The 53,277-nt window shown below is 68.9% G+C and carries 69 protein-coding genes (1 of these 69 only partly in view); 55 read left to right on the forward strand and 14 right to left on the reverse strand.

The genetic code is table 11. From position 1 onward, the window contains the following. The 34 genes from tuf to ald all read left to right on the forward strand — a co-directional run. On the forward strand, window positions 1-140 hold a 140-nt coding region (gene tuf / locus HYZ11_06390; GenBank protein ID MBI3127214.1), incomplete at its 5' end, for an elongation factor Tu. A gap of 76 nt (window positions 141-216) precedes the next feature. After that, window positions 217-525, forward strand: a complete 309-nt coding sequence (gene rpsJ, locus HYZ11_06395; GenBank protein ID MBI3127215.1) for a 30S ribosomal protein S10 — start codon at window positions 217-219, stop codon at window positions 523-525. Between the two features lie 16 nt (window positions 526-541). After that, window positions 542-1,255, forward strand: a complete 714-nt coding sequence (rplC, locus tag HYZ11_06400) for a 50S ribosomal protein L3 (GenBank protein ID MBI3127216.1) — start codon at window positions 542-544, stop codon at window positions 1,253-1,255. 8 nt (window positions 1,256-1,263) lie between these two features. After that, entirely contained in the window at window positions 1,264-1,908 is a 645-nt protein-coding gene (rplD, locus tag HYZ11_06405; GenBank protein MBI3127217.1) for a 50S ribosomal protein L4, read from the forward strand. A 1-nt stretch (window position 1,909) separates the two neighbouring features. Then, complete coding sequence (rplW, locus tag HYZ11_06410) at window positions 1,910-2,197, forward strand: 50S ribosomal protein L23 (protein ID MBI3127218.1); 288 nt, start codon at window positions 1,910-1,912, stop codon at window positions 2,195-2,197. Between the two features lie 18 nt (window positions 2,198-2,215). Next, window positions 2,216-3,046, forward strand: coding sequence for a 50S ribosomal protein L2 (gene rplB / locus HYZ11_06415; protein MBI3127219.1), 831 nt, complete (start codon window positions 2,216-2,218; stop codon window positions 3,044-3,046). 26 nt (window positions 3,047-3,072) lie between these two features. After that, complete coding sequence (gene rpsS, locus HYZ11_06420) at window positions 3,073-3,357, forward strand: 30S ribosomal protein S19 (protein ID MBI3127220.1); 285 nt, start codon at window positions 3,073-3,075, stop codon at window positions 3,355-3,357. A 16-nt stretch (window positions 3,358-3,373) separates the two neighbouring features. Then, on the forward strand, window positions 3,374-3,709 hold the full coding sequence (gene rplV, locus HYZ11_06425; GenBank protein ID MBI3127221.1) for a 50S ribosomal protein L22: 336 nt from the start codon (window positions 3,374-3,376) through the stop codon (window positions 3,707-3,709). 18 nt (window positions 3,710-3,727) lie between these two features. Continuing rightward, window positions 3,728-4,402, forward strand: coding sequence for a 30S ribosomal protein S3 (gene rpsC, locus HYZ11_06430; protein ID MBI3127222.1), 675 nt, complete (start codon window positions 3,728-3,730; stop codon window positions 4,400-4,402). 21 nt (window positions 4,403-4,423) lie between these two features. Continuing rightward, complete coding sequence (rplP, locus tag HYZ11_06435; protein MBI3127223.1) at window positions 4,424-4,843, forward strand: 50S ribosomal protein L16; 420 nt, start codon at window positions 4,424-4,426, stop codon at window positions 4,841-4,843. After that, on the forward strand, window positions 4,840-5,049 hold the full coding sequence (rpmC, locus tag HYZ11_06440; protein ID MBI3127224.1) for a 50S ribosomal protein L29: 210 nt from the start codon (window positions 4,840-4,842) through the stop codon (window positions 5,047-5,049). The genes rplP and rpmC overlap by 4 nt, the downstream gene beginning before the upstream one ends. A 3-nt stretch (window positions 5,050-5,052) precedes the next feature. After that, on the forward strand, window positions 5,053-5,316 hold the full coding sequence (gene rpsQ / locus HYZ11_06445) for a 30S ribosomal protein S17 (protein ID MBI3127225.1): 264 nt from the start codon (window positions 5,053-5,055) through the stop codon (window positions 5,314-5,316). A gap of 24 nt (window positions 5,317-5,340) precedes the next feature. After that, window positions 5,341-5,709, forward strand: coding sequence for a 50S ribosomal protein L14 (rplN, locus tag HYZ11_06450; GenBank protein MBI3127226.1), 369 nt, complete (start codon window positions 5,341-5,343; stop codon window positions 5,707-5,709). A gap of 10 nt (window positions 5,710-5,719) precedes the next feature. Next, a complete protein-coding gene (gene rplX / locus HYZ11_06455; protein ID MBI3127227.1) occupies window positions 5,720-6,055 on the forward strand; it encodes a 50S ribosomal protein L24 in 336 nt (111 codons plus the stop codon). Between the two features lie 31 nt (window positions 6,056-6,086). Then, window positions 6,087-6,629, forward strand: coding sequence for a 50S ribosomal protein L5 (rplE, locus tag HYZ11_06460; GenBank protein ID MBI3127228.1), 543 nt, complete (start codon window positions 6,087-6,089; stop codon window positions 6,627-6,629). Window positions 6,630-6,649: 20 nt separating this feature from the next. Further along, the gene (locus HYZ11_06465) at window positions 6,650-6,835 is read left to right on the forward strand and encodes a type Z 30S ribosomal protein S14 (GenBank protein MBI3127229.1); all 186 of its coding nucleotides are present in this window, start codon (window positions 6,650-6,652) and stop codon (window positions 6,833-6,835) included. A 16-nt stretch (window positions 6,836-6,851) separates the two neighbouring features. Beyond that, window positions 6,852-7,253, forward strand: a complete 402-nt coding sequence (rpsH, locus tag HYZ11_06470) for a 30S ribosomal protein S8 (protein MBI3127230.1) — start codon at window positions 6,852-6,854, stop codon at window positions 7,251-7,253. 10 nt (window positions 7,254-7,263) lie between these two features. Next, window positions 7,264-7,809 (forward strand): 50S ribosomal protein L6, encoded by a 546-nt coding sequence (rplF, locus tag HYZ11_06475; GenBank protein MBI3127231.1) that lies wholly within the window; start codon window positions 7,264-7,266, stop codon window positions 7,807-7,809. 18 nt (window positions 7,810-7,827) lie between these two features. Further along, window positions 7,828-8,208 carry a 50S ribosomal protein L18 gene (locus tag HYZ11_06480; GenBank protein MBI3127232.1) on the forward strand — a complete coding sequence of 127 codons (381 nt, stop codon included), beginning with the start codon at window positions 7,828-7,830 and terminating at the stop codon, window positions 8,206-8,208. Beyond that, the gene (gene rpsE, locus HYZ11_06485) at window positions 8,208-8,744 is read left to right on the forward strand and encodes a 30S ribosomal protein S5 (GenBank protein MBI3127233.1); all 537 of its coding nucleotides are present in this window, start codon (window positions 8,208-8,210) and stop codon (window positions 8,742-8,744) included. Before HYZ11_06480 ends, rpsE begins: the two co-directional genes overlap by 1 nt. 12 nt (window positions 8,745-8,756) lie before the next feature. Beyond that, a complete protein-coding gene (rpmD, locus tag HYZ11_06490) occupies window positions 8,757-8,942 on the forward strand; it encodes a 50S ribosomal protein L30 (protein ID MBI3127234.1) in 186 nt (61 codons plus the stop codon). A 15-nt stretch (window positions 8,943-8,957) separates the two neighbouring features. Further along, window positions 8,958-9,464, forward strand: a complete 507-nt coding sequence (rplO, locus tag HYZ11_06495; protein ID MBI3127235.1) for a 50S ribosomal protein L15 — start codon at window positions 8,958-8,960, stop codon at window positions 9,462-9,464. Next, window positions 9,461-10,783 (forward strand): preprotein translocase subunit SecY, encoded by a 1,323-nt coding sequence (gene secY / locus HYZ11_06500; GenBank protein ID MBI3127236.1) that lies wholly within the window; start codon window positions 9,461-9,463, stop codon window positions 10,781-10,783. The genes rplO and secY overlap by 4 nt, the downstream gene beginning before the upstream one ends. After that, window positions 10,780-11,415, forward strand: a complete 636-nt coding sequence (locus HYZ11_06505; GenBank protein ID MBI3127237.1) for an adenylate kinase — start codon at window positions 10,780-10,782, stop codon at window positions 11,413-11,415. The genes secY and HYZ11_06505 overlap by 4 nt, the downstream gene beginning before the upstream one ends. 1 nt (window position 11,416) lies before the next feature. After that, a complete protein-coding gene (gene map, locus HYZ11_06510; GenBank protein MBI3127238.1) occupies window positions 11,417-12,169 on the forward strand; it encodes a type I methionyl aminopeptidase in 753 nt (250 codons plus the stop codon). Then, window positions 12,166-12,459, forward strand: a complete 294-nt coding sequence (infA, locus tag HYZ11_06515) for a translation initiation factor IF-1 (GenBank protein ID MBI3127239.1) — start codon at window positions 12,166-12,168, stop codon at window positions 12,457-12,459. Before map ends, infA begins: the two co-directional genes overlap by 4 nt. A gap of 15 nt (window positions 12,460-12,474) precedes the next feature. Further along, complete coding sequence (gene rpmJ / locus HYZ11_06520) at window positions 12,475-12,588, forward strand: 50S ribosomal protein L36 (GenBank protein ID MBI3127240.1); 114 nt, start codon at window positions 12,475-12,477, stop codon at window positions 12,586-12,588. A gap of 25 nt (window positions 12,589-12,613) precedes the next feature. Continuing rightward, on the forward strand, window positions 12,614-12,991 hold the full coding sequence (gene rpsM / locus HYZ11_06525; GenBank protein ID MBI3127241.1) for a 30S ribosomal protein S13: 378 nt from the start codon (window positions 12,614-12,616) through the stop codon (window positions 12,989-12,991). A gap of 21 nt (window positions 12,992-13,012) precedes the next feature. After that, window positions 13,013-13,417: a 30S ribosomal protein S11 gene (gene rpsK, locus HYZ11_06530; GenBank protein ID MBI3127242.1), complete on the forward strand. Its 405-nt coding sequence runs from the start codon at window positions 13,013-13,015 to the stop codon at window positions 13,415-13,417. A gap of 32 nt (window positions 13,418-13,449) precedes the next feature. Beyond that, a complete protein-coding gene (gene rpsD / locus HYZ11_06535) occupies window positions 13,450-14,082 on the forward strand; it encodes a 30S ribosomal protein S4 (GenBank protein MBI3127243.1) in 633 nt (210 codons plus the stop codon). 71 nt (window positions 14,083-14,153) lie between these two features. Continuing rightward, entirely contained in the window at window positions 14,154-15,167 is a 1,014-nt protein-coding gene (locus HYZ11_06540) for a DNA-directed RNA polymerase subunit alpha (protein MBI3127244.1), read from the forward strand. A gap of 8 nt (window positions 15,168-15,175) precedes the next feature. Further along, on the forward strand, window positions 15,176-15,607 hold the full coding sequence (gene rplQ / locus HYZ11_06545; protein MBI3127245.1) for a 50S ribosomal protein L17: 432 nt from the start codon (window positions 15,176-15,178) through the stop codon (window positions 15,605-15,607). A gap of 79 nt (window positions 15,608-15,686) precedes the next feature. Then, window positions 15,687-16,115 carry a PaaI family thioesterase gene (locus HYZ11_06550; protein MBI3127246.1) on the forward strand — a complete coding sequence of 143 codons (429 nt, stop codon included), beginning with the start codon at window positions 15,687-15,689 and terminating at the stop codon, window positions 16,113-16,115. Then, the gene (ald, locus tag HYZ11_06555; GenBank protein MBI3127247.1) at window positions 16,112-17,224 is read left to right on the forward strand and encodes an alanine dehydrogenase; all 1,113 of its coding nucleotides are present in this window, start codon (window positions 16,112-16,114) and stop codon (window positions 17,222-17,224) included. Before HYZ11_06550 ends, ald begins: the two co-directional genes overlap by 4 nt. Window positions 17,225-17,414: 190 nt before the next feature. Here the strand turns inward: ald and HYZ11_06560 are convergent, their stop codons facing one another. From HYZ11_06560 to HYZ11_06620, 13 genes are all read right to left on the reverse strand, one after another. Then, window positions 17,415-18,605, reverse strand: a complete 1,191-nt coding sequence (locus HYZ11_06560; GenBank protein MBI3127248.1) for a CoA transferase — start codon at window positions 18,603-18,605, stop codon at window positions 17,415-17,417. A gap of 49 nt (window positions 18,606-18,654) precedes the next feature. After that, on the reverse strand, window positions 18,655-19,701 hold the full coding sequence (locus tag HYZ11_06565; GenBank protein ID MBI3127249.1) for a sodium ion-translocating decarboxylase subunit beta: 1,047 nt from the start codon (window positions 19,699-19,701) through the stop codon (window positions 18,655-18,657). A 74-nt stretch (window positions 19,702-19,775) separates the two neighbouring features. Next, on the reverse strand, window positions 19,776-20,210 hold the full coding sequence (locus tag HYZ11_06570) for a biotin/lipoyl-binding protein (GenBank protein ID MBI3127250.1): 435 nt from the start codon (window positions 20,208-20,210) through the stop codon (window positions 19,776-19,778). Beyond that, a complete protein-coding gene (locus HYZ11_06575) occupies window positions 20,207-20,524 on the reverse strand; it encodes an OadG family protein (GenBank protein MBI3127251.1) in 318 nt (105 codons plus the stop codon). Before HYZ11_06575 ends, HYZ11_06570 begins: the two co-directional genes overlap by 4 nt. Window positions 20,525-20,534: 10 nt before the next feature. Continuing rightward, window positions 20,535-22,079: an acyl-CoA carboxylase subunit beta gene (locus HYZ11_06580; protein ID MBI3127252.1), complete on the reverse strand. Its 1,545-nt coding sequence runs from the start codon at window positions 22,077-22,079 to the stop codon at window positions 20,535-20,537. A 217-nt stretch (window positions 22,080-22,296) separates the two neighbouring features. After that, entirely contained in the window at window positions 22,297-23,214 is a 918-nt protein-coding gene (locus HYZ11_06585; GenBank protein ID MBI3127253.1) for a hydroxymethylglutaryl-CoA lyase, read from the reverse strand. Window positions 23,215-23,220: 6 nt separating this feature from the next. Next, entirely contained in the window at window positions 23,221-24,162 is a 942-nt protein-coding gene (locus HYZ11_06590) for a dienelactone hydrolase family protein (GenBank protein ID MBI3127254.1), read from the reverse strand. Window positions 24,163-24,200: 38 nt separating this feature from the next. Next, on the reverse strand, window positions 24,201-26,030 hold the full coding sequence (locus HYZ11_06595; GenBank protein MBI3127255.1) for a glycoside hydrolase family 15 protein: 1,830 nt from the start codon (window positions 26,028-26,030) through the stop codon (window positions 24,201-24,203). Between the two features lie 13 nt (window positions 26,031-26,043). Further along, entirely contained in the window at window positions 26,044-27,093 is a 1,050-nt protein-coding gene (locus tag HYZ11_06600; protein MBI3127256.1) for a glucose 1-dehydrogenase, read from the reverse strand. Between the two features lie 258 nt (window positions 27,094-27,351). After that, window positions 27,352-28,704 carry an NCS2 family permease gene (locus HYZ11_06605; GenBank protein MBI3127257.1) on the reverse strand — a complete coding sequence of 451 codons (1,353 nt, stop codon included), beginning with the start codon at window positions 28,702-28,704 and terminating at the stop codon, window positions 27,352-27,354. After that, complete coding sequence (gene hpt, locus HYZ11_06610; GenBank protein MBI3127258.1) at window positions 28,701-29,234, reverse strand: hypoxanthine phosphoribosyltransferase; 534 nt, start codon at window positions 29,232-29,234, stop codon at window positions 28,701-28,703. The genes HYZ11_06605 and hpt overlap by 4 nt, the downstream gene beginning before the upstream one ends. Window positions 29,235-29,260: 26 nt before the next feature. Next, entirely contained in the window at window positions 29,261-30,418 is a 1,158-nt protein-coding gene (locus HYZ11_06615) for an iron-containing alcohol dehydrogenase (protein MBI3127259.1), read from the reverse strand. 64 nt (window positions 30,419-30,482) lie between these two features. Then, complete coding sequence (locus HYZ11_06620) at window positions 30,483-31,103, reverse strand: nucleotidyltransferase family protein (protein ID MBI3127260.1); 621 nt, start codon at window positions 31,101-31,103, stop codon at window positions 30,483-30,485. A 185-nt stretch (window positions 31,104-31,288) separates the two neighbouring features. Between HYZ11_06620 and HYZ11_06625 the strand changes: the two genes are divergently transcribed. From HYZ11_06625 to ftsY, 21 genes are all read left to right on the forward strand, one after another. Then, on the forward strand, window positions 31,289-32,038 hold the full coding sequence (locus HYZ11_06625; protein MBI3127261.1) for an SDR family oxidoreductase: 750 nt from the start codon (window positions 31,289-31,291) through the stop codon (window positions 32,036-32,038). A gap of 22 nt (window positions 32,039-32,060) precedes the next feature. Continuing rightward, the gene (locus HYZ11_06630) at window positions 32,061-32,774 is read left to right on the forward strand and encodes a cyclase family protein (GenBank protein ID MBI3127262.1); all 714 of its coding nucleotides are present in this window, start codon (window positions 32,061-32,063) and stop codon (window positions 32,772-32,774) included. A 37-nt stretch (window positions 32,775-32,811) separates the two neighbouring features. Then, window positions 32,812-33,846 (forward strand): alcohol dehydrogenase catalytic domain-containing protein, encoded by a 1,035-nt coding sequence (locus HYZ11_06635; protein ID MBI3127263.1) that lies wholly within the window; start codon window positions 32,812-32,814, stop codon window positions 33,844-33,846. Window positions 33,847-33,873: 27 nt separating this feature from the next. After that, a complete protein-coding gene (locus HYZ11_06640; GenBank protein ID MBI3127264.1) occupies window positions 33,874-34,470 on the forward strand; it encodes a sulfite oxidase-like oxidoreductase in 597 nt (198 codons plus the stop codon). 52 nt (window positions 34,471-34,522) lie between these two features. Further along, window positions 34,523-35,029, forward strand: coding sequence for a flavin reductase (locus HYZ11_06645; GenBank protein MBI3127265.1), 507 nt, complete (start codon window positions 34,523-34,525; stop codon window positions 35,027-35,029). A gap of 24 nt (window positions 35,030-35,053) precedes the next feature. Next, a complete protein-coding gene (locus HYZ11_06650) occupies window positions 35,054-35,839 on the forward strand; it encodes an HAD family hydrolase (protein MBI3127266.1) in 786 nt (261 codons plus the stop codon). A 9-nt stretch (window positions 35,840-35,848) separates the two neighbouring features. Beyond that, a complete protein-coding gene (locus HYZ11_06655) occupies window positions 35,849-36,577 on the forward strand; it encodes a gamma-glutamyl-gamma-aminobutyrate hydrolase family protein (protein MBI3127267.1) in 729 nt (242 codons plus the stop codon). A gap of 79 nt (window positions 36,578-36,656) precedes the next feature. Further along, window positions 36,657-37,916, forward strand: coding sequence for a CinA family nicotinamide mononucleotide deamidase-related protein (locus HYZ11_06660; GenBank protein ID MBI3127268.1), 1,260 nt, complete (start codon window positions 36,657-36,659; stop codon window positions 37,914-37,916). 215 nt (window positions 37,917-38,131) lie between these two features. Then, window positions 38,132-39,535, forward strand: coding sequence for a peptidoglycan DD-metalloendopeptidase family protein (locus HYZ11_06665; protein MBI3127269.1), 1,404 nt, complete (start codon window positions 38,132-38,134; stop codon window positions 39,533-39,535). Window positions 39,536-39,544: 9 nt separating this feature from the next. Then, the gene (locus HYZ11_06670) at window positions 39,545-40,054 is read left to right on the forward strand and encodes a gamma carbonic anhydrase family protein (protein ID MBI3127270.1); all 510 of its coding nucleotides are present in this window, start codon (window positions 39,545-39,547) and stop codon (window positions 40,052-40,054) included. A gap of 29 nt (window positions 40,055-40,083) precedes the next feature. Beyond that, entirely contained in the window at window positions 40,084-41,025 is a 942-nt protein-coding gene (locus HYZ11_06675; protein MBI3127271.1) for a Ppx/GppA family phosphatase, read from the forward strand. Between the two features lie 153 nt (window positions 41,026-41,178). Further along, on the forward strand, window positions 41,179-41,718 hold the full coding sequence (locus tag HYZ11_06680; GenBank protein ID MBI3127272.1) for a DUF177 domain-containing protein: 540 nt from the start codon (window positions 41,179-41,181) through the stop codon (window positions 41,716-41,718). 74 nt (window positions 41,719-41,792) lie between these two features. Further along, window positions 41,793-41,975 (forward strand): 50S ribosomal protein L32, encoded by a 183-nt coding sequence (rpmF, locus tag HYZ11_06685; protein ID MBI3127273.1) that lies wholly within the window; start codon window positions 41,793-41,795, stop codon window positions 41,973-41,975. 12 nt (window positions 41,976-41,987) lie between these two features. Continuing rightward, window positions 41,988-43,088: a phosphate acyltransferase PlsX gene (gene plsX / locus HYZ11_06690; GenBank protein MBI3127274.1), complete on the forward strand. Its 1,101-nt coding sequence runs from the start codon at window positions 41,988-41,990 to the stop codon at window positions 43,086-43,088. A 57-nt stretch (window positions 43,089-43,145) separates the two neighbouring features. Then, the gene (locus tag HYZ11_06695) at window positions 43,146-44,132 is read left to right on the forward strand and encodes a ketoacyl-ACP synthase III (GenBank protein MBI3127275.1); all 987 of its coding nucleotides are present in this window, start codon (window positions 43,146-43,148) and stop codon (window positions 44,130-44,132) included. 98 nt (window positions 44,133-44,230) lie between these two features. Continuing rightward, window positions 44,231-45,178: an ACP S-malonyltransferase gene (gene fabD, locus HYZ11_06700; protein MBI3127276.1), complete on the forward strand. Its 948-nt coding sequence runs from the start codon at window positions 44,231-44,233 to the stop codon at window positions 45,176-45,178. A 145-nt stretch (window positions 45,179-45,323) separates the two neighbouring features. Then, window positions 45,324-45,659, forward strand: a complete 336-nt coding sequence (locus HYZ11_06705) for an acyl carrier protein (GenBank protein MBI3127277.1) — start codon at window positions 45,324-45,326, stop codon at window positions 45,657-45,659. A gap of 45 nt (window positions 45,660-45,704) precedes the next feature. Next, window positions 45,705-46,976 (forward strand): beta-ketoacyl-ACP synthase II, encoded by a 1,272-nt coding sequence (gene fabF / locus HYZ11_06710; GenBank protein ID MBI3127278.1) that lies wholly within the window; start codon window positions 45,705-45,707, stop codon window positions 46,974-46,976. Next, on the forward strand, window positions 46,966-47,766 hold the full coding sequence (gene rnc, locus HYZ11_06715; GenBank protein ID MBI3127279.1) for a ribonuclease III: 801 nt from the start codon (window positions 46,966-46,968) through the stop codon (window positions 47,764-47,766). Before fabF ends, rnc begins: the two co-directional genes overlap by 11 nt. Before the next feature lie 102 nt (window positions 47,767-47,868). Beyond that, a complete protein-coding gene (smc, locus tag HYZ11_06720) occupies window positions 47,869-51,471 on the forward strand; it encodes a chromosome segregation protein SMC (GenBank protein ID MBI3127280.1) in 3,603 nt (1,200 codons plus the stop codon). An 86-nt stretch (window positions 51,472-51,557) separates the two neighbouring features. Next, complete coding sequence (gene ftsY / locus HYZ11_06725) at window positions 51,558-52,640, forward strand: signal recognition particle-docking protein FtsY (GenBank protein ID MBI3127281.1); 1,083 nt, start codon at window positions 51,558-51,560, stop codon at window positions 52,638-52,640. A gap of 592 nt (window positions 52,641-53,232) precedes the next feature. Here the strand turns inward: ftsY and HYZ11_06730 are convergent. Continuing rightward, window positions 53,233-53,277, reverse strand: partial view of a PBP1A family penicillin-binding protein gene (locus tag HYZ11_06730; protein MBI3127282.1) — the end only. 2,184 nt of this gene lie beyond the right edge of the window; 45 of the gene's 2,229 nt are visible here — the last part of the coding sequence; the start codon falls outside the window, past its right edge; it ends in the stop codon at window positions 53,233-53,235.

The raw sequence follows: 53,277 nt of genomic DNA on the forward strand, positions 1-53,277 counted from the left end.
AGATGGTCATGCCCGGGGACAACGTGGCGCTGACGGTGGATCTGATCACGCCCATCGCCATGGAGAAGGAGCTGCGCTTCGCCATCCGCGAGGGCGGCCGCACCGTGGGCGCCGGCGTCGTCTCCGAGGTGGTCGAGTAGCTTTTTAGGCAGGCTGGGCAGCTGGACAGGCGCGGCGGGCCGACCCGCCGGACGAGACGGAGAAACAGGGACAGAGATGAGTCAGAAAATCCGCATCCGCCTGAAGGCGTACGATCACCGGCTGCTGGACCAGTCGGTGACGGAGATTGTAGACACCGTCCGCCGGACGGGCGCCACGCTGGTGGGGCCCGTGCCGCTGCCGACCAGCATCAACAAGTACACCGTGCTGCGCGGCCCGCACATCGACAAGAAGTCGCGCGAGCAGTTCGAGATCCGGACGCACAAGCGCCTGGTGGACATCCTCGACCCCACGCAGCAGACGGTCGACGCGCTCATGAAGCTCGACCTGGCCGCCGGCGTGGACGTCGAGATCAAGCTGAACTAGCGGGAGATTCGGGAAGATGGACTATATCATCGGCCGCAAGGCGGGCATGACCCAGGTATTCGCCCCCGACGGCGGTCCCGTGCCCGTGACGGTGGTGGAGGTCGGCCCCTGCACGGTCGTCCAGCGCAAGACGCGGGAGAAGGACGGCTACGAGGCCGTCCAGCTGGGCTTCATGCCCCGCCGGGAGAAGGGCCTCTCGAAGGCCGAGCTCGGGCACTTCAAGAAGGGGGGCGTCCAGCCCTTCCGGGTGGTGAAGGAAGTGCCGGTGACCGAGGAGGACAAGGAGCTGCAGCCGGGCAGCGTCGTGGACGTGACGGTGTTCGATCGCGGGGACTGGGTGGACGTGACCGGCGTGACCAAGGGCCGGGGCTTCCAGGGCGTCATCAAGCGCCACAAGTTCCGCGGCGGCCCGGGCAGCCACGGCGGCATGTTCGACCGGCTGCCGGGCTCGATGAGCGCCTCCTCCTTCCCCTCCCGCATCATCAAGGGGAAGCGCCTCCCGGGGCACATGGGGGCGGTGCAGCAGACCGTCCAGGGGCTCCTGGTGGTGGACGTGCAGCCCGAGTCGAACGCGCTCCTGGTCCGGGGGGCGGTCCCCGGGCCGAAGAACGGCGTGGTGCTCCTGCGCCGCAGCATCCGGGTCAAGAGGAGCGCCGCGGAAAAACCGAAGGAGCAGGTCCGCAGCATGAACCCGCTGAAGGCGTCCAAGCGCGCGGCGCGAGGCGGCTGAGGAAGGACATGGCCCAGATCGACGTGCATGACTTGAGCGGCAAGGTGGTGGGGCAGTTCGAGCTGCCCGACGCCGTCTTCGACGGGGAGGTGAAGCTCCACCTCATCCATCAGATGGTGAAGGCCCAGCTCGCCAGCCGCCGCGCCGGGACCCATTCGACGCTGACGCGGAGCGAGATCCACGGGACGAACGCGAAGCCCTGGCGGCAGAAGGGCACCGGCCGCGCCCGGGCGGGCGACGTGAAATCGCCCCTCTGGCGGCACGGGGGCACCATCTTCGGCCCCAAGCCCCGCAGCTACGACCAGAAGGTGAACCGCAAGGCGCGCCGCACGGCGCTCAAGAGCGCGCTGAACCTGAGGTGGAAGGAAGGACGCCTCAAGGTGGTAGCGGACTTCGACCTGCCCGAGGCCAAGACGCGCCTGATGACGGGCGCCCTCCGCAGCCTCCAGGCCGAGGGCAAGACCCTCATGGTGACCGAGGCCGACCGCCCGAACTTCCTCCTCTCGGTGCGGAACATCCCGGGCACGAAGCCCATCCGGGTGGAAGGGCTCAACGTCTACGACATCATGTGGCACGAAACCCTCGTGTGCACGAAAGCGGCCCTCACGGCCATCGCCGAGAGGCTGACGGGCTCGGAAAGGCTGGCGGGCTGACATGGAGACGACGCAGATCATCCGGCGGCCTTGCGTGACGGAGAAGAGCATCCAGTCCTCCGAGGCGGCCAACAAGGTGGTGTTCGAAGTGGACATGCGGGCGAACAAGACCCAGGTGAAGAAGGCCGTCGAGGAGCTCTTCAAGGTGACGGTCCTCAAGGTGAACACCTTGTGGATGCCGGCCAAGCAGGTCCGCATGGGCAAGCGGGCGGGGATGCGCCCCGCCTGGAAGAAGGCGGTGGTCACCCTCAAAGAGGGCGACAAGATCGAGTTCTTCGAGACGGCTTAGGCCCGGAGGCTTCAGGAAATGCCGGTCAAGAGATACAAGCCAGTGACCCCCGCGAGCCGATTCCAGGAGGTCCTCGTCCGGGACGACCTGACGAAGAAGCCCCCCGAGAAGGCCCTCACCCAGGGCATGTCGAAGTCGGGCGGCCGCAACAACAACGGCCGCATCACCGCCTACCACCGGGGCGGCGGGCACAAGCGCCGCTACCGCGCCATCGACTTCCGGCGCGAGAAAGCCGGCGTGCCGGCCACGGTGCGGGCCATCGAGTACGACCCGAACCGCTCGGCTCGTGTGGCCCTGCTGGTCTACGCGGACGGCGAGAAGCGCTACATCCTCGCCCCCAAGGGCCTCCAGGTGGGCGACAAGGTGGAGTCCGGGCCCCGGGCCGACATCAAGCCGGGGAACGCCTTGCCGGTGGCCAGCATCCCCCTGGGGACGCTTTGCCACAACATCGAGCTCCGGCCGGGCGGCGGCGCCCGCATCGCCCGCAGCGCGGGGGTGAGCGCCCAGCTCATGGCGAAGGAGGGCCGCTACGCCCAATTCCGCCTGGCCTCGGGCGAGGTGCGGATGATCCACCTGACCTGCAGCGCCACCATCGGCGAGGTGGGCAACGCCGACCACGCCAACGTGAGCATCGGCAAGGCCGGCCGCGTCCGCTGGATGGGGTGGCGGCCGGTGGTCCGCGGCGTGGCCATGAACCCGGTCGATCACCCGCTGGGAGGCGGCGAGGGCAAGAGTTCGGGTGGGCGCCATCCCTGCACCCCCTGGGGCAAGCCCACCAAGGGCTATAAGACGCGCACGAAGAACAAGGCGTCGTCGAAGTTCATCGTCCGGCGCAGGGGCAAGAAGTAGGATTCCGAGAGGGGGAAGGAAGAGCCATGGCCCGTTCGCTGCATAAAGGCCCGTTCGTGGACGACCACCTGCTGAAGAAGGTCCAGGCCCAGGGCCGGGGCGGCGAGAAGCGCATGATCCGGACCTGGTCGCGCCGCTCCACCATCACGCCGGAGTTCGTGGGTCTCACCTTCGCGGTCCACAACGGCAAGAAGTTCATCCCGGTGTACGTGACGGAGAACATGGTCGGCTTCAAGCTGGGCGATTTCTCGCCGACCCGGACCTTCAAGTCCCACTCCGGCATCACCAAGCGTGCCATCACGCTGAAGTAGGGTGAGGAGAAGGAAGATGTCCAAGGCGACGCTGAAGCATCTCCGGGGCAAGCCGCGTAAGACGCGCCTGCTGGCCGATCTCATCCGTGGCAAGCGCGCCTCCGTGGCGCTGACGCTTCTGAGCCTCTCGACGGCCTCCTCCGCCAAGGCCATGGCCAAGGTGCTCCGCTCCGCGCTGGCGAACGCGACCGACCGCGGCCAGGCCGACGACCCGGAGAGCCTCGTCGTCCAGCGCGTGACGGTGGACCAGGGCCCCGTCCTCAAGCGGTTCCGGGCCCGCGCGCGGGGGCGCATGAACCACATCCGGAAGCGGAGCTGCCACGTCAACGTGGTGCTCGGCGAGAGTAAGTAGAGCAGAGAGGGAGAACGCATGGGCCAGAAAGTTCATCCCGTAGGGTTCCGGGTGGGCATCACCCGCGGCTGGGTTTCCACTTGGTTCGCCAAGCGGGGCTACGCGGACCTCCTGCACGGCGACCTGAAGGTGCGCGATTTCGTGAAGAAGCGCCTCACCCACGCCGGCGTGAGCAGCGTGGAGATCGAGCGGGCCAGCAACCGCGCCCGGATCAACATCTGGACGGCGCGGCCGGGCATCATCATCGGCAAGCGCGGCTCCGAGGTGGACAAGCTCAAGGCCGAGCTCCAGGAGCTCACCGGCAAGCAGATCTACGTGAACATCAAGGAGGTCCGGAAGGCCGAGGTGGACGCCCAGCTCGTGGCCGAGAACATCGCCATGCAGCTCGAGCGGCGCATCGCCTTCCGGCGGGCCATGAAGAAGGCCGTCACCTCCGCCCTCCGCTTCGGCGCCAAGGGCATCAAGGTGCGCTGCGCGGGCCGCCTCGGCGGGGCGGAGATCGCCCGCTCCGAGTGGTACCGCGAGGGCCGGGTGCCGCTCCAGACGCTGCGCGCCGACATCGACTACGGCTTCGCCGAGGCCCGCACCACCTACGGGGCCATCGGCGTTAAGGTTTGGATCTTCCGGGGCGAGATGATCCGGTCGGCGCGGCGGCGTCCGCAGGCCGAGACGCCCGCGCCCACGGCTTCTTAAAGAGACGGAGCAGGCAGCGCCATGTTGCAGCCCAAGCGGACGAAGTACCGCAAGCAGCAGAAGGGACGGACGCGGGGAGCGGCGACCCGGGGCACGGAGCTCGCCTTCGGGACCTTCGGCCTCCAGACGCTGGAGACGATCCGGATCACGGCCCGCCAGATCGAGGCCGCCCGCATCGCCATGACCCGCCACATCAAGCGCGGCGGCCGCATCTGGATCCGGATTTTTCCGGACAAGCCCGTGAGCAAGAAGCCCGCCGAGGTCCGCATGGGCAAGGGCAAGGGCACGCCCGAGGCCTGGGTCGCCCCGGTGCAGGCGGGCCGCATCCTCTACGAGATGGACGGGGTCACCGAGGCCGTGGCGAAGGAGGCCCTCCGCCTGGCGGCCCACAAGCTCCCCTGCAAGACGCGGGTGGTGAGCACGCAAGGAGGGGCGCGGTGAAGTTCTCCCAGGTGCATGAGCTGAGCCCCGAGGAGCTGGCTCAAAAGGAAGGCGAGATCCGGAAGGAACTCTTCAACCTGAAATTCCGGAAGGCGACCGGGCAGCTCGACAACACGGCCCGCGTCCGGAATCTCAAGCGGGACCTCGCCCGGGTGCTCACCAGTCAGAAACAGCGGGAGGCCCAGGCCCCCGCGGGAGGAAAGTGAGGCATGCCGGAGAGCGAACGGGGCCGCCGGAAGGTCCGCATCGGGATGGTGGTCAGCAACAAGATGGACAAGACGGCCGCCGTGCTCGTCACGCGGACGTTCGCCCACTCCAAGTTCAAGCGGGTCATCCGCCGGAGCAAGAAGTACCTCGTGCACGACGCCGAGAACGCGCTCCAGGTCGGCGACTTCGTGCGCATCGTCGAGACCCGTCCCCTCAGCCGGCGCAAGCACTGGCGCCTGCTCGAGGTGATCGAGCATTCTAAGTAGCGGGCGGGAGAGAGGGCAGGTCCGATGATCCAGATGAGAACCATGTGCAGCGTCGCCGACAACTCCGGCGCCAAGAAGGTCCAGTGCATCAAGGTCCTGGGCGGCACCCGGCGGCGCTACGCGGGCGTGGGCGACATCATTGTGGTCGCCGTGAAGGAGGCCACCCCGAACGCCGGGGTCAAGAAGGGCGAGGTCCGCAAGGCCGTCGTGGTCCGCACGGTGAAGGAGACGGGCCGCGAGGACGGCACCTACATCCGGTTCGACGACAACGCCGTGGTCATCATCAACGACGTGCGCGAGCCGGTGGGCACCCGCATTTTCGGCCCGGTGGCTCGGGAGCTGAGGCGCAAGCGTTTCATGCGCATCGTCTCCCTGGCCCCCGAGGTCCTGTGAGGTTTCGCCGATGGGCGGAAGCGGCAAGACGCACGTGAAGAAGGGCGATATCGTCGAGGTGATCTCCGGCCGGGAGAAGGGGAAGCGCGGCAAGGTCCTCCGGGTGCTCAAGGAGGAGAGCCGGGTCATCGTCGAGAAGCTCAACATGATCAAGCGGCACACGAAGGCCCGCCAGGCGGGGCAGCAGGGCGGCATTATCGAGCGGGAGGGCAAGATCCACATCAGCAACGTGCTGCCCGTGGATCCCAAGACCACCAAGGCCTCGCGGGTGAAGCGCAGGCGCCTGGAGGACGGCCGCCGCGTCCGGGTGACGCAGCGGAGCGGCGAGCTCCTGGACACGGTCTAGCGAGCGCTTGGAGCGTAGGGAAATGGCATACATTCCGCGGATGCTGGAGTTTTACCGCACCCAGGTGACGGAACAGCTGCGCAAGGAGTTCGGCTACAAGAACGTCATGCAGGTGCCGCGCCCGGTCAAGGTCACGCTGAACATGGGGCTGGGCGAGGCCGTGGCGAACGCCTCAGTGCTGGAGAACGGGGTGAACGAGCTCACCATCATCTCCGGCCAGAAGCCGGTGGTGACGCGGGCCCGCAAGTCCATCGCCAACTTCAAGCTGCGGGCGGGGATGCCGATCGGCGCGATGGTCACGCTCCGCGGCCTGAGGATGTGGGACTTCCTCGACCGGCTCGTGAACGTGGCGCTTCCCCGCGTGCGGGACTTCCGCGGCCTGAGCCCGAAGTCGTTCGACGGGCGGGGGAACTTCAGCATCGGCATCCGGGACCAGCTCATCTTCCCGGAGATCGACGTGGACAAGGTGGACAAGGCGCGCGGCCTGGGGGTGGTCATCTCCACCACCGCCCGGACGGACGAAGAGGGAAGGGCCCTGCTCCGGCTGCTTGGGGTCCCCTTCCGGACGAACTGACAAGGGGCGGGAGGTCGGATTTGGCCAAGCTTTGCAAGATCGCCAAGCAGCTTCAGAAGCCGAAGTTCGGGGTTCGCTTCCACAACCGCTGCCTGCGGTGCGGGCGGCCGCGCGGCTACCTGAGGCGTTTCAAGCTGTGCAGGATTTGCTTCAGGAACCTCGCCCTCCAGGGAGAGATCCCTGGAGTGACGAAGTCGAGCTGGTGAGAGGAGGGGCGCGGACATGAGCATGACCGATCCTATCGCCGACCTTCTCACGCGCGTCCGCAACGCGGCGCGGGCCGGCCACACGAGGGTGGAGGTCCCGGCCGGCCGGATGAAGGGCGAGATTCTCGGCATCCTCCGGGCGCAGGGCTTCATTCAGAGCTACGACTCGAAGCCTGGCCAGGGCGGGCAGGAGCTCCTGGTGATCAGCCTGAAGTCCCCGGTGAAGGGCAAGAACCCCCTCAACGGGCTGCGGCGGGTGAGCAAGCCGGGGCGGCGGGTGTACGTGGGCAAGGAAGACATTCCCAAGGTGCTGAACGGCATGGGGATCGCTATCCTCACCACCCCCAAGGGAATCCTCACGGACGAGGAAGCCCGGGCGCAGGGCGTGGGAGGAGAGGTGATCTGCGAGATTTGGTGAGGGCTGCGTAATGTCCCGTATCGGAAGAATGCCCATCCCCCTCCCGGCGGGGGTCGAGGTGAAGGTGGATGGCCAAGCCGTCACGGTCAAGGGGCCCAAGGGCTCTCTCAGCCGCCAGGTCCACCCGCGCATGAAGGTGGAGGTGGCCGGCGGCCGGGTGACGGTGAGCCGGCCCACCGACGGGCGGCTCGACCGGTCCTTGCACGGCCTCACGCGGACCCTCCTGGCCAACATGGTCGAGGGCGTCTCCAAGGGCTACGAGAAGGAGCTCGAGGTGGTCGGCCTTGGCTACCGGGTGGAGGCCCAGGGCAAGGGCCTCGTCCTCAGCGTAGGCTATTCGCACCAAGTGCGGGTCGAGGCCGTCGAGGGGATCGCCTTCGAGGTCCAGAGCGACCGCCAGCGGAACGCGATCAAGGTGAAGGGCATCGACAAGGAAGTGGTCGGCTACGTGGCTTCCGAAATCCGGCGCATCATGCCCCCCGAGCCCTTCAAGGGCAAGGGAATCCGCTACACGGGCGAGTACGTGCGCCGCAAGGTCGGCAAGGCGGGCGTCTAGCCCGGGGAGGACTGAACGGTGGCTGTGGCGAAAAAGCAGCTGGCATGGCAGGCCCGCAAGGCGCGGGTGCGCAAGCGGGTGAGCGGGACGGCCGACCGGCCCCGCATCACCGTCTTCCGCAGCGGAAAGCACATCTACGCCCAGCTGATCGACGATCGTACGGGCCGCACCATCGCGTCCGCCTCCTCGCGGGAGGAGGCGTTCGCGGCGCAGGCTGGGTCCGCCGAGAAGGTGCACGCGGGCAACCGGGCCGGGGCCGCCATCGTGGGCAAGCTGCTGGGCGATCGGGCGAAGGCCCAGGGCGTCGCCCAGGTGGTGTTCGACCGGAACGGCTATCTGTACCACGGCCGGGTGAAGGCCCTGGCCGACGGGGTCCGTGAGACGGGGGTGAAGTTCTGATGGCGCGTGAACCGAGGGGTGGTCCCAGGAACCAGCCGGAGCCCGAAGAGCGGGAGTTCGTGGACCGCGTCATCTTCGTGAACCGCGTGGCCAAGGTGGTCAAGGGCGGCCGGCGCTTCAGCTTCAGCGCCCTGGTGACGGTGGGCGACCGCAAGGGCCAGGTGGGGCTGGGCCTCGGCAAGGCGAACGAGGTGCCCGAGGCCATCCGCAAGGGCATCGAGCGGGCCCGCAAGTCCATGGTGCGGGTTTCGCTGGACGGGGACACGATTCCCCACCAGGTGCTGGGGCACTACGGGGCGGGACGGGTCCTCCTCAAGCCGGCCGCGCGGGGGACGGGCGTCATCGCCGGTGGTTCGGTGCGCGCGGTGCTGGACGTGGCCGGGGTGCGGGACATCCTCACGAAGTGCATCGGGACGAGCAACCCGCACAACGCGGCCAAGGCGGCCCTGGCGGGACTGAAGTCGCTGCGCAAGCGCGACGAGGTGCTCTCGGTCCGCGGCGTCGCGGCGGCGGGCGCCCCTCAGGCCCGGTCCTAAGGAGCGGCGGCGATGGCGGATCAGATCAAGATCACCCTGAAGAAGAGCGTCTCGGGCTCGAAGCCCGTTCACCGCGAGGCGCTCCGGGGCCTGGGGCTCCGGCGGATCAACCAGAGCGTGTACCGCAAGGACAACCCCAGCATCCGGGGCTTGATTTTCCAGGTGAAGCACCTGGTGGACGTGGAGGAGGGGGCCTAGGCCCCCGGAGGAACGATGGCCGATAAAAACCAAGGCGAAGGGCGCGTGACCGGCCTGGGCGACCTGCGCGGGAAGCCGGGCGCCACCCACAGCCGCAAGCGCGTGGGGCGCGGGCCGGGCTCCGGAATGGGGAAGACCTCCACCCGCGGCCACAAGGGCGCCAAGGCGCGCTCGGGCAACAAGAAGAAGCCCGGCTACGAGGGCGGCCAGATGCCCATCCAGCGGCGGCTGCCCAAGCGGGGCTTCCGGAACATCTTCGCCAAGGATTTTTCCGAGGTGAACGTGGGCCGGCTGGACCGCTTCGAGGCAGGGTCCGCCGTGGACGCGGCGGCCCTGCGCGCGAGCGGCCTGGTCCGCAAGCTCGCGGCCAACGGCGTGAAGCTGCTCGGGACGGGCGAAGTCAGCCGGGCCCTGCACCTGAAGGTCCAGGCCTGCAGCGAGTCGGCCCGGAAGAAGGTGGAGGGCGCGGGCGGCAGCGTCGAGGTGATTCCGCTGAAGGCCGCCCAGGGAGCGAGCGCGTGAGGGAAGGGGCCGTCCCCAATATTTTCCAGATTCCCGAGCTGAGGAACCGCATCCTCTTCACGCTGGGAATCCTGGCGGTGTACCGCGTGGGGGCGCACATCCCGACGCCGGGCATCGACACGGTGGCGCTGGCCGCCTTCTTCCAGGAGCTCTCCCGGGGCGGCGGCACCATCATGCAGTTCTTCGACCTCTTCACCGGAGGCGCCCTGAGCCAGCTCACCATCTTCGCGCTGGGGATCATGCCTTACATCAGCGCCTCCATCATCCTGGAGCTGCTGACGGTGGTCATCCCCCACCTCGAGCGCCTCAAGAAGGAGGGCGAGGCGGGACGCAAGAAGATCAACCAGTACACCCGCTACGGCACGGTGGTGCTCTCCACCATCCAGGGCTTCGGGATCGCCATCGGCATCGAGCGGATGACGGCGCCCACGGGCGCCCTGGTGGTGCCCGATCCGGGCTGGGGCTTCAGGCTTCTGACGGTCCTGACGCTGGTGGCGGGCACGGCCTTTATCATGTGGCTGGGCGAGCAGATCACGGAACGCGGCATCGGGAATGGCATCTCGCTCCTCATCTTCGCGGGGATCGTGGCCGGGCTGCCCAGCGCGATCTTCAACTCGTTCCGGCTGATGGGCACGGGGGAGATCCAGCCCTTCGTGATGATCCTGCTGGTCATCGGGATGATCGGCGTCGTGGGGCTGGTGGTGTGGTTCGAGGCGGGACAGAGGCGAATACGGGTGCAGTACGCCAAGCGCATCGTGGGGCGCCGGATGGCGGGGGGGCAGGAGACCCATCTCCCCCTCAAGGTGAACACCTCGGGCGTCATCCCCCCGATCTTCGCGAGTTCGATCATCCTCTTTCCGGCCACCATCGCCGAATTTTCCGGCGTCCCCTGGATGCGGGACCTGAGCGCCCAGCTCACCCGCGGCGGTTGGGTGTATGTGGTCCTCACGGCGTCGCTGATCTTCTTTTTCGCGTACTTCTACACGTCCATCATCTTCAATCCGATGGATGTGGCGGAGAACCTCCGGAAGTACGGCGGCTTCATTCCCGGCCGGCGGCCCGGGCGCCCGACGGCCGAATACATCGACCGGGTGCTCAGCCGCCTCACCTTCCTGGGGGCTATTTACCTGAGCGCGATCGTCATCCTGCCCACCTATCTCATCCAGTGGTTCAACGTTCCCTTCTTCTTCGGGGGCACGGCGCTGCTGATCGTGGTAGGGGTGGCGGTGGACACCCAGAGGCAGATCGAGAGCCACCTGGTGATGCGCAACTACGAGGGTTTCCTGAGGAGAGGCCGCGTCCGCGGGAGGACAGGGTGAGCGTAAAGCTCGTATTGCTGGGTCCTCCCGGCTCGGGAAAAGGGACGCAGGGAATCCTGCTGAGCAAGTTCTACGGCATACCGCAGATCTCGACCGGGGACATGCTCCGGGAGGCGGTGGCCGAGGGCTCGGAGCTGGGGAAGCGGGTCCAGGGGCATCTCACGAAGGGCCAACTGGTCCCGGACGACGTGATCATCTCCATCGTCGAGGAACGGGTCAGCCGGCCCGACTGCGCCCAGGGGTTCATCCTGGACGGTTTTCCGAGGACGGTGGACCAGGCGCGCGCCCTCGAGCGCGACCTGAGCGATGGGATCGACGCGGTCGTATACCTCCAGGTGCCGAGAGAGGAGGTCATGGCCCGGCTGGCGGGGAGACTGACCTGCCGCAAGTGCAAGTCGGTCTTCCCGAAGGTGGACACCTCCCTGTGCCCGGTCTGCGGAGGCGACCTCTACCAGCGCGACGACGACATGAGCAGCACGGTGGAGCACCGCCTGAAGGTGTTCGAGGAGCACACGGCCCCGCTCGTGGACTTCTACCGCACCTTGGGCAAGGTCCTCGAGATCGACGGCACGGGCCCGGTGGAGCGGGTGGCGCAGCGTGTGGAGGGCGAAATCGCCCGGGTGCTGGCGTGACATGGCCATCATGCTTCGCTCTCCGGAGGAGGTGGAGAAGCTCCGGGCCAGCAACCGGGCCGTGGCGCTGGTGATGAAGGAACTGAGAAAAGTCGTGAAGGCGGGAGTGACCACCCTGGAGCTGGACGCCCTGGCCGAGAAGCTCCTTCTCGACATGGGCGCCAAGCCGGCCTTCAAGGGCTACCGGGGTTACAGGCACACCATTTGCGCCTCGGTGAACGAGGAGGTCGTGCATGGCATCCCGTCCAAGCGGAAACTCAAGGAGGGGGACATCATCAGCATCGATATCGGCGCCAAGCTGAACGGCTATTACGGCGACCACGCGGCCACCCTCCCGGTGGGGCAGGTGAGCGGCGCGGCGCGGCGCCTCATCCGCTGCTGCGAGCAGGCCCTCGTGAGAGGGATCGAGAAGGCGCGCTCCGGCAACCGCCTTTTCGACATCTCGCACGCCATCCAGGCGCACGCCGAGGAGGCGGGCTTCTCGGTGGTCCGGGCCTACGTCGGGCACGGCATCGGGACGAACCTTCACGAGGAGCCCCAGGTCCCCAATTTTGGCGATCCCGGGACGGGTCCCGAGCTCAAGCCGGGCATGGTGCTGGCCATTGAGCCGATGCTCAACGCGGGGGTGGCGGACGTGAAGGTGCTCGGCGACGAGTGGACCGTGGTAACGGCCGATTCCAAGCTCTCGGCCCATTTCGAGCACACGCTGGCCATCTCCGATGACGGGCCGGACGTGCTGAGCCTGGCCTCATGAGAAAGCCGCGCCGGTCGTCCGGGGGTGGCTCCAGGGGGAAGGGGCGCCCCCCGCGCGAGCGCGAGGAAAGGGCGCCGAAAGAGGACGTCATCGAGATCGACGGGGTCGTGGCCGAGACGCTGCCCAACGCCATGTTCCGGGTCGAGATCGAGGGCGGGCACAAGGTGCTGGCGCACATCTCCGGCAAGATGCGGATGAACTTCATCCGGATCCTGCCGGGCGACGCCGTGAAGGTGGAGCTGTCGCCCTACGACCTGACGCGGGGGCGGATCACGAGCCGTTACAAGTAGCCGAGGAATGAAGCCATGAAAGTGCGCAGTTCGGTGAAGCCTATCTGTGACAAGTGCAAGGTGATTCGGCGCAAGGGCGTCGTCCGCGTCCTCTGCACCAATCCCAAACACAAGCAGCGCCAGGGCTAGCCGGCGGCGCTGGAGGGAGAAGGCGATGGCACGCATCGCGGGGGTGGACATCCCGAACGACAAGAACGTGGAGATCGCGCTCACCTACATCTTCGGCATCGGGCGTCCCTCCGCGCTGAAGATAACCGGGGACGCGAAAATCCCAGTCCACACGAAGATGAAGGACCTGACCGAGCAGCAGATCCAGGCCCTGCGCGAGCTTGTCGAGCGCCAGTACACCGTGGAGGGCGATCTACGGAGCCGGGTGTCCATGAACATCAAGCGCCTCATGGACATCGGCTCCTACCGCGGCCTCAGGCACCGGCGCGGCCTGCCGGTGCGGGGGCAGCGCACCCACACGAACGCGCGCACCCGCAAGGGGCCGCGCAAGACCGTGGGATCGAGGAAGAAAGAGACGAAGTAGGCCACGCGAGGAGGATCAGAGTTGGCGCAAGCGGGCAAGGGAAAGCGGCCGGGGAGCAAGCGGCGCCGGGAGCGCCGGGCCATCGGCAAGGGTCAGGCCCATATCCTGGCCACCTTCAACAACACGATGATCACCATCTCCGACGCCGGCGGGAACGTCGTCTGCTGGGCGTCGGCGGGGGCCGAGGGGTTTAAGGGCTCGCGCAAGAGCACGCCCTTCGCCGCCCAGATGGCGGCCGCCTCGGTGGCCAAAAAGGCGCTCGACCTTGGGGTGACCTCGGTGGAGGTCCTGGTGAGCGGGCCGGGCTCCGGCCGGGAGGCGGCCATCCGCTCCCTGGCGGCCGCGGGCCTGGAGGTTTCGCTCATCCGCGACGTGACGCCGATTCCGCATAACGGCTGCCGGCCGCGCAAGCGGCGCCGGGTGTAGAGCCGGGGCAAGAGAGAGGGGGGTAAACCGGGTTGGCTCGATACAAAGAAGCTGTCTGCCGCTTGTGCCGCCGAGAGGGAATGAAGCTCTTTCTCAAGGGCGATCGCTGCCTGGGGGACAAGTGCTCCGTCGAGAAGCGCGCGTTTCCGCCGGGGCAGCACGGCGCCGCCCGCATCCGAAGCAAGGTAAGCGAGTACGGCCAGCAGCTCCGGGAGAAACAGAAGGTCCGGCGCGTCTACGGCGTGCTCGAGCGCCCCTTCCGGCGCTACTACGGGGAGGCGTCGCGGCAGAAGGGAGTCACCGGAGACAACCTCATGCGGCTCCTGGAAACCCGCCTCGACAACGTGCTTTACCGTGCCAGCCTGGCCGATTCCCGGCCGCAGGCGCGGCAGCTCGTCACGCACAGCCACGTGACCGTCAACGGCCGCAAAGTGAACCGGCCCGCCTATTTGCTGAAGAAGGGTGACGTCGTCTCCCTCAAGGAGAAGAGCAAGAAGGTCGAGGGAGTCCAGCGGAGCGCCGAGAAGGGGAAGGCGCGCGGCGTGCCGGCCTGGCTGGACGTGGACCTGACGGACATGCAGGCGAGGATAGTCGAGCTGCCCGGGCTGGCGGACGTTCAGCTCGATATCAACGTGCAGCAGATCGTCGAGCTCTACTCCAAGTAATCGCCGAGGGCGGCAGGCGCCGCCGCAGCCGCAGGACATGGGGCGGATCGCCGCTCGGAGGGCATAGGCACATGAGTCAATACGCGGACTTGGTCAAGCCGTCCAGCCTGGAGACGGAAAAAGAATCGCTGACGGACACGTTCGGCCGGTTCGTCGCAGAGCCGCTGGAGCGGGGCTACGGGACCACCCTCGGGAACGCGCTGAGGCGCGTGATCCTCGCCTCGCTCCAGGGCGCCGCCTTCACGGCGGTGCGGATCGAGGGCGTCTACCACGAGTTCTCCTCCATCCCGGGCGTGATGGAGGACGTGACCGACATCATCTTGAACCTGAAGGAAGTGGTCATCAAGGTGGAGACGGACCAGCTCCCTCTGCGCCTCACCTACCAGCACAAGGGCTCGGCCGCCGAGTTCAAGGCGGGCGACATCCAGTCGCGGCCGGGGGTGCGCGTCCTCAACCCCGGCCTCCACATCGCCACCCTGAACGAGGAGGCGAACCTGGACATGGAGCTCATCGTGGACGCGGGCCGGGGCTACGTCCCCGCCGAGCGGAACGCGGACGCCAACCTGGGGCCGCAGTTCATCCCGATGGACTCGGTGTTCTCCCCCATCCGCCGGTGCGCCTTCCGGGTCGAGAAGACCCGGGTGGGCGACGTCACCGACTACGACAAGCTCATCCTCGAGGTGGTCACGAACGGTACCATCGCCCCGGTGGACGCCGTGGCTCACGCGGCGAAAATCCTGAAGGACAACCTCCAGATCTTCATCAACTTCGAGGAAGAGGAGGCGCCTAAGACGCCCGAGGTGGACGAGCGGCGCCAGAAGCTGGTCGAGAACCTGCGCCGGAGCGTCGAGGAGCTCGAGCTCTCCGTGCGCAGCTACAACTGCCTCAAGAACGCCCGCATCCACACGCTGGGCGATCTCGTCCAGAAGACCGAGGCCGAGATGCTCAAGACGCGCAACTTCGGCCGCAAGAGCCTGAATGAGATCCGGGAGATCCTCAGCTCGATGGGGCTCTCCCTCGGGATGGACCTGTCCCAGCTCCGGATCAATCCGCAGGACCTGAACCGGCCGGGCGAGGAAGGCTAGGAGAAGTCATGCGACACCTCAGGACCGGAAAGAAGCTGGGCCGCACCAGCAAGCACCGCATCGCCATGACGCGGAACCTCGTCACCTCGCTCATCGACGAGGAGCGCGTGCGGACCACCCTCGCCAAGGCGAAGGAGGTGCGCCGCCACGCCGAGAGGATCATCACCATCGGCCGGCGGGGCGGTCTCCACGCACGGCGCCTCGTGGCGGCCTACCTGATGACGCCGGCCTCGGTGAAGAAGCTCCTGGAGACCATCGGCCCCCGCTACAAGGAGCGGCCCGGCGGCTACACGCGCATCCTGCGCCTGCCGCCCCGCCCCGGCGACTCCGCTCCGATGGCGTTCCTGGAGCTGGTGGACCGTGACACCACGCGCGAGAAGGCCAAGCAGGAGCGGCGCCAGAAGAAGCAGGAAGCCGAAGGGGGCCAGGCCGGCTCCTAGCGGCGTTTATCACCGGCGGAGGAGAGGGAGAGCCCGGTCCAGCGGCTCTCCCTCTTTTTTTTTGCGAAAGGAGCCCCGAATGACCGGATCGCGCGGCCGCCCCGACGCGGACGGCTGCTTCGTCTGCGGCCCCGCCAATCCCATCGGCCTCAAGCTCGCCTTCCGCCTGGAGGGGGAGGTGTGTCGGAGCGAGTTCACGCCGCAGGCGGTCCACCAGGGCTACGACGGCGTGACCCACGGAGGGATTCTCTTCAGCGCCCTCGACGACGTGATGGCGAACTGGCTCTTCCTGCGGGGGGCCCGCGCCTACACCGCGCGGGGGGAGATCCGCTACCGCGAGCCGGTGCCCGTGGGCACGCCGCTGATCCTCGAGGGGAGGCTCAAGGCCGCGAAGGGCCGCTTCGTCACCCTGCGGGGGCTCGCCCTGCGCGCCGGGGACGGCGGCACGGTCGCCGAGTCCGAGAGCGTCTTCCACGTGGTCGACCCGGGACGGGGAGGATGGTCATGATCGTCGGTATCCCCAAGGAGATCAAGAAGGACGAGCACCGCGTCGCCCTCTCGCCGGGCGCCGTGGAGGCCCTCGCGGCGGCGGGCCACACCGTCCTCGTCGAGAAGGGCGGGGGGGCCGGGGCGGGCATCGCCGACAAGGAGTACGAGGACGTGGGCGGGCGCATCGCCCTCTCGGCGGACGAGATGTGGCGCCAGTCCGACATGATCGTCAAGGTCAAGGAGCCGCTCAGGCCGGAGTACGCCCGCATGCGGGAGGGCCAGATTCTCTTCGCCTTCCTGCACCTGGCCGCCGCCAAGACCCTCGCGCGGGTCCTCCTGAAGAAGAAGGTCGTGGCCATCGCCTTCGAAACCGTGCGCACCCCGAACGGCTCCCTCCCCCTCCTCCAGCCCATGAGCGAGATAGCGGGCCGCATGGCCGTCCAGGAGGGCGCGAAGTACCTGGAGAAGAGCATGGGGGGCCGGGGAGTGCTGCTCTCCGGCGCGCCGGGGGTGCCGAAGGGGAACGTGGTCATCCTGGGGGCGGGGATGGTCGGGAAGAACGCGGCCAAGATCGCCGTCGGGCTGAACGCCGACGTCACGGTGCTCGACGTGAACCATTCCCGGCTGGAGTACGTGGACGACATCTTCGGGGGCCGGGTGAAGACCCTCACGTCCACCCGGTTCTCCATCCGGGAGGCGGTGCGGGGGGCGGACATCCTCATCGGGGCTGTCCTTCTCCCCGGCGCCCGGGCGCCCCTCCTCGTGCCGCGCCCGCTCGTCAAGCAGATGAACCCGGGCTCGGTCATCGTGGACGTGGCGGTGGACCAGGGAGGCTGCGTCGAGACCATCCGCCCCACCTACCACTCCAAGCCCACCTATGTGGTGGACGGCGTCATCCACTACGGGGTGGCGAACATGCCGGGAGGCGTCCCCCGCACGAGCACTTTTGCCCTCTCCGCCGCCATCCTGCCCTACACCCTGGAGCTCGCGAACCTGGGGGCAGCCGAGGCCCTCCGCGCCCTGCCCGAGCTGGCCGGAGGCCTGAACGCGGCCGGCGGCCGGATCACCCATCCCGCCGTCGCCGAGGCGCTGGGGATGAAGTACGCGAGGGTGGAGGAGGTGGTTTAGGAGGGAGGCCATAGGCCCTGTCATTCCGAGGGCGTGAGCCCGAGGAATCTGCTTTTGGTTCTTTGTGCGTTAAAAATAGAGAAGCAGATTCCTCGCTTCGCTCGGAATGACATCCAGGGGCGTTTCCCTTTTGTCTGTAGGGGCGAGGCATGCCTCGCCCCTACAGAAATTCCCGTCCGTCGCACTCTTTCTACACCACCCCCTCGTCCCTCAATTTCTTCCGCGCGGCGGCGTCCAGCTTGAGGACGGATTCGAGTACCTCGTCCGTGTGCTGGCCGAGGGAGGGGGGCGGGGTGCGCACGGCGCCGGGGGTGGCCGAGAGCTTGATGGGGACGCCGGTGACCTTGGTCCGCCCCGCCTGGGGCACGTCCACCTCCACCACCATCTCCCGGGCGAGCACCTGGGGCTCGGCGAACACCTGGTCGAGGGTGTTGATGGGGCCGCAGGGCACCCCCGCCTTGCGCAGCGCCGCCAGGGTGGGCTGGAGATCCCGGGCGGCGAAGAAGGGGTCGAGGATGGCCTGGAGGGCCTCGCGGTTCCCCACCCGGTTAGCGTTCACGGCGAAGCGCGGGTCCTGCTTGATGTCCGTGAGGCTCATGGCGTCGCAGAAGCGGCGCCAGAGGCTGTCGTTCCCCACGCCGAGGTTGAAGTAGCCGTCCCGGCACTTGTAGGTCTCGTAGGGGGTGATGGAGGGGTGCCTGTTGCCCCGCCGGGGCGGCACCTTGCCCGTCGCGAAGAAGCCGGTGGCGTGGTAGGTGAGGAGCGCCACCTGGCCGTCCAGCATCCCCACGTCCACCATCTGGCCCTCTCCGGTGCGCTCGCGGTGGAAGAGGGCGAGGAGGATGCCGTTCGCGGCCAGCATGCCCGCCGTGATGTCGGCGACCGAGGCGCCCACCTTGGCGGGGGGGCCGTCCGGCTCCCCGGTCAGGCTCATGACGCCCCCCTCGCCCTGGATGACCACGTCGAAGCCGGGCTCGCTCTTCCGCGGGCCGGTCTGGCCGAAGCCCGACACCGAGCAGAAGACGGCGCGCGGGTTCAGGCGGTGGATCTCCTCCCAGGGGAAGCCCAGCTTGTCCAGCGTTCCGGGGCGGAAGTTCTCCACCACCACGTCCGAGGCGCGGATGAGGCCGGCGAGGAGGGCCTTGCCCCTCTCCTTCTTCAGGTCCAGGGTGACGCTCTTCTTGTTGCGGTTGATCGAGATGAAGTAGGTGCTCACGCCGTTCAGGAAGGGAGGCCCCCAGGCGCGGGTGTCGTCTCCGCCGTCGGGGTTCTCGACCTTGATGATCTCGGCCCCCATGTCCCCCAGCATCATGGTGCAGTAGGGGCCGGCCAGGATGCGGGTGAGGTCCAGGACCCGGATGCCAACGAGCGGTGCGGGCATGTGAGGCGTCTCTCCTTGAGCGGGTTCGGCCGGCGGGCTCAACTCGCCGTCAGGGCTGGAGGAGTGAGATCAACACCCCGGCCGCGACGGCCGAGCCGATGACGCCCGCCACGTTGGGCCCCATCGCGTGCATGAGGAGGAAATTCTTGGGGTTCGCCTCCTGGCCCACCTTCTGGGCCACCCGGGCGGCCATCGGGACGGCGCTCACCCCGGCCGCACCGATGAGGGGGTTGATGGGATCCTTGCTGAAGCGGGCCATGACCTTCCCGAAGAGGACGCCCGAGGCCGTCCCGATGCTGAAAGCGAGGAAGCCCAGGAGGAGGATGCCCAAGGTTTCGAGCTTGAGGAAGGTCTCGGCCCGCATGGAGGCCCCGACCGAGGCTCCGAGCAGGATGGTCACGATGTTGAGGAGCTCTCCCTCCGAGGTCTTGAGGAGGCGGTCGACCAGGCCGCTCTCCCGGAAGAGGTTGCCCAGCATGAGCATCCCGATGAGGGGCACGGCCGAGGGCACGATCAGGCCGCAGAGGATGGTCGAGACGATGGGGAAGAGGACACGGGCCGGCTTGGGCACGGGCTTGAGCTGGAGCATGACCCGGGATCGCTCCTCCACGGTCGTCAGGGCCCGCATGATGGGGGGCTGGATCAGGGGGACGAGAGCCATGTAGCTGTAGGCGGCGACCGCGACGGGGCCCAGGAGCTCGGGGGCGAGCTTGGAGGCGGTGTAGATGGCCGTCGGGCCGTCCGCCCCCCCGATGATGCCGATGGCGCCCGCCTGCGGAAGGTTGAAGCCGAGAAGCACGCTCAGGATGAGGGCGCCGAAGATGGCGAACTGCGCGGCGGCTCCCAGCAGGAGGGTCTTGGGGTTGGCGAGGAGGGGGCCGAAATCCGTCAGGGCCCCGATCCCCATGAAGATAATGGGGGGGAAGATGCCGAACTTCACGCCGAAGTAGAAGTAGTAGAGGAGCCCTCCCTCGTCGAACATCCCTCCTCCCGGCATGTTCGAGAGGAGCATCCCGAAGGAGATGGGAAGCAGCAGCAGCGGCTCGAATTCCTTCACGAGCGCCAGGAAGAGAAGGATGCAGGAGACGGCGATCATGAGGAGATCGCCCCACTTCATGGCGTAGAAGCCCGTCTCGCGCAGGAACAGCGACGCCGCGCCGTCCAGGCCCGTCATGCGATCTCCAGGAGGACTTGGCCGGTTTCGACCTTGTCCCGCGCCTGGACGCGGATCGAGCGGACGGTGCCGGCCACCTCCGCGCTGATGACGTTCTCCATCTTCATGGCCTCCAGGACGAGGAGCTTGTCTCCCACGGCAACGGTGTCGCCCTCCTTGACCGCAATCGAGAGCACCTGACCCGGCAGGGGGCTAAGAACGGTGCCGCTGCCGCCGCCGGCCAGGTGCCGGGGCGGGGCCGCGGCGGGGCGGGGCACCGAGGCGCGGGAGCGGGCCGGAGAGGGAGTGGCGGCCTGGGAAGGGTTTTCTTCCTCGACCTCGGCGAAGTGCTCCTGGCCGTCCACGATGATCCTGAGCCGGTTCGTCCCCGCCTCGCGCTCGGCCTCGATGGCGTACCGCTTGCCGCCGATGGTCAGGTGGAATTTCTTCAACGGGGCCTCCTCAGGGGCGAGCTGGCCCGCCCCCGCGCCGCCCAGCGGGTGGAGCGGCGAGTGACGGAGGGGATGTAGAGCGACGGGCCCTCGGTCTCGATGAAGTGGGCGGCGGCGGCCGCCAGGACCACCTCCACCCCGGCCCCCTCCTGCGCGGGAGCGGCCGGCCTAGGGGCCCCCACAGAAACTTGCGGAGCCTCGCGGTAGAGCCAGGTGAGGAGCTGCATCGTCCACATGAGGAGGATGAGGGAGAGGAACACCACCCCCATGCCGATGACGGCGAGGACGATGGCCTGCACCAAGAGGGCGAGCACGCCGCGGCTCCTAGAGAGGGATGTTGCCGTGCTTCTTGTCGGGGCGCTGCTGGCGCTTCCGGGAGGTCATCTCCAGGGCCCGGAGGAGCTCCCGCCGGGTGAAGCGGGGCTCGATGATGGTGTCCACGAGCCCCTGCCCCGCCGCCGTGTATGGCTTGGCGAAGAGCTGGCGGTACTCCTCGATCTTCTGCTTCCGCATCGCCTCGGGGTCCGGGGCCTCGCTGATCTCGCGGCGGAAGATGATGTTCGCCGCGCCGTCCGGCCCCATGACGGCGATCTCCGCCGAGGGATAGGCGATCACGCGGTCGTATCCCAGCCCGAATCCGCTCATGGCGATGTAGGCCCCGCCGTAGCTCTTGCGGAGGATGACGGCGATCTTGGGGACGGTGGCCTCGCTGTAGGCGAAGAGCACCTTGGCCCCGTGGCGGATGACGCCGCCGTGTTCCTGGTGGGTGCCGGGGAGGTAGCCGGGCACGTCCACGAAGTTGAAGATGGGAAGGTTGAAGGCGTCGCAGAAGCGGACGAAGCGGGCGAGCTTGTCGGAGCTGTCGATGTCCAGCACCCCCGCGAGGTGGGAGGGCTGGTTCCCGACAATCCCGGCGGGCCGGCCCTCCAGGCGGGCGAAGCCGACCACGATGTTCCGGGCGTAGCGCTCCTGCACTTCCATGAAGTCTCCGGCGTCGAACACGTTCCGGATGACGTCCCGCACGTCGTAAGCGCGTTTCTCCTCCGCCGGGACGGTCTTCTCGAGCTCAGGGTTGTCGTCGGGCGGCCAGTCCGTGAGGGGCGCCACGGGGGGGTCGTCCAGGTTGTTGGCCGGGAGGAAGGAGACGAGCTTGCGGATCATCTCGAAGCACTCCCGCTCGTCCCGCGCCACGAAGTGGGCGTTGCCGCTCACCGCGCTGTGCACGTGGGCCCCGCCCAGGTCCTCGAAGGTCACCTCTTCCCCCGTCACCGCCTTGATGACGTCGGGGCCGGTGATGAACATCTTGCTCAGCCCCTCGACCATGAACACGAAATCGGTGATGGCGGGGGAATAGACCGCGCCGCCCGCGCACGGGCCGAGGATGACCGAGATCTGGGGGATGACGCCCGAGGCCTGGGTGTTCCGCTCGAAGATGCGGGCGTAGCCGTCGAGGGCGCGGACGCCCTCCTGGATGCGGGCGCCGCCCGAATCCAGGATCTGGATGAAGGGGCATCCCGCCTTCATGGCCAGGTCGATGACGTGGACGATCTTTTGGGCGTGAGTTTCGCCGAGGGAACCGCCCAGGGTGCCGAAGTCCTGGGACGAGACGAAGACGAGCTGGCCGCCGATCCGCCCGCTGCCCGTCACCACTCCGTCCCCCGGGCTGCGGCGCTGGGACATCCCGAAATCGGCGGAGCGGGACTGGGCGAAAAGGTGGATCTCGGCGAAGCTGCCCGGGTCCAGGAGGACGTTCAGCCGCTCCCGCGCCGTGAGCTTACCCTGCTTGCGCTGGCGCTCCTCGGAGGCCTTTCCCCCCAGGGTTTCGGCCTCCGCCGTCAGGCGGCGCAATTCCTCAATCGGATCCGGCATGGCGTCCCCTGTGAATGTGGAGCCGCTTGATAAGCGCCTTCAGGGCCGAGCCCGCCGGCGTCGTGAGGAGAGGGCCAAGGATGTATTAAAGCTCCCTCCGTTCGTCGTCAAGCCCTCCCGGGGGCGAGGGGAAGAGCCTCCCGGCGGCCCTGCCAGCGTAATAGGCGGCCAAGGGAGAGGGGCAATCGGCGGGGGCGCTCTTTCCAGGGCGGGAGGGTCAGGCGGCGGGCTGATCCCAGTTCATGATGCCCGCGTGCAGGAGCTGGCCGGGAAGCTGGCGGCCCAGCAGAGACTCGGCCAGGGCCACCGCCTCGAGGAGCCTGGGGAGGCCGATGCCGGTCTCGACTCCCATCTCGTGGAGCATGTTGACGGTGTCCTCGGTGGCGATGTTCCCGCTGGCGCGGGGGGCGAAGGGGCACCCTCCCATGCCCCCGGCCGAGGCGTCGAAGCTCTCCGCCCCCGCCTCGAGGCCCGCGAGGACGTTCGCCAGCCCCGAGCCCCGGGTGTTGTGGAAGTGGAGGCCGAAGCGCGCCTCCGGGAAGCGCCCCTTGAGGTGTTCCAGCATCCGGCGCACGGCGGCGGGATTCGTCACCCCCACGGTGTCGGCCAGCGTGACCTCCTCGCACCCCATTTCCAGGTAGGCGCCGGCCACGCGCTCCACCGCATCGAGGGGCACCCGGCCTTCGTAGGGGCAGCCGAAGGCGGTGACGACCCCCCCGCGCGCGGGGAGGCGGGCCTCCCGGGCCATCCGCGCCACCTCGCGCGCCGCCGCGAGCATCTCCTCCCGCCCCGCCCGGAGGTTCTTGCGGTTGAACGCCTCGCTGGCCGCCACGAAGAGCACGATGCGGTCCACCTTGCATCGGAGCGCCCGCTCCATCCCCCGCACGTTCGGAACGAGCGCCTCGTAGGCCGTGCCCGGCTGCCGCTCGATGCGGGCCAGCACCTCCTCCGCGTCCGCCATCTGGGGGACGTGCTTGGGGTGGACGAAGCTCGTCACCTCGATCCGCGGCACCCCGGCCGCGGAGAGAAGGTCCACGAGGCGCACCTTGGCTTCGGTGGGGATCTGCTGCTTCTCGATCTGGAGCCCGTCCCGGGGCCCCACCTCGATGATCGTCGCGCGCGGGGGGAGGGTCATGGCTGCTCACCGCTTCAAATGCCGGTCGAAGTAGGCGACGACCTTGGCGGTGGCGTCGAGCTGGACCGGGTCGGGCTCGTACTTTCCGCTCCGGGCCCGGATGGGATAGATGTAGCCGTGCTCCGGGTGGTCGTAGGACACCCACTCCACGTCTTTCGCGGCCTCTTTCAGGAGCTCGTAGGTCGCGCGGAAGACCCCCTGGAGGTGGTCCGTCTCCCGCCCCATCACGAGGATGGGGGTGTTGATGGTACGGATGCGCTCCATGGCGATCTTTCGGTCCGTCCGGGCGAGAATCCTGCCCGCTGGGCCCAGGTCCTCCTCGTCCACCTGGCGCAGCCGGGTGCGGGGGTCGAAGCCCTGGCTCCCCTCCGGATGGAGCACGAGGAACTCGTGGGAGGCGGGCTCGCTGGCCACGGCGCAGGCGACGCCGTGGTACTCCGAGGTGATCTTGAGGATCATCTCCCCCCCGTGGCTCATCCCGAGGAGGCCGACCCGGCCCTTGTCGATGTAGGGGAGGGCCTTCACGTGCTCGATGATGGAAATCTCGTCCTCGTACTCGAGGGGGGAGCGGTTGAGGAGGAGGCGCTTCGTCCGCACCCCGCGCATGAGCTTCTCGCCGTTGTTGTAGCCGAGCTCCACCTCGGCCCGGTAGCGCAGCCAGGCGCAGGCGTAGCCCGCCGCGAGCAGGCGCTCCATGATGTAGCCCCGGTTCTGCACCGCATCCCGCACCCAGCGCATGCCCTCGCTCCCGTTCCCCGAGGCGAGGAGGACGACGGGGAAGGGCCCCTCTCCGTGGGGCTTGCGGAGCCCGATGGGCGTGTAGAGGCCGTCGATGGTTTCCACGTACATGAGGTGAACCGGGATGTCCGAATCCTGCACCTCCTCGGTGACGACGACGTGCTCCGGGTCGATGCGGGCGGGCGCTTCGGGCTGGGCGGTCTGGGTCACGGGAGCCCTCCTGGCTTTGGGGGATTCTCCCGTCCATTCTAAGGCGAAGGGCGGCCGGGCGCCAAGGGCTCCGCCTCGCTCTCCGACCTCTGCTCGGCCGGCCCGGTCTTGAGCATCAGATTGTAGGCCGTGTTGATGAGCGCAACGTGGGAGAAGGCCTGGGGGAAGTTGCCCAGCATCCGCTTGCCGGAGGGATCGTACATCTCGGCCAAAAGCCCCACATCGTTGCGGACGGCGAGCAGGCGCTCGAAATATTCCGCAGCCTCCTCGTGCCGTCCCTGGAGAGTCAAGTTGTCGGCCAGCCAGAAGGAGCAAAGGAGGAAGCATCCTTCCCCTTCTTGGATCCCGTCCACCCCGGTGACGGGGGCGTAGCGCGCGACGAAGCCATCCTTCATGAGGCCATGCTGGATGGCCTCCACCGTGCCCAGCATGCGGGGGTCATTGGCCGGCAGGAAACCCACCAGGGGAAGCATGAGGAGGCTCGCGTCGAGCTCTTTGGAGCCATAAAACTGCACGAAGGAGTTCAGGCCCCCGTCGTAGCCCCGCTCGAGCACATCCGCCCGAATGGCGTCGCGGAGCTTGCGCCAGCGGGCCACCGGCCCGTCGAGCCCGTGCCGCTCGGTCGCTTTGACCGCGCGATCCATGGCCACCCACGCCATCACCTTCGAGTGAGTGAAATGGCGGCGCGGCCCGCGCACCTCCCAGATGCCCTCGTCGGGCTCCTGCCACTTCGACTCCAGGTGATCGAGCAAGGCACGCTGAAACCTCCAGGCGTGCTCGTCGGGCTCCAGGCCGGCCTTTCGCGCGAAATGGAAGGCGTCCATGATCTCGCCATAGATATCGAGCTGGAACTGCTCGTACGCCGCGTTTCCGATGCGGACCGGAGCGGAGCCGCCATAGCCGGGCAGCCACTCCAGCTCGAACTCCGTCAGCCGCCGCTCCCCCGAGAGGCCGTACATGGCCTGGACCTGGGAGGGCGTGCCCGCCACGGCGCGCAGAAGCCAGTCGCGCCAGCACCCGGCCTCCTCCGCATATCCGGCGAGCATCAGCGCGTAGAGGGTATAGGTCGCATCCCGGAGCCAGCAGTAGCGGTAGTCCCAGTTGCGGCTCCCTCCGAGCCACTCGGGCAGGGAAGACGTCGGCGCGGCCACGATACCTCCCGTGGGAGCGTAGGTGAGGGCCTTCAGGGTGAGGGCCGAGCGTATGACCGCCTCCCGCCATCTCCCCTTGCAGGGGGATTTGGCGGACCACTCGCGCCACCAATCCTCGGTCTCATGGAGGGATCGGAAGACGTCGGGCGCTCTCGGGGGCGTGACGTACGAGGGATGCCATCTGAGGAGGAATGGGATCTGCTGGCCTTCGGACAACGTGAACTCGGCGACCGTGGTCAGGTTCTCACCATGCGTCGGCACGGAAGTGGACAGGTGCAGCGTATCCGGACCTCCTACCGCCACGAGGTCCTCACCATCCGCCCGGCGCACCCAGGGCACGACCGATCCATAGTCGAAGCGGATGATGAGCTGCATCCGCATGGGGACCTCGCCCGAAACGCCCTCCACCACGCGCACGAGGTCCGCCTCGGACGTGCGGGGCAGCATAGCGTCCACGACGCGGACCGCGCCGGAGTCCGTCTCGAACTCGGTTTCGAGCACCATGGTTTCGCCGCGGTAGCGGCGGCGGGTGCGGCGGACCCGGCCGGAGGGAGCCAGGAGCCAACGGCCGTGCTCGGGCCCTCCCAGGAGAGCGGCGAAGCAGGCGCTTGAGTCGAACCGCGGGAAGCACAGCCAGTCGATGGAGCCGTTCCGGCCCACCAGGGCCGCCGAATGCAGGTCGCCTATCAGCGCGTAATCCTCGATGCGGAGGGGCATGGGGTTCTCCCGTCTATGCGGTGAAATCGAGGATGGTTTTCACGTCCCGCGAGGAATCGCGCTCCGTCATCTCGTTCCAGCGGTCGAGCGGCAGCCGCCGGGTGATGAGCCGCCCGAGCCACCGGCGGTCGGCGCCCGCCAGCGCGGCGGCGGCGGCCTCGAAATGGCTCCGGTTGGCATTCACCGATCCGAACACGGCGTCATTCTCGAGCACGAGCTTGGTGCTCAACCCGCCGACGTCGAGCTCGATGGCGCGCCCCCCGGAGCTGATGCCCGTGAGGCAGACGATGGAGTGGGGGCAGTTGTGGCGGATTGCATCCACCACGATCTGAGGTGCGCCCGTCGCCTCGATCACCACGTCCGCCCTGGGGCAATCCGTCTCGATGGCGCCGGTGTGGTAGAAGGCTCCCAGCCCGGCGGCGAGCTCTGGCTTGATCCCTTTCTCGTTCCGATCGAAGAGGTGCACCTCCAGCCCCCGCTGCATGCCGAGCAGGGCCGCGAGCAGCCCGATGGGGCCGGCGCCCGTCACCAGCACCCGGCGCGGCTCCCAGTGCGCCCGCCGCCCGATGCGCTCGATGTGGTCCCAGGCCTTGGCGACGATGCTCGCCGGCTCGAGGAGGACGCCGAGCTGGCCGAGAGCAGGATCCACCCGGACGGCGAAGCCCGGCTCGATGCGGAAGCGCTGCGAGGCGAAGCCGTGCCGGCCCTTGATGCCCCGCTCGGTGAAGAGCCCGTTGCGGCACATGTCCCACTCGCCGGCGGCGCAGTTCGGGCAGGGCACGGGGTCGGGCCGGCGGACGATGCCCGTCACCCAGTCGCCGGGCGAGAGGCCGGACCCGGGCGGCGCCTCCCGCACCCGCCCGATCGACTCGTGGCCCAGGATGAGGTGTCCCTCCCCCTCGGGCGCCTCCCCGTAATGCCCGGCGAGAATCTCCCGGTCCGTGCCGCAGACGCCGACGGCGACGGTCTCGACGAGGATGGGGCCGTCCCTCTCGGGAGGCTCGGGCACGTCCCGAATCCGTCCGGAATCCGCTTGGCCGGGGATGACGGTGAGGGCTCGCAATGCGGAACGCTCGCCGGCGGCCGGGTGGAAGACGTGCGCGAATCGATCCGGCGGCAGGAATTCCAATTTAACAGCTTGGGGATGGACTTTCATCCCTCCCGTCCCGGAGGCGGGCCGGAAATCACGCGAAAATGAAAGAATGGGTTTCGTCTGGAAGCCGTATTCGCTTGGGGAGACGCGATCCGATGGGGGTTTTCCCCCCCCATATCACGGGCGGAAAAGCCGCATCTTTCCCCGTCCCGCCCCGCAGGGGCGCCTTCACACCGTCAAAAAGGCGTAGCGGAAGAGAAAAAGAACCGAGAGGAGGTAGACCAGGGGATGCGCGTCCCCTGTGCGGTCCGTCACCAGCTTCAGGATGGAATAGAGGATGAAGCCGAAAGCGATGCCCTCCGTGATGCTGAAGGTGAAGGGCATGATGATCGCACAGAGAAAGGCGGGGAGGTACTCGGTGGGGTCGTCCCAGTCGATGTGCTTGAGGGAGGAGATCATGAACGATCCCACCACGATCAGGGCGGGGGCGATGACGGGGTAGAGCACTTTCTTGGGGCCGATGCCGACCCCTCCGCCCACCGTCTGGATCAGGGGGGTGAAGAAGAGCGCCAGGAGGAAGAGGGCCGAGGTCACCAGGTTCGCGAGCCCCGTCCGCGCCCCGGCCGCCACCCCCGCCGCGCTCTCGATGTAGCTCGTGATCGTCGAGGTCCCCAGGCAGGCGCCCCCCGTCGTGGCGAAGGCGTCGGCGGTCAGAGCCTCTCGCGCCTTGGGGAGCACTCCCCCCTTCATCAGGCCAGCCCGCTCCCCCACCCCGACCAGGGTCCCCACCGAATCGAACATGTCGAGGAAAAGAAAGATGAAGACCGCGGTCCAGAAGCCCGGCTCCAGCCAGCGGCTCATGAGGTCGAGCCGGAGAAGGGTGGGGGTGATGGAAGGAGGCGCGCTCGTCAGCCCGCGGAACTCGATGAACCCAGTGGCGACCCCCACGGCGGCCGATACAAGCATGCCGATGAGCATCGCCCCGCGCACCCGGAGGCTCATGAGGGCCCCGGTCAGGACCAGCCCGAAGATGGTGAGGAGGACCGGGGCGGCCGTCAGCGCGCCCAGGCCGATGATGGTGCCCGGCCGGTCGATGACGATGCCGCCGTACTGCATCCCCACCAGGGCGATGAGAAGCCCGATGCCCACCGCGATGGCGTGGCGCAGGGAGGAGGGCACGGCGTGGAGGATCTTCTCGCGCAGGCCCACCAGGCTGAGGACCACGAAGGCGGCGCCCGCCAGCGCCGTCGCCCCCAAGGCCTCCTGCCAGCTGTATCCCAGGCCGCCCGCCGCCGCCGCCCCGCAGACCGTGAAGGCGAAGAAGAAGTTGTGGCCCATGGCCGGGGCCATGGCGATAGGATAGTTCGTCATCAAGCCCATGAGGGCGGTGAAGGCGGCCCCACCCAGGCAGGTGGCGGCGAGGACGGCCCCCGCGTCCATCCCCGCCTGGGAGAGGACCACGGGCTGAACGAAGATGATGTAGGAGAGGGCGAGAAAGGTGGTTGTGCCGCCAAGAACTTCTTGGCAGATGCTGGTCCCGTGGCGCTCCAATTCAAAACGGCGGCCCAGCCATTCGGTCATTTCGAGCTCTCGCCGGGCTGGTAGGCGCGGATGTCCGGCAGGGTGCGGAATTCCTCCGCGAAGTCGAGGCCGTACCCCACGACGAAGACGTCCGCGATCGTGAACCCGACGTGGTCGGCCCGGGCGTCCACCCGGCGGCGCGAGGGCTTGTCCAGCAGGACGCAGGACCGCAGCGAGGCGGGCCTCCGCGCCAGGATGGCCCGCCGGACGGCCGCCATCGTGTGTCCCGTGTCGAGGATGTCGTCGATCAGGAGGACATGCCGCCCTTCCACCGGGCCCAGCGCTTCCGCGCCTACCCGGACCTCGCCCGCGCTCTCGGTGGCGTCCCCGTAGCTCGAGGCCGACAGGAACCCCACGCTGACCTCCCGCTTCAAGGAGCGGAGGAGATCCGCGGCGAAGAAGACGGCGCTCTTGAGGACGACGACGCAGTGGACGGGCCCGGGCGGCAGGGCGGCGTCGAGCTCGCGGGCGAGCTCCCGGACGCGGCGGCGGATTTTCTCCTCCGGGATGAGCGTCTCGCCCAGGGGCACGCCGCCGCTCCTCCGCCAGCCGGGCCTCAGCCCGCCTCCTGGTAGAGCCGCCGCATCTCCGCCTCCCCCGCGAAGACGGGGTTGGTCTGGACGGAGCCGCTCTTGGCCGCCTCACGGGCCATCATTTCCAGGCCATCCTCCGACCAGCCGCAGTAGGCCCGGAAGGTGGAGGGGATGCCGATGTCCCGGCCCAGGGCGCTCACCTCCTCGATGGCGGCCTCGGCCGCGGCGGGGTCGCGCGGATCGGCGTCCTCCCCGGCCAGCAGGGGGGCCATCCGGGCGTACTTTTCGCGCATGGCGGGGAGGTTGAAGCGCATGACGGGCGGGAGAAGGATGGCGTTGATGGTCCCGTGGTGGCCGCCGAAGGCCATGAAGTAGGGATGGGTGAGGGCGTGGACGATGCCCAGGCCCGTGTTGGTGAAGGAGGCGCCCGCCAGGGTGGCGGCTAGGGCGAGGGCGTCGGCGGCCTCGGGATCGGCGGGGCTCTCGACGAACCGCCGGGCGTGCTTCCCGATGAGGCCGATGGCCTGCATGCACATGGCCTCGGTCCAGGGGCTCGACTTGGGCGAGCCGATGGACTCGATGGCGTGGGTCAGGGCGTCCATCAGGGCGCCCGCCGCGACCGGGCGGGGCAGCTTCGCGAGGAGGGAGGAGTCCACCACGGCCAGATCGGCATAGAGCATGTCGCTATGGATGCTGGCCTTCACCTGCCGCTCGGTGTCCGTGATGATGGAGGCCCGCGTCACCTCGCTCCCGGTGCCGGCCGTCGTGGGGACCGCGATGAAGAGGGGGACGCGCTTGGCCGGCTTGCTCACCCCGTAGTAGTCCGAGATATTCCCCCCGTTCGAGATGAGGGCCCCCATGGCCTTGGCCGTGTCCAGGGCGCTGCCGCCCCCCACGGCGACCATGCCCTGGCAGCCGTTCGACGCGTAGAACTCCCTGGCGCGAGGGATGCTCTCGTCCGAGGGGTTGGGCTCGGCCTTCTCGAAGAGGCAGCAGTCCACCCCCGCCTTCTTGAAGCCCGCCAGGACGGGCTCGAGAACGCCCGCCGCCGTCAGGCCCGGATCGGTGAGGAGCATCGGCCGTTTCATGCCCAGGGCCCTGGCCTCCTCTCCGACGGAGACTGCCTCTCCCCGACCGAAGCGGACACGCGGCCCGCGCGAGATCTGGAACGGCTGTACCATGAGGCTCTCCTTCACAAGGATGAAGATAGTACCGCTGAGGGCGCGAGGCCCCCAATTCGCCCCCTCAAACCGCCTCGAATTTGGCTCGCAGCCGCATATGGTCGGCCTCGGTGTCGAGGTCGAGGAAGAGGTCCTCCTCTTCGACGGAGACGGCCGCGACGCGTTCCTCCCGCTCGAGCCGGCGCAGGATATGCCGCGCGCCCTCGTCCCCCTGGACCCCGGCGATCTCGTCCCGGAGGGAGGCCGAGAGCAGAACGGGGTTTCCCCGCCGGCCCTCGTGGTAGAGGGCCGCAGCCAGCGTCCCCGTGGGGGCGGAGGCGAAGGCGTCGATCAAGCGGTCCACCCAGCCCGCAGTGAGCAGGGGCTGATCCCCCAGGGCGAAGAGGAGCCCATGGGCGTCCGGCGAGGCCTGCGCCAGCCCCGCCCTCAGGCTCGTGCTCTGGCCCTGGGCGTAATCGGGGTTGTGGACAATGCGGAGGCGCAGGCCTTCCAGGGCGGCGGTCACGGCGAGGGCGTCGTGGCCGGTCACGGCGATGACCTCGGCCGCGCGGGAGTCCGCCAGGGCCAGGGCGGCGCGCCGGACGACGGGCATCCCGCCGGCGGGGAGCAGGAGCTTGTTCCGCCCGAGACGCCGGGAAAGTCCCGCGGCGAGCAAAATGGCCGAAATTTGCGGGTCCCGCGGCATGGAGAGAGCTCCGGAATGGAGGGCAATAGGAGGAGCCGCTGCGAACGTACGGGATGCGAAGGAGGGTGTCAATTTCGGGGCCGTTCCGTTGACAGGGCTCGGGAGAGGCACCTAAGATCGGTTCTTCGGCGCGAGGTTTCCTTCCCTCCTTCCGGCCCACCGGGCCGCCACCCGAAGAATGAGCCATGGCGAGGGAATTCGAGGGCCAGCTTGTCCTGATCACCGGCGGCGCCGGGGATATCGCGCGGGCCGCCGCCCGCCGGTTCGGGGAAGGGGGTGCCCGCCTCGTTCTGACCGACACGGACGGGAGCGGCCTGGAGGCCGCCTGCGGAGAGCTGAGAGCGGCGGGGGCCGAGGCTGAGGGGCGGCTCCTGGACGTGACGGACGTCCGGGCGGTGGAGGAGGCCGTAGAGAGCCTCCGCGCCGCCCGGGGTGGCCTCGACGTGCTGGTCAGCTGCGCCGGGATCTACCGCCACCGGCTGGTGGTGGAGATGACCGGGGAGGAGTGGGACCGGACCCTCGGCGTGAACCTGAAGGGGGTGTTCGCGGCCTGCCGGGCGGCGGGGCGCGTGATGGTCTCCCAGGAGCGCGGGGGCGCCATCGTCAACCTGGCCTCGGTGTCGGCCCAGCGCGGGAGCGCCCTCCACGCGCACTACTGCGCCTCCAAGGCGGGCATCATCGGCTTCGGCCGCGCCCTGGCGCTCGAGCTGGCCCCCCGCGTGCGGGTGAACGCGGTCGCCCCTGGGATCATCGAGTCGCGGATGATCGCCGAGATGCTCCCCGTGCGGGGCGAGGACTGGCGGCGCCAGATCCCGCTGGCCCGTTTCGGCCGGCCGGAGGACGTGGCGGAGGCCATCTGCTTCCTCGCGGGGAGCCGCGCCTCGTATATTAACGGCGCCGTGCTGAACGTGAACGGCGGCATGTGGATGGATTAATCCGAGGGACAGGGAGAGCGACATGGCGTACAAAAATCACCAGATCGTGGACCTCACGCAGCCGATCTACGTCGGCATGCCCGTCTTCGTGGGCCATCCGGACACCTGGCGGTGGACCCACATGACCCACGAGGTCAGCGCCGCGAGCGGGCGCTTCAAGAGCGAGATGAGCTACTACTCCGGCATCGTCCAGGTGTGCGAGCACGGGCCCACCCACGTGGACTCCATCAGCCACCTCGACCCCTCCCCGAGCGCCCCCCACATCGACAAGATGCCCTTCGACTTCTTCTACTCCCGGGGCATCACCATCGACTTCGAGAACGTGGCCGACAACAGCTACATCAGCGCCGACGACATCAAGCGCCGTCTCGACAAGTACAAGCTCGAGATCAGGCCGGGCGACACGCTGCTCTACACCTACGGCCATTACAAGCGCCACTATCCGCGCCCCTCCTACACCACGGCCTACGCCGGATGGACGCGGGAAGCCGCCGAGTACGTCTACGGCCAGTGCGGCTGCCTCAACGTGGGCACCGACGCCCCGAGCATGGACATGGCCCAGAGCCCCGAGTACCCCTGCCACCTCGTCTGCCGCGACCTGGGGCGCACCAATACCGAGAACCTGTGCAACGTCGAGGAGGTGGTGGGCAAGGAGTTCCTCTACATCGGGCTGCCCCTGAAGATCCGGGACGGCTCGGGCTCTCCCATCCGCGCCATCGCCGTGCTGAACGCCTAATGGACGCCGTCCCCTCCGGGTACAAGGGAGGGAGAAGATGAAAGCGCTCGTGAAGACCGCCAAAGGCCCGGGCCGCATGGAGATCCTCGATATTGAGGAGCCCCGGACCGGCCCGGGCCAGGTGAAGGTGAAGGTTGTCCGCGCCGGCATCTGCGGAACGGACGTGCACATCGCCTCCGGGGAGTTCTTTCACTATCTGCCGCCGCTGGCCCTCGGGCACGAGTTCGCGGGCACGGTGGCCGAGGTGGGCGAGGGCGTCGAGGGCATCGCGGTGGGCGATCGGGTGACGGCCGAGCCCACCAAGTCGACCTGCGGCACGTGCCTCCACTGCCGCTCGGGCGCCTACAACCGCTGCGACAAGCGCGACATCGCGGGGGTGGTGAGCCACGGGGCCTTCACGGACTACGTCGTCACGCGGGCGGCCTCCGTCCATAAGCTGCCCGATTCGGTGAGCTTCACGGCGGCCGCCCTCACGGAGCCCCTGGCGGTGTGCGTCCACGGGGTGACGGAGCAGTGCTCCCTCCGGGAGGGGGATCTCGTCCTGATCTGCGGACCGGGGCCAATCGGGCTCACCTGCCTCCAGGTGGCCCGCGCCTTCGGCGCCCGGGTCGTCGTCGCCGGCACCCTGGGCGATGTCCACCGCCTCTCCCTGGCCGAGCGCCTGGGGGCGGAGCGGACGGCGATGGTCGAGGGAGAGGCCCTGCGGGATTTCGTGGCCGATTCCACCGAGGGCTGCGGGTTCGACATGGCCATCGAGGCGGCCGGGGCGCCCGCCGCCTTCCGGACCTGCCTCGAGTTCATCCGGAAGGGCGGGCAGATCCTGCAGATCGGCATTCCGGGCCGGCCGGTCGAGGTCGTCATGGATCAGGTGGCCTGGAAGGAAGTGCGCATCGTCGGCACCTTCGGCCAGAAGGACACGGCCTGGCGCACGGCGATCCGCCTGATGGCCGAGAAGCGGGTGGACATGGAGGCGCTTGTCTCCGATATTGTCCCTCTCAGCGAATGGGAGAGCGGTTTCCGCCTCGCCGGAGAGGGCGCGGGCGTGAAAGTACTGCTCGATCCGGAAAAGTAAGCCCGCCGAGACGAGGGAAGGAGAAGCATGGCGCTGTTCTCCCGGAAGAAGGAATTCCAGGACCGCTACGGCGAGCGTATTCCGCCGGGCCAGACGGTGACGGAAAAGTGGCCCGTCCTCCACCACGGGTCCGTCCCCCGGGTGGACCTCGCGAAGTGGGACTTCCGTGCCTTCGGGGAGGTGGAGGAGGAGCTGCGCTTCACTTACGAGCAGTTCACCGCGCTCCCCATGGCCGAGGTGCGGTGCGACATCCACTGCGTCACCCACTGGAGCCGGATGGACAACGCCTTCTTCGGCGTCCCCTTCAAGGAATTTATGAAGCGGGTCCACCTCAGGCCCGCCGCCCGCTTCGTGATCATCCACTGCGAGGGGGGCTACACGACCAACCTCCCTCTCGAGGCCTGCATGGACGACGGCGTCCTGTGGGCCTGGAAGCACGACGGCAAGGATCTCGCGCCCGAGCACGGCTGGCCGCTGCGCCTCGTCGTCCCCAAGCGCTACTTCTGGAAGAGCGCCAAGTGGGCGCGTGGGATCGAGTTCTCGGCCGTGGACAAGCCCGGCTTCTGGGAGCAGAACGGCTATCACAACAACGCGGATCCCTTCGCGGAGGAGCGGTACTGGTGAACGCCGCCCGCCTCCGCCCGGGAGACCGCCCGTCAGCCGAAGGGGCTGCCTGATGGGGATCGATCCCAAGCTCTTCCGCTCGGCCCTGGGCCGCTTCGCCACCGGGGTCACGGTGGTGACGGTCAAGAACGGCTCCGCCTGCCGGGGCATGACGGCCAACGCCTTCTCCTCCGTCTCGCTCGACCCGCCCCTCGTGCTCGTGTGCGTGGATCAGCGCGCGGTGAGCCTGGATCTCATCCGGCGCGCCCGGTGCTTCGCGATCAATTTCCTGGCCGAGGAGCAGAAAAAGCTGTCGGACTGGTTCGCGGGCAAGGGTAAGGATGTGCCCGATCAATTCGCCGAGATCCCCAACGAAATCGGCGAGAACGGCTCCCCCGTCCTCGGGGGCCACATCGGGGCACTGGAGTGCGACCTCCACGAGGAGCACAAGGGGGGGGACCACGCCATCTTCGTCGGCCGGGTGACGCGCGTCCTCCTGCCCGAGGAGGTCCGCGCCCCCCTCCTTTTCTATGCCAGCGCCTACCGCAAGATGAACATGGGGGCCACCTTTGACGCCTAGCGCCGCCCCCGCCGGAGGCGGGAGGTGACCCGCCCGGCCTCCGCCGAGGGCCGCTTCCGCGCCGTCGCCTTCGACCTGTTCGACACCCTGGTGGACTTCGACCCGCAGCGCATCCCCGAGGTGATCATCGACGGGAGGCGGGAGCGCACCACCTCCCGCGCCGCCTATGACGCCCTCTTCGAGGCGGGCTACCACCTGCCGAACTACCCCGCCTTCCATCTCCTCTGGCTCGACACTTCCCGGGAGCTCTGGGAGGAGCGCAACCGCAGCCCCGAGTACCTGGAGGTTTCCTCCACGGAGCGCTTCCGGCGCCTGCTCGACCGGCTCGTGTCCATCCCGGGCCCCAAGAAGGAGGAGGCGGCGGCGCTCGCCAGGGACACCCACATGGAGGCCATTATCGGGTCGGCCGGCTTCCCTGCCGCCCGCTTCGCCATGCTCGACCGCATCCGGGAGGCGGGGCTCCGGATGGGGGTGATCTCCAACTTCGATCACACCCCTGCGGCGCACCGGCTCCTGGAGCGGCGCGGGCTCTCGGGCTACCTGGACGTGGTCGTGGTTTCGGAGGAGGAAGGTTTCCGCAAGCCGGCGCCCCGGCTCTTCCTCAAGGCGGCCGGGGGCTTGGGCGCGGTGCCTGGGGAGGCCCTCTTCGTCGGGGACGACTTCGAGGCGGACGTGAGGGGGGCCCAGGCGGCGGGGATGCCCTGCGCCTGGCTCAACCGCCGGGGAGAGGCGTCTCCCGAGGGCGCCGCCCCTCCCGATTTCGAGATCCGAAAGGTCGAAGAAACCCTCCGGCTCCTCTCCCTCGCCTAGGGCCGACGCTTGGCCATCTTCGCTTTTCAGCACACCGACGCGGAGCATCTTTCGCTGCTGGGCGGGGTCCTCATGCGGCGGCGGATCCCCGTCCGCTACTTCCCCCTTCACCGGGGCCATCCCCTTCCTTCTCCGGAGGAGCTGTGGCGTGAGGCGAGGGGCCTCGTGGTGCTGGGCGGCCCCATGGGGGTCCATGAGGCGGAGAAGCATCCTTGGCTAAGGCCCGAGATGGCGCTCCTCGGGGAGGCCCTGCGGCGGGATTTTCCCGTCTATGGCCTCTGCCTGGGGAGCCAGCTCATGGCCGGAGCGCTCGGGGCGCGGGTGTATCCGGGCGGGGCCAAGAAGGAAATCGGCTGGTTTCCGGTCCAGCGGACGGGGGAGGGCGCCCGCGACCCCCTGCTGGCCGGTGAGGGGGACGAGTTCACCGCCTTCCAGTGGCACGGGGACACGTTCGATCTTCCGGCGGGCGCCGCGCACCTCGCCTCCTCGGAGCGCTATCCGCACCAGGCCTTCCGGTCCGGGCGGAGGGGCTACGCCTTCCAATTCCACCTCGAGGTGGCCCCGGAGGACATCCGCCGGTGGCTCCGGGCCTTCGCCGGGGACCTGGCCTCCGCCCGCTCGGACGCCGATCCTAATGAAATTCTCGCCCGGATGCCCGCCGCCATCGGGGAGCTGAACGCCCGGGCGGAGCGCCTGTTCCTCCGCTGGCTGGAGATGGCGGGGTACCCGCCGGCCTGAAGAGCCCTTGCCCCCCGGCGGGCTCTTCTCTAAGATTCGGCGCCGGATGTTCCCCCCCTTTGCCAGGAGATTGGCGGCGATGGCTGAACCCATTCGAGGCGAGATCGTCGCCATCGGGACCGAGATGCTCCTCGGCGACCTGATCGACACCAACAGCGCCTTCATCGCGCAGCAGCTCAAGTCCATCGGCGTCAACATGTATTTCAAGCACACCGTGGGGGACAACCTCGACCGCATCGCCTCGGTCATCGGCAGCGCCCACGCCCGCAGCCAAGTGGTCATCACCACCGGCGGCCTCGGGCCCACGGTGGACGACCTCACGCGGGAGGCCGTGGCCAAGGCGATAGGGGTGGAGCTCGAGTTCCGCCAAGACCTCTACGATTACATCGACGCCTACTTCCAGCGGCGCGGCTTCAAGATGTCGGACAACAACCGCAAGCAGGCCTTCGTGCCCAAGGGGGCGACCGTCATCGAGAATCCCCGGGGCACGGCCCCGTGCTTCTACTGCGAGGACGCGAAGGGCATCATCCTCGTGAGCCCGGGCGTGCCCCACGAGATGCGCTACATCATCGGGGAAAGGGCCATCCCCATCTTGCGCGAGAAGTTCCCGCTGACCGACGTCATCCGCACCCGGGTGCTCAAGAGCTGTGGCCTGGGGGAGAGCCGGGTGGACGAGATGATCGGGGACCTCTTCCGGGAATCGGTGAATCCGAGCATCGGAGTGCTGGCCCACCCCGGACAGGTGGACGTTCGCATCACGGCCCGCGCGGCGAGCATCGAGCAAGCGGAGAAGATGATCGACGGCCTCGAGGTCAAGGTCCGCGAGCGGCTGGGAGCGGCGATCTATGGAGTAGGAGAGGTCACGCTCGACGCGGCGGTGGCGCGCCTTCTCGCCGAGAAGGGCCGCACCCTGGCTCTGGTGGAGTCGAACACGGGCGGGGCCATCCTCCAGCGCCTGTCCTCCTGGCCCGAGCGGGTGAAGTTCCTCAAGCGCGGCGTGGTGGCCCTCAATCCCGAGGAACTCTCGCGCATGTTCCGCCTCCCGCTCGACAAGGAGCCCTCCGGCCAGGACTTCGCCGAGGCCCTGGCCGTGCGCGTCCGGGAGGAGAGCGGCGCGGACCTGGGGCTGGCGGTCTTTGGGCCGAACCCTCCCGAGAACATCGAGCCGGAGAAGAGCCGGGCGGCCATCAAGGTCGGCAACACCTACGTCGCCCTCTCCACGGACAGCAAGGTGTTCCACTACGAGGGGAACTTCGGCGGGGACGAGCGCTTTGTTCAATCCCGAGTGCCCGTCTATGCCCTCGACCTCGTCCGGAGGGCCCTCCTGGGGCTGGATTAGCCCCTTCCTGCCGGTGCCACTGGCTCCACTGCACAATATGCGGGGTATCTCCTATCGGCCCTTTCCATATCTGGGGAAAGATCGCTTTTCCATCCTTTTTTCTTGCAATGACCCTAACCATAGATATAATTGATGTTTAGGATAGATAGCTTATGTAAGACATGAGCAAAAACCCTCGATTGTGCCACCGCCCGGCGCAAGAGGAGAGCCTGCGCGTGGCCATCCAGCTCGGGCGGATCTCCCCGCAGGGGGAGAAAAAGGTCCCGGCCTTCCGTCACCTCTTGCTTTTCGGTTTTCTCGTCCTGGGTCCGGTCCCTTTCCTGCTGGGAGGATGCCAGACGCTGGATGCCCCCCTCCAGGCGTTGCTCGGATACTTCCGCTCCGAAGGGGACAAAGGGGCTTCGGAGCAGGCGGAAATCCCCTCTCCGCCCCAGTTCGGGGCTCTTCCCAGCGGGCGGCTCCAGCCGGACGACGCCCAGCCGGACGACGGCTCCGTCTCGATCCAGACCGGGAGCTTCGCCCCCCAGGACACCGTGGAGAGTCTGCTGCGGGGCAACGGGCTCGGCCCGGGCCAGATACAAGAGGTCATCGCGGCCGCCCCGGCGGGATACCCCCTCTCCCGCGTGGGGGAGGGCCGGAGCTACGAGGTGGCCATCGGCCGGGAAGGGCTCCTGCGCCTGATGTTCCAGCTCGACGACGAGCGCCGCCTCCGCGCCTACCGGACGCGGCGGGGCCATCTGCGGGTCCGCCCCGAGCGGATCCCCTACGATGTCGAGGTGGTCCGGCTCCAGGGGAAGATCCAAGGCAGCCTGTTCGAGACGGTGGCCCGGGCGGGGGCCTCCCCCCTCGTGGCGATGGCGGTGGCGGACATCTTCGGCTACGTCGTCGACTTCCATAAGGAGCTGCAGGAAGGGGACCAGATCGACATCCTCATCGAGCGCCGCTCGCTCCATGGAAAGGAGGAGGGCTTCGGGCGGATTCTCGCCGCGAAGCTGGCGATCGGCGGCCGGGAGCGCTCGGCCTATTTCTTCGAGCCCGCCGGCGCCTACTACAGCGCCCAGGGCGAGACGCTCCGCCGGTCCTTCCTGCGCTCGCCGCTCCGGTACACCCGCATCAGCTCGGGCTTCACCGGCGCCCGCTTTCACCCCCTCCTCAAGCGCGTCCGGGCCCACTACGGGGTGGACTACGCGGCCCCCATCGGAACGCCCGTGCGGGCGGTGGCGGACGGCCTGGTGGTGTTGGCGGGCCCGCAGGGAGAGGCGGGGAACATGGTCCGCCTTGTGCATCAGGGGCAGTACGAGACCTCCTACCTTCACCTTTCCCGCTTCGCGAAAGGAATCCGGGCCGGAAGGAAGGTGAGCCAGGGCGACGTGATCGGCTATGTCGGCTCGACCGGCCTGTCCACCGGCCCTCATCTGTGCTATCGGATTGTCCGCCGGGGCAAGCCGCTTGACCCGATCTCGGGCGACCTGCCCGCCGGCTGGCCCCTTCCGGCGGACCAGCGGGCTGGGTTCCGGCGGGCCGTCCAGCAGCGCGAGGCGGAGTGGGCCGAGGCGCCCCTCCTGGAATCGGCCGGGGCGGTCGCGTCCGCGGACGCCACGAAGCCGCCTGCATTCTAAGAGGGCCTGATGCTGATCCCGTACGAAGGAAGGCTGCCCAAGGTGCATCCGACTGCCTGGCTCGCCGAGACGGCTGTTCTCATCGGCGACGTCGAGGTCGGGGAGGAGTCCAGCGTCTGGTACGGATGCATCCTGCGGGGCGACGTCATGCACATCCGGGTCGGCAAGCAAGTGAACATCCAGGATGGCTCCATCCTGCATGTGGAAAGGGGCAAATATCCCTGCATCCTGGGGGATGCCGTGTCGGTGGGCCATTTGGCCATCGTCCACGGCTGCGAAGTCGGGGACGGCGCCCTCATCGCCATGGGCGCCATCGTCCTCAACAACGTTAAGGTGGGTGCGGGCGCAGTGGTGGGCGCGGGCTCGGTGGTGCCCGAGGGAAAGGTCATCCCCCCCGGGACCCTCTGGATGGGGACCCCAGCCAAGTACGTGCGCGACCTCCGCGAGGACGAGCGCGAGCGCTTCCGGATGACGGCTGTGCACTACAGCGAGCTGAAGGACAGCTACCGGCGGGCATAGCTTCGGCCCCATTTCTAGGCGCCTCTCCCATGAAACCGTCTTCTCACCCTTCCGGGCGGCCCCTGGCCGCCGTCGTCGATCTGGGCACGAATGCCGCGCGGCTCGCCATGGCCTCCCTGGGGTCTTCCGGGGAATTAATCTCCCAGGGCCGCTGGCGCGAGCTGATCCGCCTGGGAGAGGGCCTGGCGCGGACGGGGGTTCTTTCCCCGGCCGCGATGGACCGGGGGGTCGCCACCCTGAGGCGTTTTGCGGCTCTCATCGCGGAGCGCCGGGTGGACGCCCTGGACGCCGTGGCGACGAGCGCCCTGCGCGAGGCGGCGAACGGGGGGGAGTTCCTCGCGCGGGCCGGGGAGGCGGGGGTCCCCCTGCGAGTGATTTCCGCTGGCGAGGAGGCCCGCCTGGCCCTGGCGGGGGTATGGACCAGCCTCGCGCCCGCGCCGCCGAGGGCGGCGGTCTTCGACATCGGCGGGGGCAGCCTCGAGATCATCCTCGCGGAGGAGGGGAGGCCGGTGGAGGCCGCCAGCGTCCGGGCGGGGGTGGTGTATCTCACCGAGCGGCACCTGACGGCGATGCCGACCCCTCCGGAGCAGGTGGAAGCGTGCGCGGGGGCGGTGCGCGAAATGCTGGCTGGCCTCCCGTTTCCGCCTCCGGGGGAGGCGGCCCTTCCCTTGCTCGGCTGCGGGGGGGTGGTCGCCCTGGCCGGTTTCATGGGCAAGGAGGGGGGGGAGAGGATCAACGGCCGGATGCTGGGCCTGGGCGAGCTGGAGGGTTGGATTTCCCGGTTCGCCCGCCTCGACTTCGCCGGCCGGCGGGCCTTGCCCGGGTTCGAGCCGGGGCGGGAGGACGTGGCGCTGGCGGGCTTGATCGTGGCCAGGGAGGTCCTCCGGTGGTCATCTCGGGAGGTTTTTCGGGTATCGACCGGAGGGGTGCGCGAGGGGCGGCTGCGGGAACTCCTGCTGGGGTACAAATAAAGGTCTGAAATTACAAAAGTTAACGAAACATCAGCCCCCACCCCTGCCGGGCGGGTCATTTGACAGACGGGGGCCGCCCTTTTATAGTCCCGGTTCTTCGGGGAGTCGAGGTTCCCCGGTCAGGATTTTAAAGGCTGCCCGGGAGGGAACGCCATGGAGGGAAGCCTCCGGATTTCCCTTTCCCGCGTCCCGGATGAAGGCCTCGATCTCGATATTGAGATTGAGACAGCGGATTTGGAACTGGAAGAAGGCGCCTGGCCCCCCCTGCGGGATGTGAGACTGGCGGGGCGGCTGGAGCGAACGGGACCCTCCGAGGCGGTTTTCAGGGGCGAGGCCCGGGGGACTTTCCGGCTGCAGTGCAGCCTGGGCCTGGCGGATTTCGATTTTCCCGTCTGCGAGGCCGTCGTGGTGTATTTCATGCCCCGGCCGCCGGAAGCCGGAGCGGAGGCAGAGGAAGACATCGAGCTGGGGGAGAGCGACCTCGAGGTGGCCTACCTCGACGGCGAAATCCTCGATCTCGGGCTTCCCCTCCGCGACCAATTGGGCCTGGCCATCCCGTTGCAGCCCAAGTGCCCGGAAAAGTGCCTGGGCGAAGACCCCGAGATGTGCCGGCGCCTGGAGGCGGGCGAAGGCGTCGGAGGGGGGCAGGAGGCCGACCCGCGCTGGTCGGCCCTTCGAGGCTGGCGGAAATAGGGAGCGGAAAAAATCCGGGGGTCCCCGGTTCCGGAATTCACTCCACCGCGTGAACTGCCAGGAGGTGTTGTTCCATGGGTTTGCCCAAGCGCCGTCATTCACAGACCCGGGGCCGCAAGCGGAGGACGCACTACAAGGCGTCCACCCCGCCCCAGGCCGTGTGCCCCAACTGCGGCTCGGCCGTGCTTCCGCACCGCGTGTGCACGAACTGCGGCCACTACAAGGGCCGCAAGGTGATGGAAGTCACGGAGCCATAGACGAGAACCCGGATGAAAATCGCCGTTGACGCCATGGGAGGGGATTATGCCCCCGCCGCCGCCGTGGAAGGGGCGGTCCTCGCGTGGCGCGAGTTCGGGATCGAGACCATTCTCGTCGGCGCTCCCGCCCGCATCGAGACGGAACTCGCCCGGCTCGATGCGCGCGGCCTCCCCCTGGAGGTGAGGGAGGCCACTCAGACCATCGAGATGGGGGAGTCGCCCTCCCGCGCGCTGAAGGGCAAGCCCGATTCCTCCATCCGCGTCGCCATCCGGCTCGTGAAGGGCGGCGAGGCCTCGGCCGTCTTCTCGGCGGGCGATACCGGCGCCGCCTTCGCGTCGGCCCTCTACGAGCTGCAGCGGCTGAAAGGCGTCATCCGCCCCGCCATCGCCGCCCTCATCCCGACACTCAAGGGTTTCTCAGTCATGCTCGACGTGGGGGCCAACCTCAATCCCAAGCCGCAGCAGCTTTTCCAATACGGGCTCATGGGGGCCGTCTACACGGAAGCGGTGCTGGGCAAGGACCGCCCCACCGTCGGGCTGCTGAACGTCGGCGGCGAGGACACCAAGGGAACCGAGGCCCTCAAGGAAGCCCACCAGCTCTTCAACCTCAGCGATCTCAACTTCGTGGGCAACGTCGAGGGGAACACGATCTTCCAGGGCATACCGGACGTGATCGTTTGCGACGGCTTCTCGGGGAACGTGGCCCTGAAGGTGAGCGAGAGCCTGAGCGAGATGTTCACCTCGCTTCTCCGGGACGAGGTCGAGCACTCCTTCCGCAGCAAGATCGGCTACATGTTCCTCCAGAACGGCATCAAGTCCATGCGCAAGCGGACGGACTATTCCGAGTACGGCGCGGCGCCTCTGCTGGGCGTGGGCGGGCTGTGCACCATCGGGCATGGGCGGAGCAACCCCAAGGCCGTGAAGAATGCCATCCGGACCACCGCGGAGATCGTGAAGCGCGATCTCAACACCAAGATTCAGGCCGAGATTGACAAGCACCTCGCCGTCCAGCGCAGCGGGGAGGTCGGCTGGCGGCTGTGGAACCAGATTCGGACGGGGCTTTTCCACGGCTCCGCTCAAGAATCAGCGGGCAAGGAGAGAGAGGAACTGTAGGCCAACCCGGCCTGCGCTCGTTCCGTTCCGCCCACCCGCCCACTCTGGAAGGGGCCCATGAAGCGCTCAGCCATCCTCGGGACGGGGTCCTATGTCCCGGACAAGATTCTGACGAACGCGGACCTCGAGAAGATGGTCGACACGAGCGACCAGTGGATCCGCGAGCGCACCGGCATCCGCGAGCGGCGTGTGGCCGGCCCCGAGATCGCCGCCTCCGACCTGGGCATCCGGGCGGCCAACAGCGCCCTCGAGGCGGCGGGGATGGATTCCAAGGATCTCGACCTCATCATCTTCACCACCCTGACGCCGGACACCATGTGCCCCGCCGCCGCCTGCTGGCTCCAGGCCGGCATCGGCGCCCACAAGGCCGCCGCCTTCGATCTGAACGCGGCCTGCTCGGGTTTCATCTACGGGCTCCAGACCGCCGACGCCTACATCCGCTCCGGCCTGATGCGGAACGTCCTGCTGGTCTCGGTGGACATCATGACCCGCGTCATCGACTGGTCCGACCGGGGCACCTGTGTCCTCTGGGGTGACGGCGCGGGCGCCGTCGTCATAAGCGCCGCGAACGACGGCCGCAAGGGCGTCATCGACTCCCTCATCCGCAGCGACGGGCGGGAGGCCGAGCTCATCTTCATCGCGGGCAGCGGCTCCCGCCTCTCGCCCATCACGCCCCAGGCCGTCCAGAACCACGAGCACACGCTCAAGATGAAGGGGCAGGAAACCTTCAAGACCGCCGTCCGCTGCTTCATCGACGTGTGCGTGGAGACCCTGGAGCGCAACGGCATGAAGCTCTCGGACGTCGACGTCTTCATCCCGCACCAGGCGAACCTGCGCATCATCGAGGCGGTGGCGAAGCGCCTCCAGCTTTCGATGGACCGCATCATCGTCACCGTCGACAAGTATGGTAATATGTCCTCCGCCACCATCCCGGTCGCCTTGGACGAATGGGTGCGGGAAGGGAAAATCCGCCGCGGCGATCACGTGCTGATGGCCGCTTTCGGCGGAGGGCTCACTTGGGGAGCGTCGCTGGTCGAATGGTAGGCCCAGCCGTTCCCATCGATGCCTTGAACCGCCCGGCGATTCCCTCCTTTCCCTCCGGAGAGCGGCCCCGCGCCTGACGCGCGGGAGCGACCACTTCCATGACCGACGTCAAGAAGCGCATCGCGTTCCTCTTCCCCGGCCAGGGCTCCCAGTACGTGGGCATGGGCAGGGACTTTCACGAGCGGTTCCCGCTGGCCTGCCGCATCTACGAGATGGCGTCCGAGATCCTGGGCTGGGACGTGGCCAAGCTGAGCTTCGAGGGGCCGATGGAGAGGCTCACCGAAACCCGCCACACCCAGCCGGCCATCCTGGTCCACAGCTACATCGCGTTCCGCCTGCTGGAGGAGAGGGGCGTGCGGCCCTCCATGACGCTGGGGCACAGCCTCGGCGAGTACTCCGCCCTGGTCGCCGCCGGCGCGGCCGATTTCGAGACGGCGCTCCGGCTGGTGCAGGCGCGGGGGCGCTTCATGCACGAGGCCGTCCCCGCCGGCGGTGGTGCCATGGCGGCGCTCCTGGGGGCGGAGCGCGAGGTGGCCGAGGCCGTCTGCCGGGAGGCCGAGGGCGTGGTCGAGGTGGCCAACTACAACGGTGCGGGGCAGTACGTCCTCTCCGGCGAGCGCAAGGCCGTGGAGGCCGCCGCCGCACTGGCCGAGCTGCGGGGCGCGCGCAAGGCGGTGATGCTCCCGGTGGGGGCGCCCTTCCACAGTTCCCTGCTCACCGAGGCCGCCGCCCGCATGAGCGAGATACTCGACGGCACGGACTTCCGGCCCCTCTCCGTCCCGGTCTACGCCAACGTCACGGGCCGGCCGATCCGCGACGCCGCGGAGGCCAAGGATCTGCTCAAGCGGCAGGTGCGCTCCTCCGTGCGGTGGGAGGACGCGATGGTATCGGCGGGGGAGGCCAAGCCGGACGCCGTGGTCGAGGTGGGCCCCGGCAAAGTGCTGTCCGGCCTGAGCCGCCGGATTTTGCGCGAGATACCCGTCTGGAACGTCGAGGACGGCGAAAGCCTGGAAAAAACAGTCGCGGGAATCGCTCAACTCGCTTGAAGGCCGGGGCTGTTATAATATAAAAAATGCCCCTTGAGAGAGCCCTGTCGCTCTTCCGGGACTGGCCCGGAGCCGCGCGGGGGCTGGCGGCGGGCAGACGGCGTGCCTGGGGCTTGGCTGTTAGCCGCGCCGGAGGGCACACCGCATGCCGCTGGGTTCCGGCTACCCCCTTCATGCGGGGCGGGCACAGGCGGCACGGACAAAGACGGGAGGGTGGATCGTGACGGAAGGCACGGAGAACATCGCCGCTCAGGTGAAGGAGATCGTAGCGGAGCAGTTGAGCGTGGACGCCGAGAAGGTGGTCCCCGAGGCCTCCTTCATCAACGACCTCGGCGCCGACTCGCTCGACACGGTGGAACTCGTGATGGCCTTCGAGGAGAAGTTCGGCCTCGAGATCCCGGACGAGGACGCCGAGAAGATTTCTACCGTGCAGGATGCCGTCAACTACATCGCCAGCCGCAAGCCGGCAGGGGCGCATTAGCCTGGGCGAGGGGCTCCGCCGCCCGCGCCGGGGAGAAAGCCTAGCGTGCAAAAGCTTCCTCGCAACGAGATACGGGTCGTGGTCACGGGCCTCGGCCTGGTCACCCCCTTGGGGGTCGGCGTCACCGAGAACTGGAAGGCGTTGATGGAGGGCAGGTCGGGCGTCGGCCCCGTCACCCGGTTCAACCCGGAGCGCCTTCCCACGCAGATCGGGGCCGAGGTCAAGGGCTTCTGCCCCGAGAACTACATCGACAAGAAAGAGATCAAGAAGATGGATCTCTTCATCCAGTACGTCCTCGCGGCCACCCAGATGGCCTTCGACGACGCCCTCCTCAAGGCCCCGGACAAGGAAGAGGCCCCGCGCTACGGCGCCATCATCGGCGTAGGCCTCGGCGGCCTTCCGGCCATCGAGACCCACATGAGCATCCTCGAGGCGAAGGGCCCCCGCCGGCTGAGCCCCTTCTTCATCCCGATGCTGCTGGCCAACCTGGCGGCCGGCAACGTCTCCATGCGCTGGAATCTCAAGGGCCCGAACAGCTGCACTGTCACCGCCTGCGCCTCGGGAAACCACGCCATCGGCGACGGCATGAAGTGCATCCAGCGCGGCATCGCCGACGTCATGGTGACCGGGGGCGGCGAGTCGTGCCTCACCGAGCTCGCCATGGCCGGCTTCTGCGCCATGCGGGCACTGAGCACCCGCAACGGCGATCCCCAGCACGCCAGCCGGCCCTTCGACGCCGAGCGGGACGGCTTCGTGATGGGCGAGGGCAGCGGCGTCCTCATCCTGGAGAACCTGGAGCATGCCAAGGCGCGCAACGCCCCCATCTACGCCGAGCTGACCGGCTACGGGCTCACCGCCGACGCCTACCACATCACCTCCCCCGACCCCGACGGCGACGGCGCGGCCCGCTGCATGGAGATGGCCATGCAGGACGCCGGCGTCTCCATCGACGAGGTGGACTACATCAACGCCCATGGCACATCGACCGAGCTGAACGACAAGCTCGAAACCACGGCCATCAAGCGCGTCTTCGGCGAGCAGGCCTACAAGCTCGCCGTCAGCTCCACCAAGTCCATGACGGGGCACCTCCTGGGCGCCGCCGGCGGCGTGGAGTCCGTTTTCACCGTGCTGGCGCTCAAGAACCAGTGCATCCCCCCGACCATGAACTACGAGAAGCCCGACCCCGACTGCGACCTCGACTACGTCCCCAACCGCCCGAGGAGCGCCGGCCTCCGCTGCGCGCTCACCAACTCTTTCGGCTTCGGCGGGACGAATGCCACCTTGCTCTTCAGGCGGCATGAGGCCGATGCCGCCTAGGGAGAATCCGGTGGCGGCGGACATCCTTCCCGCTCCCGGGGGAGCCGGCGCCCCGAAGAAGGGCCGCCGGGCGAAGGCCCCGGCCCCCGAGCTTCCGATCGCCGAGATTGAAGGGCGCATCGGGCACCGCTTCGCCGACCCCAGCCTCCTCGTCCAGGCCCTCACCCACCGTTCCTTCTCCCAGGAGAGCATCCCCCCGGGCCCGGACAACCAGCGCCTGGAGTTCCTGGGCGACGCCGTCCTCCAGCTCATCGTGACCGAGCGCCTCTGGCGCGGCCACGGCGAGGCCGACGAGGGCGACCTCACGCGGATGCGCTCCGAGCGCGTGAGCGGCCAGGCCCTGGCCCGCGCCGCGCGCCGGCTGGGCATCGCGGACTACCTGCGCCTGGGGCGGGGGGAGGAGAAGACGGGCGGACGCGGCAAGGCTTCCATCATGGCCGACGCCTTCGAAGCCCTGGTGGGGGCCCTCTACCTGGACGCCGGCTATCCGGCCTGCGTACGCTGGGTGGAAGACCGGCTCTGGGAGGCCTCCCCGGAGGAGGCGAACGGGGACGGCCTCGACTACAAGAGCCAGCTCCAGGAGGCCCTCCAGCGGCACAGCCGCCGGCTGCCCCTCTACACCGTCATCCGCGAGAGCGGCCCCGAGCACCTGAAGGTCTTCGAGGTCGAGGTGCGGCACGACGGCCGCGTCCTCGGCCAGGGCACTGGGACGACGAAAAAGGCCGCCGAGCAGGCCGCCGCGCGGGAGTCGCTGCGCGCCCTGGAAGGCGGCTCCGGCGATCCCGCCTGAGGCGCTTTCCGCTTTACATCCCCCGGGCCCTCTGCTAACGTAAAACTTCCTTCCGCCCCGCCCTTTCGCGCGATGCGTCATGCGCCCGCCGAGGAAACGGCATTGCGGTTCAAACGCCTGGAAATGCAGGGCTTCAAGTCCTTCGTGGACCGGACCGTCATCGAGCTGGGCGACGGCATCACGGCCATCGTGGGGCCCAACGGCTGCGGCAAGAGCAACGTCTGCGACGCCGTCCGCTGGGTGCTGGGCGAGCAGGCCCCCAAGGCCCTCCGCGCCAAGAGGATGGAGGACCTCGTCTTCAACGGCAGCGCCGAGCGCAAGCCGCTCGGCATGGCCGAGGTCACCCTCACCCTCACCGACCTGAAGGGCACGGTCACCTCCCCCCTCTACAAGGACTACGAGGAGGTGGCCGTCACCCGCCGGCTCTACCGCTCGGGCGAGAGCGAGTACCTCATCAACCGAAACCCCTGCCGGCTGAAGGACATCGTCGACCTCTTCCTCGACACCGGCGTCTCGCTCGACACCTTCTCCATCGTCGAGCAGGGCCGCATCGAGGGGCTGGTCAACGCCCGTCCCCAGGACCGGCGCCTCCTCATCGAGGAAGCGGCAGGGATCATGAAATACAAGAGCCGGCGCAACGAGGCGCTCCGCAAGCTGGAGCTCGCCCAGGCGAACCTCCTCCGGGTGGCCGACGTCCTCCGCGAGAAGGAGGGCCGGCTGCGCTCCCTGCGGCGCCAGGCGCGGAAGGCGGCCTTCTTCAAGGAGTATCAGAGCGAGATCAAGGCCCTCGACCTGCGCATCGAGGCGCTGGACCTCCTCCGCCTCGAGGACGAGCTCAGGCCCGCCGAGGCGGAGTACGAGCGGCTGAAGGAGCGCGAGGAGGGGCACCTGGCCGCCCTCGCCTCCCGCGAGGCCGAGCGCGAGACCGTACGCGCCCAGGTGGCCGAGCGCTCGGAGTCCCTGGCCGAAACGCGCCGCCGCGCCGTCGAGGTGGAGGGCTACATCCAGCGGCTCGAGAACAGCCTGGAGATGCTCCAGGGGCGGCTCGTCGAGCTGGACGCCGAGGACGCCCGCCGCGCCGAGGAGGCCGAGGCGCTGGCCCGCGAGGCGGCGCGGCTCGGGGAGGAGCGCGGGCGGCTGGCCGAGCGGGAAACCGCCTTCGCCGGGGAGGCCGCGGCCGCCCAGCGCGCCTTCGACCTGCGCTCGGCCGAGCTCTCCGCGGTGCGGGCGGAGCTGGCCGATCTGGAGGCCGCCCTGGCCGAGGCCCGGCGCGTCCAGGAGCGGGAGTCGGAGGCTTTTGGCGACGCCCGGCAGCGCACGGCCCTGGCCGAGTCCCGCCTCGAGGCCATCGCCCAGTCCACCGAGCGCCTCGGGCGCGAGGCGGAGGAGGCGGGGCGGGCCCTCGATGAGGCGCGGGCCGATCTCGAGGCCGCCGCGCGGCGGCTCGAGGAGATCGCGGGCGAGAGCGCCCGGCTGCGCGAGGAGTCGGACCGCGCGGCCCGGGAGCAGGCGCGCGTCGAGGCCGGCCTCCGGGCCGAGGAGGCGGCGCTCGCCGCCGCCCGCGAGGCCGTGGTCGAGGCGCGCTCCTCCCAGCGCGCCATCGAGGAGCTCCGCGCGGCCTCCCCCGAGCGCGCGGGGGCCGGCGCCTTCCGCGCGTGCGGCGCCCAGGCGCTCGCCGCCCTGGCGGACGTCCTGAGCGTCGATCCCGCGCACGAGAAAGCCATCGAGGCGGCGCTCGGGGAGCGCCTCCTGGGCGTGGTGGTGCCGGACGCGGAGTCCGCCGCCGCCGCCATCCGGGCGCTCGCCCGGGCGGGCGCCGGCCGGGGCATCGCGCTTCCCCTCGGGGCCCGGCAGGCCCACGCGGGGCCGCTCCCGGCGGTGGAAGGCGTCCTGGGGAGCGCCGCCTCGCTCATTCGGTGCGCCCAGGAATACCGTCCCCTCGTGGAGAGCCTTCTCTTCGGGGTGGCGGTCGCGCGCGATTTGGATGCGGCGCTCGCCGCCTGGCGCTCCAGCCCCTTCGGGACGACCTGGGTGACGCTCGGGGGCGAGGTGCTGCTGCCCTCGGGCGCGGTGGAGGGCGGCGCCCCCGTCCCCGCCGCGGCGGGCGTCCTGGAGCAGTCCCGGCGACTGGAGGCGCTTCGGCTCCAGGCCGGGGAGGGCGAGGCCCGGGTGGCCGCCCTGGAGGGGGCCTGTGCCCGCCTGCGCGAGGAGCTCGCCCGGGCGGAGGAGGAGGCCGTCCGGCTCGCCCGCATGGCGCGGGAGGCCGATCTCGCCCGGGTCGGGGCCGAGGGGGTGAAGCGCTCCTGCCAGGAGAAGTGGGAGGCCGTCCGGGAGCGCCACGAGGCCCTCCTGCGCGAGCGGGAGCGGATGCGCGAGGAGCGCGAGCGCCTCGATCGGGAGCGCGCGGAGGCCGGGGAGGAAGGGGCCCGCGCCGAGCACTCCTCCCGGGAGGCCGAGGCGCGCTCGCAGGCCGCGGAGGAGGAGCTGCGGCGGGTGGGCGCCCGGGCGGCGGAGCTCGAGGCCGAGGCGGCCGACCGCCGGGTGGCCCTGACCGAGGCGCTGGGGAAGGCGTCGGGCGCGCGGGCCGAGCTCCAGCGGCTCGAGGACAGCCTGGGCCAGAACGCGGCCCGGCAGGCCCGGCGCGAGGAGGAGAAGCAGGACTCGCTGCGCAAGCGGGAGCGGGTGGAGGCGGGGATGGCCCAGAGCCGCGAGGAGCTGGCCCGCCGCGTGGAGGAGCGGGCCTCCGCCGAGGCCGAGCAGCGGGAGCGGGTCCGGGCGCTCGAGGAGACCCAGGCCCGGGACGAGGAGCTGGGGAACCTCCTCCGGCAGATGCGGGCCGAGGCGGCCGATCTGCAGGCGCGCATCTCGGAGGCCGCCGAGCGGCGCACGACGCTGCGCGTCCAGCGGGAGTCCCTCATCGCCTCGGCGCGCGAAACCCATCAGGTGGACCTCCCCGAGGCCGCCGAGCGGGAACGGGGCGAGCTGCCCCTCTACCAGGAGCACTTCAACCGGCTGGAAATGCTGCGCCAGCGGCTCGAACGCATGGGCGAGGTGAACCCCCTCGCGGCCAGGGAGTTCGACGATATCAACCACGAGTACTCCTTCCTCAAGGAGCAGCAGGAGGACCTGGAGCGCTCCATCGCGGACCTGCACGCCACGATCGAGCGCCTGAACCGCACCACCCGGACACGCTTCCTGGAGGCCCTGGAGCAGGTGCAGAAGGCCTTCGTGGACATCTTCGGCCGGCTCTTCCAGGGCGGAGAGGCGCGGATGTTCCTGCTCGACCCCTCCGACCCGCTCGAGTCGGGGGTGGACATCGAGGTGCGGCCCCCGGGCAAGCGCCCGGCGAACATCATGCTCCTCTCGGCGGGGGAGAAGGCGCTGACGGCGCTGGCGCTGCTGTTCTCCGTCTTCTCGGTGCGGCCGAGCCCCTTCTGCCTCCTGGACGAGGTGGACGCCACGCTCGACGACCAGAACGTGGGCCGCTTCCGCGACGTGATCGCCGAGTTGGAGGCCAAGAGCCAGTTCATCGTCATCACCCACAACAAGCGCACCATGTCCTTCGCCTCCCAGCTCTACGGGGTCACCCAGCGCGAGAAAGGGGTGTCGGAGGTCGTCTCGGTGCGCCTGAACCGGAAGGAAGACGGGACGAACGGGGCCCCGGCCTCCGCGGCCGGGGAAGAGTTGCCGGCCCGGGGCGCCTGAGGCGCGCGGCGCCCCCTCCCGGACATCGGTTTTTCCCGTCCCCGGCGGCCATCCCGCCGGGGGCGGCGCTTTTTGGAGGTTCGCCCGTGGCATTCGGATTCTTCCAAAGGAAAAAAGAAGAAAAGAAGCCCCCCGCCGGGGGGGAGGCGCCGCCGGGCGAAGGAGCCGCTGAAGAGGCGCCCCCGGAGGCGGCCGCGCCCGAGGAGGCGGCACCCGCTCCTCCTCCCGCGCCGCCCCGGCGCGAGGGCTGGTTCGGCCGCCTGCGCTCGGGCCTGGCCAAGACGCGCGAGAGCTTCCTCGGGAGGGTCGGAGGCATCCTGCGGCGCCGGCCCCGCATCGACGCCGAGACCATCGAGGAGCTGGAGGAGGCCCTCTACGCGGCGGACCTGGGGCCCCTCACGGTGGAGCGGGTGCTCGATCGGCTGCGCCGGGGGGAGGGGGGCCGGGGCGAGCCCGCCGGGCGCCTGCGCGCCCTCCTCCGGGAGATGCTGGCCCACCCGGCCGTCCCGCCCCGGGCCGCGCCCGCGGCCCCCGCGAAGGGCGACCCCCGCGTCATCTTCCTGGTCGGGGTGAACGGGGCCGGGAAGACCACCACGGCGGGCAAGCTGGCCGCCCGCTACGCCGCCGAGGGCCGCCGGGTCATGCTGGCCGCCGCCGACACCTTCCGGGCCGCCGCGGGGGAGCAGATCGAGATCTGGGCGGGGCGGGCGGGCTGCGAGCTGATTCGCCTGCAAGAAGGCGCGGATCCCTCCGCCGTGGTCTTCGACGCCCTCCAGGCGGCCAAGGCGCGGGGGGCGGAGGTCCTGCTCGCCGACACGGCCGGCCGCCTCCACACCAAGAAGAACCTCATGGAGGAGCTCAAGAAGGTGCGCCGCGTGGCGGAGCGGCTGGTGCCGGGCGCCCCCCACGAGGTGCTGCTCGTCCTGGACGCCACGACCGGCCAGAACGCCCTGGCCCAGGTGCGGGAGTTCGGGGCGGCGCTGGGGGTGACGGGGCTCGTCCTCACCAAGCTCGACGGCACGGCCAGGGGCGGGGTGGTGGTCGGGGCCGCCCACGAGAGCGGTATCCCCGTCCGCTATATCGGGGTGGGGGAGGGGGTCGAGGACCTCCTCGATTTCGACCCGGACGCCTTCATCGCCGCCCTTTTCGGGGATGCCGAAGAGGCGTGATCCGGGGGTGGCCGGACCGCGCTCGGGCATCTTTTAGATGGGCTTTATCCCTCAATATCCCTTATTATCCGCGACACCCTCCCCGCCGGGCCGAATCATCGAAAAGGCGTTATTTCCCGTTACTAAGCGTTACTAGCCGTGACGTCCTCCTTTTCGCCCTGAGCGCCCCGCCCCCCTCCGGACGCGGTAAGACCAGGAGAAAAAAAGGGGGCTTTATCCCCTCTTTATCCGTTATTAAGCCTTACTAACCGTGACGGCCGTTTCCTCCTGAATAAATTCCCCTGGGATTCTTGCTTGCAGGGGCGGGTTTGAAACCCGCCCTCCAGATGGAGGCGGCCAACGCCTGTGGTCCTAATCCGCCAACTCCATCCGCGGTCGTCAATGACCGTACAGACAAAGACGGCGCGCCGCCCGCCACGGACAAGATAACGCCTCGCCGCCCGGGGCCGGTTACCGCAATTTCGCGCACGTTCATGCTGGACGGGAAAAATTGTCTGTAGGGGCGAATCTTGTATTCGCCCCTCCGGCGGGGGAATGCGGGGCGAACACGAGGTTCGCCCCTACAGGGGCTGGAGCCTTTCCCTTGCTACCCTCAGTTCTCCTGCAGGAAGCGGGGCAGCTCGCCCTTGGGGGGGCA

This window comes from Candidatus Tectomicrobia bacterium (genome assembly GCA_016192135.1).
GTDB lineage: Bacteria > UBA8248 > UBA8248 > UBA8248 > UBA8248 > 2-12-FULL-69-37.

Excerpts from the sequence above, each read along its gene's own strand:
- HYZ11_06615 (MBI3127259.1), bottom strand. The coding sequence starts at position 30,418 with ATGGTACAGCCGTTCCAGATCTCGCGCGGGCCGCGTGTCCGCTTCGGT.
- HYZ11_06675 (MBI3127271.1), top strand. The coding sequence starts at position 40,084 with ATGAAACCGTCTTCTCACCCTTCCGGGCGGCCCCTGGCCGCCGTCGTC.
- fabD (MBI3127276.1), top strand. The coding sequence starts at position 44,231 with ATGACCGACGTCAAGAAGCGCATCGCGTTCCTCTTCCCCGGCCAGGGC.
- rpmD (MBI3127234.1), top strand. The coding sequence starts at position 8,757 with ATGGCGGATCAGATCAAGATCACCCTGAAGAAGAGCGTCTCGGGCTCG.
- plsX (MBI3127274.1), top strand. The coding sequence starts at position 41,988 with ATGAAAATCGCCGTTGACGCCATGGGAGGGGATTATGCCCCCGCCGCC.
- HYZ11_06560 (MBI3127248.1), bottom strand. The coding sequence starts at position 18,605 with ATGCCCGCACCGCTCGTTGGCATCCGGGTCCTGGACCTCACCCGCATC.
- HYZ11_06595 (MBI3127255.1), bottom strand. The coding sequence starts at position 26,030 with ATGCCCCTCCGCATCGAGGATTACGCGCTGATAGGCGACCTGCATTCG.
- rplC (MBI3127216.1), top strand. The coding sequence starts at position 542 with ATGGACTATATCATCGGCCGCAAGGCGGGCATGACCCAGGTATTCGCC.
- rplF (MBI3127231.1), top strand. The coding sequence starts at position 7,264 with ATGTCCCGTATCGGAAGAATGCCCATCCCCCTCCCGGCGGGGGTCGAG.
- rplO (MBI3127235.1), top strand. The coding sequence starts at position 8,958 with ATGGCCGATAAAAACCAAGGCGAAGGGCGCGTGACCGGCCTGGGCGAC.
- rplD (MBI3127217.1), top strand. The coding sequence starts at position 1,264 with ATGGCCCAGATCGACGTGCATGACTTGAGCGGCAAGGTGGTGGGGCAG.
- rpsH (MBI3127230.1), top strand. The coding sequence starts at position 6,852 with ATGAGCATGACCGATCCTATCGCCGACCTTCTCACGCGCGTCCGCAAC.
- rpsC (MBI3127222.1), top strand. The coding sequence starts at position 3,728 with ATGGGCCAGAAAGTTCATCCCGTAGGGTTCCGGGTGGGCATCACCCGC.
- rpsQ (MBI3127225.1), top strand. The coding sequence starts at position 5,053 with ATGCCGGAGAGCGAACGGGGCCGCCGGAAGGTCCGCATCGGGATGGTG.
- HYZ11_06660 (MBI3127268.1), top strand. The coding sequence starts at position 36,657 with ATGGCTGAACCCATTCGAGGCGAGATCGTCGCCATCGGGACCGAGATG.
- infA (MBI3127239.1), top strand. The coding sequence starts at position 12,166 with ATGAGAAAGCCGCGCCGGTCGTCCGGGGGTGGCTCCAGGGGGAAGGGG.
- rplB (MBI3127219.1), top strand. The coding sequence starts at position 2,216 with ATGCCGGTCAAGAGATACAAGCCAGTGACCCCCGCGAGCCGATTCCAG.
- HYZ11_06580 (MBI3127252.1), bottom strand. The coding sequence starts at position 22,079 with ATGCCGGATCCGATTGAGGAATTGCGCCGCCTGACGGCGGAGGCCGAA.
- rpmF (MBI3127273.1), top strand. The coding sequence starts at position 41,793 with ATGGGTTTGCCCAAGCGCCGTCATTCACAGACCCGGGGCCGCAAGCGG.
- rplQ (MBI3127245.1), top strand. The coding sequence starts at position 15,176 with ATGCGACACCTCAGGACCGGAAAGAAGCTGGGCCGCACCAGCAAGCAC.
- HYZ11_06630 (MBI3127262.1), top strand. The coding sequence starts at position 32,061 with ATGGCGTACAAAAATCACCAGATCGTGGACCTCACGCAGCCGATCTAC.
- HYZ11_06670 (MBI3127270.1), top strand. The coding sequence starts at position 39,545 with ATGCTGATCCCGTACGAAGGAAGGCTGCCCAAGGTGCATCCGACTGCC.
- HYZ11_06605 (MBI3127257.1), bottom strand. The coding sequence starts at position 28,704 with ATGACCGAATGGCTGGGCCGCCGTTTTGAATTGGAGCGCCACGGGACC.
- ald (MBI3127247.1), top strand. The coding sequence starts at position 16,112 with ATGATCGTCGGTATCCCCAAGGAGATCAAGAAGGACGAGCACCGCGTC.
- rpsM (MBI3127241.1), top strand. The coding sequence starts at position 12,614 with ATGGCACGCATCGCGGGGGTGGACATCCCGAACGACAAGAACGTGGAG.
- HYZ11_06645 (MBI3127265.1), top strand. The coding sequence starts at position 34,523 with ATGGGGATCGATCCCAAGCTCTTCCGCTCGGCCCTGGGCCGCTTCGCC.
- HYZ11_06705 (MBI3127277.1), top strand. The coding sequence starts at position 45,324 with ATGCCGCTGGGTTCCGGCTACCCCCTTCATGCGGGGCGGGCACAGGCG.
- rplN (MBI3127226.1), top strand. The coding sequence starts at position 5,341 with ATGATCCAGATGAGAACCATGTGCAGCGTCGCCGACAACTCCGGCGCC.
- rnc (MBI3127279.1), top strand. The coding sequence starts at position 46,966 with ATGCCGCCTAGGGAGAATCCGGTGGCGGCGGACATCCTTCCCGCTCCC.
- HYZ11_06540 (MBI3127244.1), top strand. The coding sequence starts at position 14,154 with ATGAGTCAATACGCGGACTTGGTCAAGCCGTCCAGCCTGGAGACGGAA.
- HYZ11_06565 (MBI3127249.1), bottom strand. The coding sequence starts at position 19,701 with ATGATCGCCGTCTCCTGCATCCTTCTCTTCCTGGCGCTCGTGAAGGAA.
- rpmJ (MBI3127240.1), top strand. The coding sequence starts at position 12,475 with ATGAAAGTGCGCAGTTCGGTGAAGCCTATCTGTGACAAGTGCAAGGTG.
- HYZ11_06640 (MBI3127264.1), top strand. The coding sequence starts at position 33,874 with ATGGCGCTGTTCTCCCGGAAGAAGGAATTCCAGGACCGCTACGGCGAG.
- HYZ11_06635 (MBI3127263.1), top strand. The coding sequence starts at position 32,812 with ATGAAAGCGCTCGTGAAGACCGCCAAAGGCCCGGGCCGCATGGAGATC.
- HYZ11_06620 (MBI3127260.1), bottom strand. The coding sequence starts at position 31,103 with ATGCCGCGGGACCCGCAAATTTCGGCCATTTTGCTCGCCGCGGGACTT.
- rplP (MBI3127223.1), top strand. The coding sequence starts at position 4,424 with ATGTTGCAGCCCAAGCGGACGAAGTACCGCAAGCAGCAGAAGGGACGG.
- rplV (MBI3127221.1), top strand. The coding sequence starts at position 3,374 with ATGTCCAAGGCGACGCTGAAGCATCTCCGGGGCAAGCCGCGTAAGACG.
- rpsJ (MBI3127215.1), top strand. The coding sequence starts at position 217 with ATGAGTCAGAAAATCCGCATCCGCCTGAAGGCGTACGATCACCGGCTG.
- rplW (MBI3127218.1), top strand. The coding sequence starts at position 1,910 with ATGGAGACGACGCAGATCATCCGGCGGCCTTGCGTGACGGAGAAGAGC.
- map (MBI3127238.1), top strand. The coding sequence starts at position 11,417 with ATGGCCATCATGCTTCGCTCTCCGGAGGAGGTGGAGAAGCTCCGGGCC.
- HYZ11_06625 (MBI3127261.1), top strand. The coding sequence starts at position 31,289 with ATGGCGAGGGAATTCGAGGGCCAGCTTGTCCTGATCACCGGCGGCGCC.
- HYZ11_06550 (MBI3127246.1), top strand. The coding sequence starts at position 15,687 with ATGACCGGATCGCGCGGCCGCCCCGACGCGGACGGCTGCTTCGTCTGC.
- HYZ11_06680 (MBI3127272.1), top strand. The coding sequence starts at position 41,179 with ATGGAGGGAAGCCTCCGGATTTCCCTTTCCCGCGTCCCGGATGAAGGC.
- rplX (MBI3127227.1), top strand. The coding sequence starts at position 5,720 with ATGGGCGGAAGCGGCAAGACGCACGTGAAGAAGGGCGATATCGTCGAG.
- HYZ11_06585 (MBI3127253.1), bottom strand. The coding sequence starts at position 23,214 with ATGACCCTCCCCCCGCGCGCGACGATCATCGAGGTGGGGCCCCGGGAC.
- rpsE (MBI3127233.1), top strand. The coding sequence starts at position 8,208 with ATGGCGCGTGAACCGAGGGGTGGTCCCAGGAACCAGCCGGAGCCCGAA.
- rpsS (MBI3127220.1), top strand. The coding sequence starts at position 3,073 with ATGGCCCGTTCGCTGCATAAAGGCCCGTTCGTGGACGACCACCTGCTG.
- HYZ11_06695 (MBI3127275.1), top strand. The coding sequence starts at position 43,146 with ATGAAGCGCTCAGCCATCCTCGGGACGGGGTCCTATGTCCCGGACAAG.